Annotated in this window: 60 protein-coding genes, 1 other RNA gene, 1 pseudogene and 1 other annotated feature (1 of these 63 running past the window's edge); of the genes and pseudogenes, 56 read left to right on the top strand and 6 right to left on the bottom strand. The window is 36.3% G+C overall.

Annotated features, from left to right (window positions below):
* Positions 1-316, bottom strand: the start of a protein-coding gene (locus J2Z23_RS07770) for an asparaginase (protein WP_082881164.1). 677 nt of this gene lie to the left of the window's left edge; only the first 316 of its 993 coding nucleotides appear in the window; it begins with the start codon at positions 314-316; its stop codon lies beyond the left edge, outside the window.
* Between the two features lie 106 nt (positions 317-422).
* Here J2Z23_RS07770 and prsW point away from each other — a divergent pair, with 106 nt between their 5' ends.
* The 33 genes from prsW (at position 423) to purU (ending at position 29295) form a co-directional block, all read left to right on the top strand.
* The gene (prsW, locus tag J2Z23_RS07765; RefSeq protein ID WP_057989234.1) at positions 423-1109 is read left to right on the top strand and encodes a glutamic-type intramembrane protease PrsW; all 687 of its coding nucleotides are present in this window, start codon (positions 423-425) and stop codon (positions 1107-1109) included.
* 148 nt (positions 1110-1257) lie between these two features.
* Entirely contained in the window at positions 1258-2055 is a 798-nt protein-coding gene (gene sleB / locus J2Z23_RS07760; RefSeq protein WP_057989254.1) for a spore cortex-lytic enzyme, read from the top strand.
* A gap of 17 nt (positions 2056-2072) precedes the next feature.
* Entirely contained in the window at positions 2073-3419 is a 1347-nt protein-coding gene (gene ypeB, locus J2Z23_RS07755; RefSeq protein WP_057989236.1) for a germination protein YpeB, read from the top strand.
* Positions 3420-3660: 241 nt separating this feature from the next.
* Positions 3661-4317 carry a flagellar brake protein gene (locus J2Z23_RS07750; RefSeq protein ID WP_057989238.1) on the top strand — a complete coding sequence of 219 codons (657 nt, stop codon included), beginning with the start codon at positions 3661-3663 and terminating at the stop codon, positions 4315-4317.
* Positions 4318-4358: 41 nt separating this feature from the next.
* Positions 4359-4562: a DUF5359 family protein gene (locus tag J2Z23_RS07745; protein WP_057989240.1), complete on the top strand. Its 204-nt coding sequence runs from the start codon at positions 4359-4361 to the stop codon at positions 4560-4562.
* A 173-nt stretch (positions 4563-4735) separates the two neighbouring features.
* The gene (gene cmk / locus J2Z23_RS07740) at positions 4736-5410 is read left to right on the top strand and encodes a (d)CMP kinase (protein ID WP_057989255.1); all 675 of its coding nucleotides are present in this window, start codon (positions 4736-4738) and stop codon (positions 5408-5410) included.
* Positions 5410-5994: a lysophospholipid acyltransferase family protein gene (locus J2Z23_RS07735; RefSeq protein ID WP_057989241.1), complete on the top strand. Its 585-nt coding sequence runs from the start codon at positions 5410-5412 to the stop codon at positions 5992-5994. Before cmk ends, J2Z23_RS07735 begins: the two co-directional genes overlap by 1 nt.
* Before the next feature lie 143 nt (positions 5995-6137).
* A complete protein-coding gene (gene rpsA / locus J2Z23_RS07730) occupies positions 6138-7274 on the top strand; it encodes a 30S ribosomal protein S1 (RefSeq protein ID WP_057989243.1) in 1137 nt (378 codons plus the stop codon).
* Positions 7275-7474: 200 nt separating this feature from the next.
* The gene (locus J2Z23_RS07725) at positions 7475-8071 is read left to right on the top strand and encodes a YphA family membrane protein (protein ID WP_057994897.1); all 597 of its coding nucleotides are present in this window, start codon (positions 7475-7477) and stop codon (positions 8069-8071) included.
* A 205-nt stretch (positions 8072-8276) separates the two neighbouring features.
* Positions 8277-9587 carry a ribosome biogenesis GTPase Der gene (der, locus tag J2Z23_RS07720; RefSeq protein ID WP_057989247.1) on the top strand — a complete coding sequence of 437 codons (1311 nt, stop codon included), beginning with the start codon at positions 8277-8279 and terminating at the stop codon, positions 9585-9587.
* Between the two features lie 30 nt (positions 9588-9617).
* A complete protein-coding gene (locus J2Z23_RS07715) occupies positions 9618-10673 on the top strand; it encodes an NAD(P)H-dependent glycerol-3-phosphate dehydrogenase (RefSeq protein WP_209973605.1) in 1056 nt (351 codons plus the stop codon).
* A 268-nt stretch (positions 10674-10941) separates the two neighbouring features.
* Positions 10942-11142, top strand: a complete 201-nt coding sequence (locus J2Z23_RS07710; RefSeq protein WP_057988291.1) for a DUF2768 domain-containing protein — start codon at positions 10942-10944, stop codon at positions 11140-11142.
* A gap of 51 nt (positions 11143-11193) precedes the next feature.
* Positions 11194-11895 carry a hypothetical protein gene (locus J2Z23_RS07705; RefSeq protein WP_057988289.1) on the top strand — a complete coding sequence of 234 codons (702 nt, stop codon included), beginning with the start codon at positions 11194-11196 and terminating at the stop codon, positions 11893-11895.
* A gap of 153 nt (positions 11896-12048) precedes the next feature.
* The gene (spoIVA, locus tag J2Z23_RS07700; RefSeq protein WP_057988287.1) at positions 12049-13527 is read left to right on the top strand and encodes a stage IV sporulation protein A; all 1479 of its coding nucleotides are present in this window, start codon (positions 12049-12051) and stop codon (positions 13525-13527) included.
* Between the two features lie 324 nt (positions 13528-13851).
* Positions 13852-14124 carry an HU family DNA-binding protein gene (locus J2Z23_RS07695; protein ID WP_057988285.1) on the top strand — a complete coding sequence of 91 codons (273 nt, stop codon included), beginning with the start codon at positions 13852-13854 and terminating at the stop codon, positions 14122-14124.
* Between the two features lie 172 nt (positions 14125-14296).
* Positions 14297-14521: a trp RNA-binding attenuation protein MtrB gene (mtrB, locus tag J2Z23_RS07690; protein WP_057988283.1), complete on the top strand. Its 225-nt coding sequence runs from the start codon at positions 14297-14299 to the stop codon at positions 14519-14521.
* A 312-nt stretch (positions 14522-14833) separates the two neighbouring features.
* Positions 14834-15631 carry a heptaprenyl diphosphate synthase component 1 gene (locus tag J2Z23_RS07685; RefSeq protein WP_057988281.1) on the top strand — a complete coding sequence of 266 codons (798 nt, stop codon included), beginning with the start codon at positions 14834-14836 and terminating at the stop codon, positions 15629-15631.
* Entirely contained in the window at positions 15632-16339 is a 708-nt protein-coding gene (locus J2Z23_RS07680; RefSeq protein ID WP_057988279.1) for a demethylmenaquinone methyltransferase, read from the top strand.
* A 19-nt stretch (positions 16340-16358) separates the two neighbouring features.
* Entirely contained in the window at positions 16359-17321 is a 963-nt protein-coding gene (gene hepT / locus J2Z23_RS07675) for a heptaprenyl diphosphate synthase component II (protein WP_057988277.1), read from the top strand.
* An 82-nt stretch (positions 17322-17403) separates the two neighbouring features.
* Positions 17404-17850, top strand: a complete 447-nt coding sequence (gene ndk / locus J2Z23_RS07670) for a nucleoside-diphosphate kinase (protein WP_057988275.1) — start codon at positions 17404-17406, stop codon at positions 17848-17850.
* A gap of 263 nt (positions 17851-18113) precedes the next feature.
* Positions 18114-18887, top strand: coding sequence for a CheR family methyltransferase (locus J2Z23_RS07665; protein WP_209973603.1), 774 nt, complete (start codon positions 18114-18116; stop codon positions 18885-18887).
* A gap of 69 nt (positions 18888-18956) precedes the next feature.
* Positions 18957-20063, top strand: a complete 1107-nt coding sequence (gene aroB, locus J2Z23_RS07660; RefSeq protein ID WP_238482662.1) for a 3-dehydroquinate synthase — start codon at positions 18957-18959, stop codon at positions 20061-20063.
* Between the two features lie 86 nt (positions 20064-20149).
* Positions 20150-21037 (top strand): hypothetical protein, encoded by an 888-nt coding sequence (locus J2Z23_RS07655; RefSeq protein ID WP_064468332.1) that lies wholly within the window; start codon positions 20150-20152, stop codon positions 21035-21037.
* Positions 21038-21062: 25 nt separating this feature from the next.
* Entirely contained in the window at positions 21063-22325 is a 1263-nt protein-coding gene (locus J2Z23_RS07650; protein WP_057994294.1) for a tetratricopeptide repeat protein, read from the top strand.
* Positions 22326-22350: 25 nt separating this feature from the next.
* Complete coding sequence (locus J2Z23_RS07645) at positions 22351-22911, top strand: ReoY family proteolytic degradation factor (protein WP_057988267.1); 561 nt, start codon at positions 22351-22353, stop codon at positions 22909-22911.
* 371 nt (positions 22912-23282) lie between these two features.
* The gene (locus tag J2Z23_RS07640; RefSeq protein ID WP_057988266.1) at positions 23283-23732 is read left to right on the top strand and encodes a YpiF family protein; all 450 of its coding nucleotides are present in this window, start codon (positions 23283-23285) and stop codon (positions 23730-23732) included.
* Positions 23733-23889: 157 nt separating this feature from the next.
* Positions 23890-24402: a QcrA and Rieske domain-containing protein gene (locus tag J2Z23_RS07635; protein ID WP_057988264.1), complete on the top strand. Its 513-nt coding sequence runs from the start codon at positions 23890-23892 to the stop codon at positions 24400-24402.
* A gap of 17 nt (positions 24403-24419) precedes the next feature.
* The gene (gene qcrB, locus J2Z23_RS07630; protein WP_057988262.1) at positions 24420-25094 is read left to right on the top strand and encodes a menaquinol-cytochrome c reductase cytochrome b subunit; all 675 of its coding nucleotides are present in this window, start codon (positions 24420-24422) and stop codon (positions 25092-25094) included.
* A 37-nt stretch (positions 25095-25131) separates the two neighbouring features.
* Positions 25132-25908 carry a menaquinol-cytochrome c reductase cytochrome b/c subunit gene (locus J2Z23_RS07625; RefSeq protein WP_057988260.1) on the top strand — a complete coding sequence of 259 codons (777 nt, stop codon included), beginning with the start codon at positions 25132-25134 and terminating at the stop codon, positions 25906-25908.
* A 133-nt stretch (positions 25909-26041) separates the two neighbouring features.
* Positions 26042-26638, top strand: a complete 597-nt coding sequence (lhaT, locus tag J2Z23_RS07620; RefSeq protein ID WP_057988258.1) for a lipoprotein heptaprenylglyceryl N-acetyltransferase LhaT — start codon at positions 26042-26044, stop codon at positions 26636-26638.
* Positions 26639-26709: 71 nt separating this feature from the next.
* Positions 26710-27498, top strand: coding sequence for a sporulation protein YpjB (ypjB, locus tag J2Z23_RS07615; RefSeq protein WP_057988256.1), 789 nt, complete (start codon positions 26710-26712; stop codon positions 27496-27498).
* A gap of 66 nt (positions 27499-27564) precedes the next feature.
* Positions 27565-28245 (top strand): zinc metallopeptidase, encoded by a 681-nt coding sequence (locus tag J2Z23_RS07610; RefSeq protein WP_057988254.1) that lies wholly within the window; start codon positions 27565-27567, stop codon positions 28243-28245.
* Positions 28246-28392: 147 nt separating this feature from the next.
* Complete coding sequence (gene purU / locus J2Z23_RS07605) at positions 28393-29295, top strand: formyltetrahydrofolate deformylase (protein WP_057988252.1); 903 nt, start codon at positions 28393-28395, stop codon at positions 29293-29295.
* Positions 29296-29643: 348 nt separating this feature from the next.
* Here purU and J2Z23_RS07600 read toward each other — a convergent pair whose 3' ends face one another.
* Positions 29644-30519 carry a YitT family protein gene (locus tag J2Z23_RS07600; protein ID WP_057988305.1) on the bottom strand — a complete coding sequence of 292 codons (876 nt, stop codon included), beginning with the start codon at positions 30517-30519 and terminating at the stop codon, positions 29644-29646.
* Positions 30520-30869: 350 nt separating this feature from the next.
* On the opposite strand from J2Z23_RS07600, the gene J2Z23_RS07595 reads away from it, so the two are divergent.
* The 15 genes from J2Z23_RS07595 to nth all read left to right on the top strand — a co-directional run bounded on the left by J2Z23_RS07595 (position 30870) and on the right by nth (position 47136).
* Positions 30870-31211 (top strand): nucleotide pyrophosphohydrolase, encoded by a 342-nt coding sequence (locus tag J2Z23_RS07595; RefSeq protein ID WP_057988250.1) that lies wholly within the window; start codon positions 30870-30872, stop codon positions 31209-31211.
* The gene (gene dapB, locus J2Z23_RS07590) at positions 31208-32011 is read left to right on the top strand and encodes a 4-hydroxy-tetrahydrodipicolinate reductase (protein ID WP_057988248.1); all 804 of its coding nucleotides are present in this window, start codon (positions 31208-31210) and stop codon (positions 32009-32011) included. Before J2Z23_RS07595 ends, dapB begins: the two co-directional genes overlap by 4 nt.
* A gap of 425 nt (positions 32012-32436) precedes the next feature.
* On the top strand, positions 32437-33153 hold the full coding sequence (gene bshB1, locus J2Z23_RS07585; RefSeq protein WP_057988247.1) for a bacillithiol biosynthesis deacetylase BshB1: 717 nt from the start codon (positions 32437-32439) through the stop codon (positions 33151-33153).
* A complete protein-coding gene (gene bshA, locus J2Z23_RS07580) occupies positions 33150-34277 on the top strand; it encodes an N-acetyl-alpha-D-glucosaminyl L-malate synthase BshA (protein ID WP_057988245.1) in 1128 nt (375 codons plus the stop codon). Before bshB1 ends, bshA begins: the two co-directional genes overlap by 4 nt.
* Before the next feature lie 13 nt (positions 34278-34290).
* Positions 34291-35508 (top strand): CCA tRNA nucleotidyltransferase, encoded by a 1218-nt coding sequence (locus J2Z23_RS07575; RefSeq protein WP_057988243.1) that lies wholly within the window; start codon positions 34291-34293, stop codon positions 35506-35508.
* Positions 35469-36449 carry a biotin--[acetyl-CoA-carboxylase] ligase gene (locus tag J2Z23_RS07570; protein ID WP_128747546.1) on the top strand — a complete coding sequence of 327 codons (981 nt, stop codon included), beginning with the start codon at positions 35469-35471 and terminating at the stop codon, positions 36447-36449. The genes J2Z23_RS07575 and J2Z23_RS07570 overlap by 40 nt, the downstream gene beginning before the upstream one ends.
* Positions 36450-36742: 293 nt before the next feature.
* Entirely contained in the window at positions 36743-37576 is an 834-nt protein-coding gene (gene panB / locus J2Z23_RS07565) for a 3-methyl-2-oxobutanoate hydroxymethyltransferase (RefSeq protein WP_064468334.1), read from the top strand.
* A 1-nt stretch (position 37577) separates the two neighbouring features.
* On the top strand, positions 37578-38429 hold the full coding sequence (gene panC, locus J2Z23_RS07560; RefSeq protein WP_057988239.1) for a pantoate--beta-alanine ligase: 852 nt from the start codon (positions 37578-37580) through the stop codon (positions 38427-38429).
* Between the two features lie 13 nt (positions 38430-38442).
* Complete coding sequence (gene panD / locus J2Z23_RS07555; RefSeq protein WP_057988237.1) at positions 38443-38826, top strand: aspartate 1-decarboxylase; 384 nt, start codon at positions 38443-38445, stop codon at positions 38824-38826.
* A gap of 474 nt (positions 38827-39300) precedes the next feature.
* Complete coding sequence (dinG, locus tag J2Z23_RS07550; RefSeq protein ID WP_209973601.1) at positions 39301-42102, top strand: ATP-dependent DNA helicase DinG; 2802 nt, start codon at positions 39301-39303, stop codon at positions 42100-42102.
* 213 nt (positions 42103-42315) lie between these two features.
* Positions 42316-42795, top strand: coding sequence for a cell wall elongation regulator TseB-like domain-containing protein (locus J2Z23_RS07545; RefSeq protein ID WP_057988233.1), 480 nt, complete (start codon positions 42316-42318; stop codon positions 42793-42795).
* A gap of 17 nt (positions 42796-42812) precedes the next feature.
* Complete coding sequence (locus J2Z23_RS07540; protein ID WP_238482660.1) at positions 42813-44003, top strand: pyridoxal phosphate-dependent aminotransferase; 1191 nt, start codon at positions 42813-42815, stop codon at positions 44001-44003.
* A gap of 40 nt (positions 44004-44043) precedes the next feature.
* Positions 44044-45336: an asparagine--tRNA ligase gene (gene asnS, locus J2Z23_RS07535; RefSeq protein WP_057988230.1), complete on the top strand. Its 1293-nt coding sequence runs from the start codon at positions 44044-44046 to the stop codon at positions 45334-45336.
* A gap of 432 nt (positions 45337-45768) precedes the next feature.
* A complete protein-coding gene (locus tag J2Z23_RS07530; protein WP_057988228.1) occupies positions 45769-46461 on the top strand; it encodes a DnaD domain-containing protein in 693 nt (230 codons plus the stop codon).
* A gap of 9 nt (positions 46462-46470) precedes the next feature.
* On the top strand, positions 46471-47136 hold the full coding sequence (nth, locus tag J2Z23_RS07525) for an endonuclease III (protein ID WP_057988226.1): 666 nt from the start codon (positions 46471-46473) through the stop codon (positions 47134-47136).
* Between the two features lie 117 nt (positions 47137-47253).
* Here the strand turns inward: nth and J2Z23_RS07520 are convergent, their stop codons facing one another.
* Both J2Z23_RS07520 and recU read right to left on the bottom strand, forming a co-directional pair.
* The gene (locus J2Z23_RS07520; protein ID WP_209973599.1) at positions 47254-49911 is read right to left on the bottom strand and encodes a transglycosylase domain-containing protein; all 2658 of its coding nucleotides are present in this window, start codon (positions 49909-49911) and stop codon (positions 47254-47256) included.
* Between the two features lie 26 nt (positions 49912-49937).
* A complete protein-coding gene (gene recU, locus J2Z23_RS07515) occupies positions 49938-50549 on the bottom strand; it encodes a Holliday junction resolvase RecU (protein ID WP_057994269.1) in 612 nt (203 codons plus the stop codon).
* 426 nt (positions 50550-50975) lie between these two features.
* Between recU and J2Z23_RS07510 the strand changes: the two genes are divergently transcribed.
* The 3 genes from J2Z23_RS07510 to J2Z23_RS07500 all read left to right on the top strand — a co-directional run bounded on the left by J2Z23_RS07510 (position 50976) and on the right by J2Z23_RS07500 (position 52225).
* Positions 50976-51173, top strand: a complete 198-nt coding sequence (locus J2Z23_RS07510) for a hypothetical protein (RefSeq protein ID WP_057988220.1) — start codon at positions 50976-50978, stop codon at positions 51171-51173.
* Positions 51174-51349: 176 nt separating this feature from the next.
* Positions 51350-51712 (top strand): YppE family protein, encoded by a 363-nt coding sequence (locus J2Z23_RS07505; protein WP_209973597.1) that lies wholly within the window; start codon positions 51350-51352, stop codon positions 51710-51712.
* 57 nt (positions 51713-51769) lie between these two features.
* Positions 51770-52225: a YppG family protein gene (locus J2Z23_RS07500; RefSeq protein WP_057988216.1), complete on the top strand. Its 456-nt coding sequence runs from the start codon at positions 51770-51772 to the stop codon at positions 52223-52225.
* A gap of 89 nt (positions 52226-52314) precedes the next feature.
* Here J2Z23_RS07500 and J2Z23_RS07495 read toward each other — a convergent pair whose 3' ends face one another.
* Positions 52315-52776 (bottom strand): Hsp20/alpha crystallin family protein, encoded by a 462-nt coding sequence (locus tag J2Z23_RS07495; RefSeq protein WP_082881358.1) that lies wholly within the window; start codon positions 52774-52776, stop codon positions 52315-52317.
* A 305-nt stretch (positions 52777-53081) separates the two neighbouring features.
* On the opposite strand from J2Z23_RS07495, the gene J2Z23_RS07490 reads away from it, so the two are divergent.
* The 4 genes from J2Z23_RS07490 to J2Z23_RS07475 all read left to right on the top strand — a co-directional run bounded on the left by J2Z23_RS07490 (position 53082) and on the right by J2Z23_RS07475 (position 55228).
* On the top strand, positions 53082-53384 hold the full coding sequence (locus J2Z23_RS07490) for a CotD family spore coat protein (protein WP_057988212.1): 303 nt from the start codon (positions 53082-53084) through the stop codon (positions 53382-53384).
* Between the two features lie 776 nt (positions 53385-54160).
* Positions 54161-54463 carry a cell division regulator GpsB gene (gene gpsB / locus J2Z23_RS07485; RefSeq protein ID WP_057988209.1) on the top strand — a complete coding sequence of 101 codons (303 nt, stop codon included), beginning with the start codon at positions 54161-54163 and terminating at the stop codon, positions 54461-54463.
* Positions 54464-54536: 73 nt separating this feature from the next.
* Positions 54537-54926: RNase P RNA component class B (gene rnpB, locus J2Z23_RS07480), an RNA gene on the top strand.
* 128 nt (positions 54927-55054) lie between these two features.
* Complete coding sequence (locus J2Z23_RS07475) at positions 55055-55228, top strand: hypothetical protein (RefSeq protein ID WP_165589657.1); 174 nt, start codon at positions 55055-55057, stop codon at positions 55226-55228.
* Between the two features lie 160 nt (positions 55229-55388).
* Here the strand turns inward: J2Z23_RS07475 and J2Z23_RS07470 are convergent, their stop codons facing one another.
* Positions 55389-56474 (bottom strand): bifunctional 3-deoxy-7-phosphoheptulonate synthase/chorismate mutase, encoded by a 1086-nt coding sequence (locus tag J2Z23_RS07470; protein WP_057988208.1) that lies wholly within the window; start codon positions 56472-56474, stop codon positions 55389-55391.
* A 296-nt stretch (positions 56475-56770) separates the two neighbouring features.
* Positions 56771-56998, top strand: a binding site (T-box leader).
* A 452-nt stretch (positions 56999-57450) separates the two neighbouring features.
* Between J2Z23_RS07470 and J2Z23_RS07465 the strand changes: the two are divergent.
* A pseudogene (locus J2Z23_RS07465) lies at positions 57451-57671 on the top strand (group II intron reverse transcriptase/maturase); the annotation flags it as partial.

Raw genomic sequence — 57671 nt, 5'->3', positions numbered from 1 at the left:
TAGTAGTATCGAGGGTGAGATCTAAGAAATAGGCAGTCTCCTCAAGAGTATCTGTACCGTGAGTAATCACTACACCGTTAAATGAATGCTGTCTACACTCTTCCTCAATCAAATTTTTCAGTGTTAACATTTCTCTTGGCCCAATATGAGGGGAGGGGAGATCGAATGGCTGTTTTGTGGTGATTTTTGCAATTCCTTTTAAAACCTCTGTAAAATCCAGGAGTGGATGATTAAGAGACGGACCAACCGCACCTGACTGGGTGTCTTCGTGCATGGAAATGGTTCCACCAGTATGTAATACAAGTATGTTTTTCAATATTTTTCACCTTTTCGTTATTAGTATAGTTCATTACTTGAAAATCATTCCCAATTCATCTTTTCCATGTTAACATAAAAGAAACAGATAGAAATGAGAGCTGGTTATGTTTGGCATATTATCTGCCGGGATTGCCCCGGGTTTAGCTTTAATTAGTTATTTTTATTTACGTGACCAATATGGGCAAGAGCCTGTTATAAATGTATTTAAAATGTTTTTGTTTGGCGCCATTTTAACATTTCCAATTATGTTTATGCAATATGTGATAGATGCTGAAAATATTATTGTGAATGAATATCTTCATTCATTTATTTCTGCTGCTTTTTTAGAGGAGTTTTTTAAGTGGTTTATATTGTTTTTAACTATTTACCCACATGCTGACTTTGATGAGCCATATGATGGGATTGTGTATGGTGCTTCTATTTCATTAGGTTTTGCTACCGTTGAAAATATTCTTTATTTACTTGGTAATGGAATTGAATTTGCAATGGGGCGTGCTCTACTGCCAGTCTCTAGTCATGCTTTATTTGGGGTATTGATGGGCTATTATCTTGGCAAGGCAAAATTTAATATTGGTGGAAGTCCAGTTAAATGGATCTGCTTTTCTTTTATTACACCTTTTATTTTACATGGATTTTATGATTCTATATTAGTCGGGAAAAGATGGATTTACTACATCATTCCTTTTATGCTATTCCTATGGTATGTTGGATTAAAGAAAGCGAAACATGCACATAGACTATCGGAAAAACATATTCAAAATAAAACCGAAGAAAAAACAGCTGCATTCTAATAATGTCAGCTGTTTTTTTATTTGGCTAGAAAATGTGGTAGTTTTTCTTACTTATCATGAATAAAAATCGGATTCCCTAAAGACAATAGGATTAGGAAAACAATTTTTGGAGGCTATTAAAGTGAGATATAGCAAAGCGATTAAGCTACTGACTGTTTTATTCGTAAGCATTATCATACTATCTGTTCCTACGATTCAGGAAACACGTGCCTTTACGAATCAGGTGATTCAAAAAGGAGCGGTTGGGGATGATGTTATTGAATTACAAGCGAGACTGCAGTATATCGGTTTTTATAATGGGAAAATTGATGGTGTCTTTGGTTGGGGAACATACTGGGCACTAAGGAATTTTCAAAGTGAATTTGGCTTGCCAATTGATGGACTAGCTGGAGAAGATACGAAAGCAAAACTCATTAAAGCTTCAAAATACGATCAACAATATGTTAAGAACCAAATCCAAAAAGGCAATAAGTTTACCCATTATGGTGGGACGGATTTATCACAACAATCTGGACCTTCTAAAGGACAATCAAGTAGTCAAGGTGGAAGCAACCAACCGAAACCATCTGCGACAAACACACCAGCAGGTTTTTCACAAAACGATATTCAACTTATGGCTAATGCTGTATATGGAGAAGCTCGCGGAGAGCCATATGAAGGTCAGGTAGCCGTAGCTGCCGTTATTTTAAACAGGGTGAATAGCGCCTCATTTCCAAATACAATATCTGGCGTTATCTTTGAACCGAGGGCATTTACTGCAGTAGCGGATGGCCAAATATGGTTGGAACCAAATGAAACAGCAAAACGAGCTGTTTTGGATGCGATTAATGGCTGGGATCCAACAGGCAGTGCTCTTTATTACTTCAATCCAGATACCGCCACAAGTGCTTGGATTTGGACCCGTCCACAAATTAAACAAATTGGAAAACATATCTTTTGCATGTAAAGAGGAGGTGAAGTGTCATGATTAGATCAATATTAATTGGTGTGTTAGTTATTGGAATAGCTGGAACGGCTTATTGGGGCTATCAGGAACATCAAGAGAAAAACGCGATACTTATGAATGCGGAAAATAATTATCAACGAGCCTTTCATGATTTATCCTATCAAATGGATATATTACATGACAAAATAGGCACAACCTTAGCAATGAATTCTAAGAAATCTTTATCACCGGCGCTAGCAGATGTGTGGAGGATTACCTCTGAGGCAAGAACACAAGTAGGGCAATTACCATTAACCTTACTACCCTTTAATAAAACGGAAGAATTTCTAGCTAATATTGGAGACTTTAGCTATCAAACTGCAGTCCGCGATTTAGATAAGGAACCCTTATCTAAGAAAGAATATACAACCTTGCAGAAGCTATATGGTCAAAGTGATGAAATTCGCTCTGAATTACGCACTGTTCAACATTCGGTGCTGAAGAATAATTTAAGATGGATGGATGTTGAATTAGCTCTAGCTTCCGGAAAAGAAGCGGCCGATAATACAATCATTGATGGTTTCAAGACGGTTGATAAAACAGTAAAAGGCTTTGATGAAGAAAATTTGGAAGATACAACAATGGTCACATTTCAGAAGAAAGATCAGAATTTTAAACATCTAAAAGGTGAGGCCATATCTAAAGAAAAGGCTGTTGCCTATGCTAAAGAATATGCCGGGATAGACAATGTTCAAGAGGTAGTAACGACTGAAAGTGGAAAAGGCTCAGCATATCCTTTTTACAGTATTAATTTTGATAATGGAAAAGATCAAGTTAGTCTTGATATGACGAAAAAAGGTGGCTATCCTATTTGGCTAATCAATCATCGAGAGATCGGGGAGCAAAAAATAAGCTTAAATGAAGCAGCTTCAAAAGCTGAGGAGTATTTACAAGCACATCATTATGAAAATTTGTATATCAATGAAAGTATACAGTATGATACCCAAGGATTATTTACTTTTACAACTGTGCAGGATAACGTGACTATATATCCAGAATCGATAAAGGTTAAGGTCGCGCTTGATAATGGGCAGATCATCGGATTTGCTGCTTCAGATTACTTAAAGGGTCAACATGAAAGAGATATACCTAAGCCTAAATTAACTGAGCAAGAGGCAGAAGAATATATCAATGGAAACGTAAAAATTAGAGATCATAAATTAGCGATTGTCATGAATGAGCTAGGTAAAGAAGTGTTTTGTCATGAATTTGTTGGTACAATGAATGATGACACATACCGAATTTTCATCAATGCTAAAACAGGAATGGAAGAAAAGGTTGAAAAATTACAAAACGCTGAGCCGTTATACGAAGATGTTCTTTAGTCAAAAACCCATCTGAAGCTTACGCTAAGATGGGTTTTCGCATGTGCTAGGAATTTAACCGAGGTAGATGAAACTAAGCGGATCATGAAACGGTAGGTAGAATCTTTATCTTATCTTATCTTTAATAAGTGGACATATATTGCTTTTTGTTTTTGACTATTTTTTCTAACTACTAGAAATCAAGAAATTTCTTTGAGATAATACTAAATAATCAGTAAAAAAGTAATAGGTGGGGTATGGGATGATGATTAAGGTGGGTATGGAACTTATATTAGAGTTAGATAGAGAAAATAATACAGAAACATTTAAAGCGAAAATAGCTGATTACTCAGAAAACAAAATTTATATTACCTATCCGATTGGGAGTGAATCACAACGAGTAATTTTTTTGCTAAAAGAAGAAGAGTTATTTGCCAGCTTTACTGATAAAGAAACAGGGAATGCCTATTTATTCAGAACAAAGGTGCTTGGACAGGTGAAAAATAAAATCCCTTTATTAACTTTATTTTTTCCAGACGATGATCAACTAATGAGGATTCAAAGACGAGAATTTGTTCGTGTAAAAACTGGTTTAGATGCTTCACTGAAAATTGCGGGGAAATATTTTCCGACCGTGACAGAGGATATTAGTGCGGGCGGTTGTTCAGTGGTTAATCGCCATTTGCATATCAAAAAGGGTGAATTAGGAGAAGTTTTGCTTGTGTTGCCATTTTCATCTAAGGATTATCTCTATCTTAATATTACGTGTAGAGTGGTTAGGAATTTTGAAAAAAATGGGGTTAACCTTGTTTCATTGCAGTTTTTAAACTTATCTAATCAGGATCAACAACAATTAATCCGCTATACGTTTGAAAAACAATTAGAATACCGAAAAAGAGGAGTTAATGAAATAATTTAATCCCAACTTGTCGATAATAAAGAGAAAAACGGAGTGGTAACATGAAAAGATTTGAAAGAATCTTATTTAAACTGGTTCTATTCCAACTGTTTATTCTAATCGGTGTTCAAACATTTTTTCAAGATTTAACTTGGTTTGAATATGTAAATAAATTAATTCAATATGAAGGGGTCTCTGGATTAGAAGAACTCGATAAACTGGATGTATTTCAGCAAAAAATCGATCCACCGAATAATAACGAGTAAAAACAACAATTATAGTACAATTTGTTCCATCCATATAGTGTTCACCTGTATATTAGCCTAAATAAATTTCTCTATATATTTAGGGAGGAATTTATTGCGTTATATGATAATATAAAAATAAACTAAAATCATATTTATATGAAGCAAGCAGGTGAAGGAAGTTGAATTTGAATTTGAATAAAATTAGTATTGCTATTGATGGACCAGCTGGCGCTGGGAAAAGTACTGTGGCCAAAATTGTGGCTGAGAAAATGTCCTATATATACGTTGATACAGGGGCTATGTACAGAGCTTTAACATATAAAGCTTTGGAAGAAAATATTAATATACAAAATGATCAAGCATTAGCTGATTTACTATCCAATACAGCCATAGAACTATCTCCATCTAAAACAGGACAACTTGTTATAGTTGATGGAAAAGATATTACAAACATTATCCGGGAAGATGCAGTAACGAATACAGTATCAACCGTAGCTGCCCATCGTCTTGTTCGGGAAAAAATGGTCAAACAACAAAAGGCATTAGGACAAGCCGGCGGTGTTGTGATGGACGGACGGGATATTGGGACAGAAGTTTTGCCAAACGCGGAATTAAAAGTATTTTTGGTCGCTAGTGTTGAAGTGCGGGCAGAAAGAAGGCATTTGGAAAATATTGAAAAAGGCTATGCTTCAGATCTTGAAAAACTAAAAAAAGAAATTAGTTTACGTGATCAACAAGATTCTGAACGAGAAGTCTCTCCGTTAAGAAAAGCAGAAGACGCGATTGAAATCGACACTTCATTCCTCTCTATTTCCGAGGTGGCTGATCAAATTTATCAATTAGCCAACGAAAGGATGGGGGACTAGTGGCTTTTTACGATTTTGCAAAAGGCGTTGTCAAAGTTATTTTCAAACCCCTTTATCGGGTTGAAGTGATTGGGCTTGAGCACTTTCCAAAAGAAGGTGGAGTCCTCCTTTGCTCCAATCATATTAGTAACCTAGATCCACCAACAGTAGGGATGTCTGCTCCTAGACCGGTTCATTTTATGGCAAAAGCGGAATTATTTCAAAAGGGAGCAACCAAAAAATTAATGAACGCAATCAATGCTTTTCCAGTTAAACGAGGGATGAGTGATCGCGAAGCTTTAAGAAATGGTTTAAAATTATTAAAGGAAGATAAAGTTGTTGGATTATTTCCTGAGGGAACTAGAAGTTTAACCGGTGAGCTTGGTAAGGGATTAGCCGGTGCAGGTTTCTTTGCTTTACGTTCAAATGCTCATATACTTCCTTGTGCTGTAATTGGTCCATACAAGCCATTTAAAAAGCAAAAAATTGTTTTTGGCAAACCAATAGATTTTACGGAAATTCGCAAAAACAAAACCCCAGCCGATGTCGCGACAGAAGTAATCATGTCAGAAATCCAAAAACTTTTAGATGAACATTCTCGTTAATTGAATATTGTCACATATAGTTACAATTACTTGACAAACGTAACCATTTGTAAGAAGTTAATAAGAGGATGATTTGAAATTAACTTAAAAAGAAAGAAATTTCATTAATTCTTGTATTTTTAAAGCCGATAGGAGGAGTACATATGCCCGAGGAAATGAATGATATTGAAGTGAGAAATTTCTCTGAGGGAGATCAAGTGAAAGGAACTGTCACTAAAATCGAGGAAAAACAAGTACTTGTCGATATTGAGGGAAGTAAGCTTGATGGTATCATCCCGATTAGTGAACTATCCAGCCTCCATGTTGAAAAGGCATCGGATGTTGTCAACGAGGGAGATGTTCTTGATTTAATTGTGACAAAAGTGGAAGAAGAACTTTTGGTTCTCTCTAAACGAAAAGTAGATGCAGAAAAAGCTTGGGAAAAGTTGGAAGAACGCTATCAAAATAGTGAAATTTTTGATGCTGAAGTAAATGAAATTGTCAAAGGTGGTCTAGTTGTTGACCTAGGAGTTAGAGGATTTGTGCCTGCATCTATGGTAGAAGATCATTATGTTGAGGATTTCTCGGAATATCAAGGAAAAACGCTTTCTTTTAAAATTGTAGAATTGGATAAGGATAAAAACAGACTTATACTTTCACATCGTGCTGTTATCGAAGAAAAGAAGAAACAAGAGAGAAAGAATATATTAGAGAAGTTGTCGGCAGACCAGGTTCTTGAAGGAACTGTACAAAGATTAACAGATTTCGGAGCTTTCGTTGATATTGGTGGAGTGGATGGCTTAGTGCATATTTCGCAACTTTCCCATCAACATATTGACAAACCTTCTGAAGTGGTACAAGAGGGTGAAAAAGTTACTGTTAAGGTTTTATCGGTAGATCGAGATAATGAACGTATTTCTCTGTCTATTAAAGAAACGTTGCCAGGACCATGGGAAAATATCTCGGAAAAAGCCCCTGTAGGTTCAGTTCTTGAAGGAACTGTAAAACGACTAGTATCTTTTGGTGCTTTTGTTGAAGTGTTACCTGGGGTAGAAGGATTAGTTCATATTTCGCAAATCTCGCATAAACATATTGGAACTCCACAGGAAGTTTTGGAAGAGGGACAAGCTGTTCAGGTAAAAGTATTGGATGTTAATGAAGGTGAACAACGTCTTTCATTAAGTATTAAAGAACTTGAAGAACAAGAAGACAATAATCATGATTATGAGCTTCCTGAAGAGACTTCAGGCTTTCAGTTAAGTGACATGATTGGAGATAAATTAAAGAATTTTAAAAACTAAATTAGTAATAAGGAGTAGGCCTTGCAAGGTTACTCTTTAGTTGAAGGAAGAAGGTGTTGCAAACTAGCAACACCTTCTATTTATTTATATAGAAAATCAATAGTAATTCACTGTCTTCGTTCTCTTTTTTTCAATTTTGGGGTATAGCAACTGATTAAATTTTGCTTTCCTTTCCTATAATGGGAAAGGGAGGTGGTTAAATGCCAGGAAGCATATTTTTACTTTTTATTTGGGGAATATGGATTTTTGCTACCTTTTTAATGGATAAACAAGAAGTACATCGTTGGGCGATTGCCTTATTTGCACTTGTGATAATTATTTGTCTACCATTAAAACTTTCTATTTTTGGTTTTATAATGAGCGGACAAAGTTGTATTGTATTAATCACTTGTTATTTGATCATAGTTAAGTTACCTCTGAAAAAACAACTTGTTTTGTTTATATCCGTTTTCTCTCTCATATTAGGTTACACAGGTGTTCGCTTATTTGAATTATATGACCCAATCCTCATGATAGTGGACAGAAGAATATTATTGTCTTTATTATTGATCATAGTGAGCTATTTTGTTTTTCCATTTAACTTTTTAGAAAGAGTCTTGTTTATTTGTCTCGGTGTTATACAAGGGGAATTTTTTTTAGCCATTATTTTATCTAAATGGGAAATACCTTATTTAATCGGTTCTTTAGAAATATTCGATATATTATCGATTACTTTATTTACAATCACGATTAGCTACGTTTTTTCAAAGATTTTTGTGTTGATGAAAGTAAATAAAAATAAAAAAGTTTTACATTAAATCATCATTTTTTTATTTTCGTTGTCTAGATATTTATAAAATGGTATATTGTGGATTATACGTCTAGCTTGACTGTATAATATGAGTGGAGTAAAAGGTGTTTATTTTGGACGCAAGGAAAAGAAGATTGTGTTCACAGAAAAATTTATCCAAACTTCATTAAAAGAAAAGATTTTGAATTTGACTTAAAGTGAGTGATGATGATATGGCAAAGGCTACGGTAGCAATTGTAGGGCGCCCTAACGTAGGGAAGTCTACTATTTTTAATAGAATTGTCGGAGAGCGGATCTCCATCGTAGAAGATTCACCAGGTGTAACTCGAGATCGGATTTATGGAACAGGCGAGTGGTTAACACATGAGTTCCATTTAATTGATACGGGTGGAATTGATATGGGGGATGCCCCTTTTTTAGTTGAAATACGTGAGCAGGCTGAATTAGCTATTGAAGAAGCAGATGTCATAATTTTTATAGTAAGTGCTCGGGAAGGAATCACATCTACGGATGAAGAAGTGGGAAAAATTTTATTTCGCTCGAAAAAACCAGTGGTTCTAGCTGTTAATAAAGTGGATAATCCGGAAATGAGAACAGATATTTTTGAGTTTTATTCACTAGGATTTGGAGAACCCTATCCTATATCTGGCTCACATGGGTTGGGACTAGGAGATATGCTAGATGAGGTTGTTCGACATTTTCCGAATGACTTGGAAGAAAATGATGATGAAGATATCATCAAATTTAGTTTAATTGGCCGTCCTAATGTTGGGAAATCGTCTATTGTGAATGCATTGCTTGGTGAAGATCGCGTGATTGTGAGCGATATTGCGGGAACGACACGGGATGCGACAGATTCGGCCTATGAGTATGAAGGGCAGAAATATACGATTATTGATACAGCAGGGATGAGGAAAAAAGGCAAAGTTTATGAGAAGACAGAAAAATATAGTGTTCTCAGAGCCTTAAAGGCGATTGATCGGTCAGATATTGTACTTGTTGTGTTGAATGGCGAAGAAGGAATCTTGGAGCAGGATAAAAAGATAGCTGGTTATGCCCATGAAGCCGGTAGAGGAATCATTATTGTAGTGAATAAATGGGATGTTGTTGAAAAAGACGATAAAACAATGAGGAATTTTGAAGAACAAATCAGGGCTCATTTCCAATTTCTCGACTATGCACCGATTGTCTTTGTATCTGCTAAAACAAGGAAAAGACTTACAACTTTGCCTCCTGTTATCAAAATGGCGAGTGAAAATCACTCTTTACGAGTCCAATCAAGTGTCTTGAATGAGATTATTATGGATGCTATTGCCCGTAACCCAGCACCAACTGATAAAGGGCGTAGATTAAAAATTTTATATGCTACCCAAGTTGGAGTCAAACCACCAACTTTTATTGTTTTTGTAAACGATCCAGAACTTATGCACTTTTCTTATGAGCGATTCTTAGAAAATCGGATACGGGAAGCCTTTGGCTTTGAAGGAACTCCTATAAAGATGATTGCTAGAGCAAGAACGTAAGACGGAACAACTAAAGAGTAGGTGAACAATTTGACTATTAAACAAGAAAAACTTACGGTTATTGGTGCTGGCAGTTGGGGAACAGCTCTTGCCCTAGTTTTAGCCGATAATGGACACGAAGTAACATTGTTATCGAGAAATGATTCGCAAAAACAAGAGATTAATACAGAACATCGAAACTCAAAATATCTTCCGGATATTTCTTTGCCAGAAAATATTGTTGCTACCACTTCGCTGGAAGAGGCATTAGAAGGGGTAGAGACTGTAATTGTAGCTGTACCTACAAAGGCAATAAGAGAGCAATTGAGAGCAATTCTTAAATTTCAACAAAAGCCACTTGTTTTTGTTCATGTAAGTAAAGGGATTGAGCCAGATACATTATTACGTATTTCGGAAATCTTTGAACAAGAAGTTCCAAAGAGTATCCTTAAGGAAATTGTAGCTTTGTCCGGACCAAGTCATGCGGAAGAAGTTAGCTTGAGACATCCTACAATAGTGACTGTTTCTGCTAAGAATATGGAAATCGCTGAGAATGTACGCGATCTATTTATGAATCAGAATTTCCGTGTCTACACAAACCCAGATTTAATTGGGGTAGAGATTGGGGGCGCATTAAAGAATATTATCGCGCTTGCAGCAGGAGTATCTGATGGACTAGGTTTTGGTGATAATGCTAAGGCTGCTCTTATTACAAGAGGATTGGCCGAAATTTCTCGCCTTGGGACCAAAATGGGGGCAAACCCATTAACATTCTCCGGTCTTACTGGTGTTGGTGATTTAATTGTTACATGTACAAGTGTCCACTCACGAAATTGGAGAGCTGGACATATGCTTGGGCAAGGGCAAAACCTAGAGGATGTACTTCAAAATATGGGGATGATTGTAGAAGGTGTAAGGACAACAAAGGCCGCTTATCAACTTGCTCAAAAATACCATTGCCAAATGCCGATTGCTGAAATGCTTTATCATGTACTCTTTAATCGTGTGGACGCGAAAGAAGCTGTCGAGAGATTGATGGGGCGACTAAAGAAAAATGAAATGGAAGAGCTTGTAGATATTTTGAGTGCCCAAATGGAACAGAGTTAAGTATAGGCAATAGATGATGCGTTATTGATTTTATTGCATATACTATGTTTGAAGCGATAAGCTTGAACTACCGGTATGGGTACTGGGTTGTCACTATGGAGCAAGGAGTTCGCCTTGCTTCATATTTTTTATGCTAAATAAATCGTAATTGAAGTGTCACTAAGTTTTTATTTCTACATACTGAAAAATGTTATAATAAAACAAAGCCTTAATGGTTCGATCTTCTAGATAGAATAAATTCGATCAAAGGAATAACGGAGGAAAGAAAATGTCAGTTTCTATGCAAAAAATGTGGATTTCTATTGTGGGTATGGGGTTATTCGCTGTAGCCATGTTCGCAATGTATTTAGTTCGCTATAAATTGAAAAATAAGTGGATTAAAATAATAATAGGTATTGTAGGTTGGTTATGTTTAATTATCGGGGGATTAATTACACTATTCATTGTCCTGTCTGGACCGACTTATTAAATTTACTTGATTTTAATGATTGGCGCTAGTAGTTTGAAAGGATGAACATGTATGAAATTACGATTTATTATGCCATTATTTCTTATATTAATCTTATCAGGTTGTATGTATCCTGATGAAAGAAAAGCGGAAAATAAAATCCCATATGAAGACCAACTTGATTCCGTTCAAAAGGTAGTGGAGCAATTTCAAGATGAAAAAGATGGGATTTTGCCGATTAAAACCCGTGATCAAGATACACCTATATACATAAAATACCCTATCGATTTTTCGCAAATTGTTCCAAATTATTTGTCTTCCCCGCCGGGAAATTCTTTTGAGAGTGGAGGCATTTTTCAGTATGTGTTAATCGATGTTGAGACAGATCCTACTGTTAAGTTGGTTGATTTAAGGATAGCTGAAAAAATAAGAGAAATAAAAATAAGGCTTCAGGCACATAAATATCCTCCATTCAAAGAAGCGTTGGCAGATAACGTTTACTCAGTAGATTTTTCGCAGTTAGGCTATAAAAGTGAACCATATGTAGAGTCTCCCTTTAGTCATAATAACTTATCATTTGTAATGGATGGAAAAGGAGAAATATATGTTGATTATATAAGTGATTTGTACCAGGTATTAAAAGACAGTAACGAATCCTATCAAAATGGTGATAATATAATCAATATTCTTACGAAAGATTCCCCATTTGTTCCAGCTTATTCTTTGCCTTATACAGTAGATGAAAACAATGAACCGATTTATATGGCTAAATAGGAATATTCCTTCTTTCACTAAATATAATGTGGAAGAAGGATTTTTTAATTGGTAATAATTATGGTCATATGAGAATCGGACAACATCATAAACATATATTGACGAGCGTCTATTATGGTTTGTCCCTTGAACTTAATGATAGGAGGGAACCTCTTGGAAAAGGTGGATATTTTTAAAGATATTGCAGAAAGAACGGGCGGGGACATCTATTTGGGAGTAGTAGGAGCTGTTCGTACAGGTAAGTCCACATTCATTAAGAAATTTATGGAATTGGCTGTTCTACCGAATATTAAAAGTGAAGCAGATCGGGCAAGGGCACAAGATGAACTTCCACAAAGTGCTGCAGGAAGAACGATTATGACGACGGAACCGAAATTTGTTCCAAATCAAGCAGTCACTGTACAGGTGGATGAGGGGCTAGAAGTGAATGTAAGGCTTGTAGATTGCGTTGGATATACAGTCCCAGGTGCAAAAGGTTACGAAGATGAGAATGGGCCTAGGATGATCCACACACCATGGTACGAAGATCCAATTTCATTTCATGAAGCGGCCGAGATTGGCACTAGAAAAGTGATTCAAGAACATTCTGTTTTAGGTGTTGTAATTACAACAGATGGCACGATTGGAGAAATTCCTCGCAGCGATTATATTGATGCAGAAGAACGTGTGATAGATGAGCTAAAGGAAGTGGGGAAACCTTTTATCATGGTTATCAACTCTTCTCGGCCACATCATACTGAAACAGAGGCATTGAGAAAGGAATTGGAAGATAAATATGATATCCCTGTACTTGCTATGTCTGTTGAAGGGATGAGAGAAGAAGATGTGATGAGTGTCTTAAGAGAAGCACTCTATGAATTTCCGGTACTTGAAGTCAATGTGAACTTACCTAGCTGGGTAATGGTTTTAAAAGAAGATCATTGGTTAAGATCGAATTATCAAGAAGCCGTAAAAGAAACAGTAAAAGATATCAAACGTTTACGTGACGTAGATCGTGTTGTTCAACAATTCTATGAATATGATTATATTCATAATGCTGGTTTGGCAGGAGTAGATATGGGGCAAGGAATTGCAGAAATTGATTTATTTGCTCCAGATGAACTGTATGATGATGTGTTAAAAGAAATAGTAGGAGTCGAGGTCAGAGGGAAAGACCATTTATTAGAATTAATGCAAGACTTCGCTGATGCAAAAAGGGAATACGATCAAATCGCAGACGCACTAGTTATGGTAAAACAAACGGGGTATGGTATTGCCGCACCGTCCTTAACAGATATGAGTCTGGATGAGCCGGAGATCATCAGACAAGGATCAAGATTTGGGGTGAGATTAAAAGCAGTAGCACCTTCTATTCACATGATTAAAGTGGATGTTGAGTCAGAATTCTCCCCAATTATCGGTACAGAAAAACAAAGTGAAGAACTTGTCCGCTATTTAATGCAAGACTTTGAAGATGATCCATTATCGATATGGAATTCAGATATTTTCGGTAGAAGTTTAAGTTCGCTTGTGAGAGAAGGTATTCAAGGGAAGATTGCGATGATGCCGGAAAATGCTCGATATAAGCTAAAAGAGACACTCGAAAGAATTATAAATGAGGGATCAGGCGGCTTAATTGCCATTATTTTGTAAGGAAAAAAAGAAGATTGTAAAGTGAATTAAACATTAGTAATACACTGAATTAAATGAAAGTGACGCGCAAAAATATACTTGTTATTGAAAAAGATGCCGAATTTGACGAAATTCGGCATCTTTTCCATTTTTCTCAGCATTAAATCTTGCTAACCGATATTTAATATGTTAATCTTTTAAACAGAATTGCTGATGAATCCCTGATTATCAGTGATTGTGATAGGATTTCTACCTCTTAATGTTTAGAAATTCATAAAATTGTTTACAAATGTAATAGCAGTTGAGGAACTAGTTTTCTCTATTTTTTAGGAGGAGGTGAAAGGCATGAACAAAACTGAACTTATTAATTCTGTTGCCGAAGCAGCTGAGCTTTCCAAAAAGGATGCAACTAAAGCGGTTGATGCCGTATTTCAATCTATTCAAGATACACTAGCTAATGGCGATAAGGTAGCATTGATTGGTTTCGGAAACTTTGAAGTGCGCGAACGTGCTGCACGTAAAGGTAGAAACCCACAAACTGGTGAAGAAATCGAAATTGCAGCAAGCAAGGTTCCAGCTTTCAAACCAGGTAAAGCACTTAAAGATGCTGTTAAATAATTATTTTTTACATACATTCTGTAAAAGGATGTAGGAGGGAACTGCCTATTTTAGGCAGTTCCTTTTTATGTGGAAACTATTTGTGTTACTATGTACAGTAAAATAACTGGTATATGATTTCTGCAATTGGATGTTGATTAAAAATATGGAAAGAAGCAAAGGAGTGTAATAATTGAAGGAACAATCGGATTTTATTATTATTAAATCATTAGAAGATGGTGTGAATGTGATTGGATTAACAAGGGGCTCAGATACCAAATTTCATCATGCAGAAAAACTAGATCAAGGAGAAGTTATGATCGCTCAATTTACTGAACATACTTCCGCGATAAAAGTTAGAGGTGAAGCCAAGATTTTAACGGCTTTTGGCGAAATAGCTAGTGAAAGATCGAAGTAAGTTCTTGATAGACTTAATGGCAAAATGATGAATAAAATTTTAACGAACTACGTAATCAATTTTTTTGTAAGAAATAAGTTATACTAAAGCTCTGGTGCTCTCGAATCAATGTTTGTATGAAACTAATAGGTGTGAATTATTAGATATGACTATGATGGAATGGAATTGAAAAAATTAATATTACCCTTCTATTCTTTAGTTCTGTACAATTCTTATAGATCATCAATCGCCATACACTAGACCATTATGGTATAATAATTTTTGTGTGTAAAGGAACATATTGATTAATGTGATAGAAATGAGGATTAACATATGGCGGTTTTTGATTATGAGCAACAAATTCATAACTTAAAGAAAAGGGTTGAAAAAAAGAGTTTTCATCCTTATTTCAGTCAATACGTCAAGCCGTCGAAGATTGATGAAGATCGAATCCTGTTTTTGACCTATTCTTTACAAAATACGGACATTCCGAAAGAGGAAATGGATACATATATATCAGCCGCCATGCTCGCTCATTATGCAATCGATATGCATGAGAAGGTAACAGAACAACAGCTAACATCTATAAAGGAAAAACAGTTAAAGGTGTTAGCCGGTGATTACTATAGTGGTCTTTATTATAGTTTATTAGCGGGATACCAAAATATAGAGTTAATCAAAGACTTGGCGGATGCGATTAAGATTATAAATGAACAAAAAATAAATATTTTTCAGATGGGGAAGGGAAATGATCAGCTCTTTATGAAGAGCATTAAGCAAGTGGAATCAATCCTTCTGACAAAATTTAATGGTCATTTTAATCAGTCGTCTGTTTACAACGAATTGATTGAGGAATTTCTATTTTTAAAGAAACTATTAAATGAAATCAAAAATATGAGAGCAGGCAACGAAAATCTCTTTTTCAAAAGCTTAGCAAATTGTTTCTTACCCCATATGCCTAAAATGACTGAGCTAGAAGGTATTTGTTACAAATATGCTACTGAATCAAAACTAAAGCTTGAAGATATGATGATGTCCTTACCTAAATTACCTTCAATTGTAAAAACACGATTGAATCAGATAAACAGTGATTACATTGATCTCTCAAGCCCGCGGGTGGAGGAAAAATAAATGGTACAACCAAAAGAAGAGCATGTACATAGTGTCTTTGAAAACATTTATCAAAATTACGACAAAATGAATTCGGTTATTAGTTTCCAACAGCATAAAAAGTGGCGGAAGGAAACGATGAAAAAAATGAATGTCCAGCCCGGTCAGGATTGTTTAGACCTTTGTTGTGGCACAGGGGACTGGACTATTGCTCTCGGAAAAGCTACAGGATCTGAAGGAAAAGTAGTCGGACTAGATTTTAGTCATAATATGTTGCAAGTGGCACAAGAGAAAATAAAAAATGAACAACTTACAAATGTTGAACTGATTCAAGGGAATGCAATGGAACTTCCTTTTGAAGATAATCAGTTTGATTATGTGACAATTGGTTTCGGATTAAGAAATGTTCCCGACTATGTGCAAGTTTTAAAAGAAATGGAACGAGTTTTAAAACCAGGTGGGATGGCAGTGTGTCTTGAAACATCCCAACCACACCTTCCAGTTTATCGTCAGGCTTATTATTTTTACTTTCGTTTTTTAATGCCGCTTATGGGTAAATTTTTAGCGAAAAGTTTTAAAGAATATTCCTGGTTACAAGAATCTGCACGTGATTTTCCCGGAATGAACCAATTAGCGCAAATGTTTTGGAAAGTAGGATTTGTGGATGTTATTTATAAATCCTTTACTGGCGGTGTAGCAGCAGCCCATATCGGAATCAAAAAGAAATAATGACCCAGGTGGAAATAAAATGAAACTTAATTTAATAAATTCTCCCTTAAAAGCAGATTTAGAGTTGATTGAAAAAGAGCTGGAAAAGTCGATTCATTCCGATATTGATTTATTGCAGGAAGCATCCATTCAATTATTAAAGGCTGGGGGGAAACGAATACGCCCGATCTTTGTTCTTCTCTGTGCGAAATTTGGGACCTATGATATACATAATGTTAAAAACACCGCTATTGCGTTAGAGCTTATTCACATGGCTTCCTTAGTTCATGATGATGTGATTGATGAGGCAGATTTAAGAAGAGGTCGTCCGACGATAAGTTATACATGGAATGATAGGGTTGCAATGTACACGGGTGATTACATGTTAGCAAGATCACTCGATTATATGACAAATATTGAGGATCCTATGGCACATCGCATTTTAGCAAAAGCAATTGTCGAAGTGTGCAAAGGAGAAATTGAACAAATTAAAGATAAATACCGATTTGATCAAAATATTAGAGATTATTTGCGGAGAATAAAGAGGAAAACAGCTTTATTAATCGCGGTGAGTTGTGAGCTTGGCGCTGTATCAGCAGGAGCAGATGAAAAAACATATAGAATCCTTTACAGGTTTGGTTATTGTATCGGGATGTCTTATCAAATCATTGATGATATTCTTGACTTTACGGCTACAGAAGAAACCCTTGGGAAACCTGCCGGGGAAGATCTGAGGCAAGGGAATATTACTTTACCCGCGCTCTACGCTATGGAAGATACGCAACTTCGTGAACGAATCTTCAAGATTAGAGAAAATATTGATACCAAAGAAATGGAGCAAATTATTACTCATATCAAAAATTCAGATGCCATCGAAAAGTCATATGATTTAAGTCAAAAATATTTAAATAAGGCTTTAGTCTTGCTTAATGATCTTCCCGCAAACCCTGCAAAAAAAATGTTACAAGATATTGCGAAATATATTGGCAAAAGAAAATATTGATAGGATTGTCAATAATAGGAAATAGTGATATTATTTTGATAAGTTTTGGCAATTGTAATCGATTTTTTGCAGGAGGGTTATAATGGAGAAAACATTTTTAATGGTAAAACCTGATGCTGTACAAAGGGGATTAATCGGAGAGATAATCTCTCGCTTTGAAGCAAAGGGCTTTCAATTAATTGGAGCAAAATTAATGACTGTCTCTGAAGAGCTGGCGGAAAGCCACTATGAAGAACATAAGGAACGTCCTTTTTTTCCAGAGCTTGTACAATTTATTACTTCTGGGCCAGTATTTGCGATGGTCTGGCAGGGAGAACAAGTTATAGCAACTGCAAGACTAATGATGGGAACAACTAATCCCCAAGAAGCGGCATCTGGCACGATCCGTGGAGATTACGGCTTAATTGTAAGGAAAAATATTATTCATGGTTCAGACTCTGTGCAAAGTGCTGAGAGAGAAATAAAACTTTTCTTTAAAGAAGACGAGCTTGTGGAATATTCAAAGTTAATAAATAATTGGATTTACTAATTTAATGCCGCCTGTTTTACACAGGTGGCTTTTTACACAAAATAAGAGAGTCAAATATGTAGTTAGTTCAGTTCCTTAAATGGTAGGTATTTATGTGATTAATGGACCGAACAAGACTCTTACTGATTTAGAACAATGGCCTGTCGATTCCATCTGAGAGGCGAGCCAGAATGCATCATGATACAGGAAGCTTATATCTGTTGATTTCATTGCTTCGTATGTTGTTCTTTGATTTTGAATTTAGATAGACGAGGGGAAAAAGGTTGAATCATGATTATGAGAATTTTATTAGATTAATGAAGTCAAAAACCGGAATTGACTTATCTATGTACAAAGAAGCACAAATGAAAAGAAGATTAACGTCTCTTTTTCAAAAAAAAGGATTTCAATCTTTCCAAGAATTCTTTCAGAGTTTAGACAAGGATCAAGCACTTCTAGAAGAATTTTTGGATAGAATGACGATAAATGTGACGGAATTCTATCGGAATAGAAGTAGATGGGAAGCATTAGAGAACAAAATATTGCCCCGTTTATTAAAGGAAAATCAATCCTTAAAAGTATGGAGTTCTGCTTCTTCAACAGGTGAAGAGCCCTATACAATATCTATGATATTATCCCGTTTTATGCCTTTATCGCAGATATCTATTCTAGCCACAGACTTAGATGAGGGCGCACTTGAGAGAGCAAGACTCGGAATTTATGCTGAACGTTCTCTTGCTGAAATGCCAACTGTAGATAAAAATAAATACTTTGTTAATGATGGATCCGTATATAAGATTAACGATGATATAAAGAAAACAGTTCAATTTAAGAAACAGAATCTTTTATCTGACCCTTTTGGTACAGGTTATCATTTAATTATTTGTCGGAATGTCCTTATTTATTTTACAGAGGAAGCAAAGGATATTTTATATCAGAAATTCTCAAAAGCACTTGCCCCAGGTGGGGTGCTTTTTGTTGGTAGCACAGAACAAATATTTAATCCGCAACAATATGGGTTTGAAGTAGAGGATACTTTTTTTTATAAGAAAATTTAAACTTCACTTGTTCTATAAATATAGAGAAAATGACTATAGAAAAGAAGTTGAATGAAGGAGGAAGGAAACTTGTTAATCAACATTGAAACCTCTTCGAAAACATATCCTGTTTTTATTGGTGAAAATTCCCTCCAAGCGCTGACCGATCATTTGGAAAATGCGGATTATACGAAAATCCTTATTATTACGGATTTTACAGTAGGTCGTTTACATTTAGATGAATTGAGAACTTGTTTATCTAGAATAATGGACTATTGTATCTTTAAGGTGCCGGCCAGTGAACAAGCCAAACAATTCTCTGTTTATGAAGAGGCACTTACATTTGCATTGGAAAATGATCTTGATCGAAAATCTTGTATTATTGCTTTTGGTGGGGGAGCTGTAGGGGATTTAGCTGGTTTTGTAGCCGCAACTTTTATGAGAGGAATTCGCTTTATACAAGTTCCTACAACAATATTAGCGCATGATAGTGCTGTCGGTGGAAAAACGGGCATTAATCATCCACTTGGTAAAAATATGGTGGGAGCTTTTCACCAACCAGAAGGTGTTTATTACTTTACCGACCTTTTAGAGACACTTCCACTCTCGGAAATTCGTTCGGGGTTTGCTGAAGTAGTTAAGCATGCTTTCATAGCTGATCAAGAATTTCTTGATTTTTTAATGGAATCTATTACGGATTTAACAAAAATCAGTAGAACAGATTTAAATTATATATTAAAAAAAGGTATCGAAATAAAGGCAAATATTGTCCATCAGGATGAACGGGAAAATGGGCTTCGTGCTGTTTTAAATTTAGGGCACACATTAGGCCATGCATTAGAGACGAATGCTGGCTATGGAACAGTAACGCATGGAGAGGCAATTATGACAGGATTGGTGTATGCCTTATATCTAAGTGAAGCGGAAACCGACCTAGTTATGGACATCCATCGTTTTGAACAATGGTTAGTAACTTTAGGCTATCGTTTGGAAATTCCAGCACAGTTCGACTTTGATAAAGCAATAACCTCCATGAAAAGAGATAAAAAGTCATTTGCAAATAAACCAAGATTTATATTATTAGAAGAGATTGGGAAACCTGTTGTGAAAGAAATAGGGGAAGAGCAACTACGATCTACCTATGAAAAATTCATTATAGCAACGCAATTACAAAGAGAAACAAAAAAAGCCGATTGAAGTTTTCGCATGATTCCTTCCAAACAAGCATAGCTTGTGTTAAGTAGCTTTTTGTGAACAAAATCTTCACAGAAAGGAAGGAATCGATGCGCTATTTGATGGAAGATGTAACATTCTTATCTGATAACCATATAAAAAAAATCTCTGTACTTGTTCAAAAAAACGAAATACGTTATATTGGTTACTCGATACCAAAATTTAATGTGATGAAATTGAATGTACAAGCTTTTTTTCTTACTCCTTCGTTTGTTTTTTATTCTCCCAACATTCCTAGTTTTTCCTTCGAAACATTTAAAACGTATTTTTCACGAGAATATTTGTTAAAAGGCTGTGGATGTATATTGACTGATTTTACAATCCAATATCAGCATCAATTTACTGAAAAGCTAGAGAAGAAAAGATTAGAACTCTTGAACAGTCCAATCGATTATGTTTTAGGTGTAAATTTAAAGGCGAACAAATTGACCGCAAAAATCGTTCATATGTGTAAAAGGGAAATGATCCCGGCATTATTTATCGATTTGGATAATGTTCAAGAATTAGTAGAGATTCCCTGGGGGTGGATAAGGGAAGCTGCTTATCCTAATAAACCAATATTCATCCCTAAAGTTTCCAGTAGGCAAAATCTTTTTTACAAAAGACAATTATTAAAAAAATGGCATGAAATTCTTCAGTATGAAAAGATAGATCATCTTCCAAGTCCACTATCTCCTAACAAACCTTTAAGTCTTGACATTCTAAAGAAAATCGGTTTGTATCCGAAAAAAGGAGTTTTGAAAGCGGGTGGCGAAATAAGTTATAACCTTGTTTTAAAACAAGCGAAACGTGATGATCTTTCACCATGGAATGATAACAACATCATTCCGCATATTTCAGTTAATAATGGAAAGTTTGTTATTATCGACCAAAATCCCGTTTTTTGTCCTGGCTTTGGTAGGGAAATTTCGATCCGTATGACAGGACTTTTTAAATAAGAACTGGTTAGAGAGGATTTTTATTGTGAATGCAGCAGAACGATTGATTCAATATTTACAGGAAGAAAATATTTCGGAAGCAGAAAAGCAATTAGAACAAGTCATTTCGCTAGGAACAGATGAGGAAAAACTATTATCAGCTGAAGAACTGGCTAGGTTAGGTTATTTAACTGAATCAAAGGAATTATACGAAAGTTTATTAGCGTTATATCCAGAGGAAAATGAGCTTAAGTTAAGACTAGCAGAAATAAGTATTGAGATGAATGATGATGAGCAAGCTTATGCTTATTTAGAAACGATCACATCAGATGATCCAGAATACGTTTCTGCCCTTTTAATAGAAGCCGATTTATATCAAATGCAAGGGTTATATGAAGTAAGCGAGCATAAACTATTACTTGCGAAAGAACTCTTACCTCAGGAGCCAGTTATTGACTTTGCTTTGGCTGAATTGTATATGACTCAAGGTCGCTTTTTAGAAGCATCTAGGTATTATACACTTCTTTTGGAAAAGGACGAACAGGAATTTGCAGGTATGAATGTTCACTCACGTATGGCAGAAGCGTTAAGTGCTGGCGGAGCCTTTGAAGAAGCCTTGCCATTTTATCAGAAGGCATTGGATCGAAAATTGGAAGCAAACACACTTTTCGGTTATGGACTTACATCTTTTCAAGCAGGACAATATCTTTTAGCTATAAAGGCATTTAAACAGCTAAGGGAATTGGATCCTGATTATCATTCTCTTTATCTTTACCTTGCCAAAAGTTTCGAGCATGAGGAGCAACTTGAAGAAGCTCTTGAGGCTGTAAAAGCGGGTATTGAATTAGATGAATTTAATAAAGACCTAATTTTTTATGCTGGAAAACTCTCTTTAAAGGTCGGGAATGAAGAGCAAGCTGAGAACTATTTCAGAGATTCCCTCGCCTTAGATCCCGAATTTATTGAAGCTGCTACTACCTTAAATAAGCTATTGCTTCATCAAGAAAGATATGAGGATGTTCTGGAAATTTCGGAACTGTTTATTCAAGAAGGTGGTGTTGAACCACAATTTCATTGGGATTCAGCCATAAGCTTTCAATCGATTGAAAAATATAAAGAAGCATTAAAGCAGTATGAACTTGCATATAATGATTTTAAAAATAATCAAGATTTCTTAAAAGATTATGGTTACTTTTTATTAGAAGAAGGCAAAAAATCTGAAGCAGTTACTGTTTTTAAACGATTAACCGAAAAAGAACCAACAAATGAGGAATGGATTTCTATTTTGGATAGACTGAATGAGGATTAGTCTGAATCGCAGAGGAGGGATAAAAATGGAAACCCCTGTATCTGTCAACGAGAAGAAGGAATTTATCCGCTGGTTTCTAAATCGTTATCAATTAAAAAGAAGGGAATCTGTTTGGATTCTAAATTATCTGATGAGCCATGAGCAATTATTGCAAAAAGTTCATTTCGTTGAAGATGCACAATTTTGCCCTAGAGGACTTGTTATGTCCACACATTGTTCAAGAGAAGTGCCTTTCCGTTTCTATAAAGAAAATATTATGACGACAGATGCGGAAAAATCCTTTCATGATATTAGATTAAATCGAGAAGAAGAGATTTATATTCAGATTAATTTTAGAGCGGCCCATTTATCTTATCAATATGCCGCTGTCCTTGAGGAAAATCCATATATACAAACAAAAGTACTGCTATCGGAGAAGGATAGAAAATATGCAGAGGATTTTTTGAATCAAAGTATCTTACTGCATCAAAAGGAAAAAATTCAAAAAGAGATTGATGCTGCTTTAGATCAGCGAGATAAAACCAAATTTGCACAACTTGTTCAACAACTAAATTATTTACAGAAAGCTGGAACACCTTCTCCTTAAGGAGAAGGTGTTTTACTGTTTATTTCTAATATAATCATCCAGAGCATTTGAAAATTAATTCTTATTAAGACGCTCGAAAAATCTATTTCAAATTTTGCTGCTTTATCTAGCTCTATTTCATATTTAGTCTGATGTTTAAAGCTCAATGAATAAGAAGCTATAATTAGTTGATATACAATTGGAAATGCCTATTAAGATATATAAGGATTACTAGCTAAATGTGATATGAAAATTATATAATGTCATAGAAATCGAAAACACCAGTTTTACCGAATCATGTAATCAATTCGAGTAGCATGCCTATCTCTGTACAAGCAATTTAAATGAATGATAAGATACAAAGAAGAACATATTAGAAAAGAGGGTTATTTTTGAAGTGGAATGTAAAAGATATTGAAATTTTTCTTCAGGAAAAAGAGTATGTGGATACAGCACTTATCCCTTTAATACCTGTAGAGTTTAATTCGCATATGAAGCGAGCAGCTGAGCAAGGAGAGTTTATACAACGCCTTTCTATCCATCTTGAGAAACAATTTAAAGGTAGAATAGTGTTACTGCCCTCTTTTGCTTATATTCGAGAACCAGAGGATGAGTGGAATTTATTATCTAAATGGAGAGTTCAGGCAAAAGAATGCGGTTTCTCTCATGTATTCTTTTTAACAGCAGATAAACGTTGGAACAAACTTGAAGAAGAGGGGATAGGGTCCTTATTTTATGTTCCTAGTATTCCTCTTGAACATATGGAAGAAAAATATCAATACGCAGCAATGGAAGATCAATTAAAATCGTTGATCCCTAAAATGATTAAAAGTTGGGGATAATGAAAAGTGTGACGAATTTGCCACATTGTTGACAATGTTTGCCTTTCTATATGATTGACCTCTCGCGTTTATTGATATATCATAATGATGTCCTAGTTTGAAATAATGTGCATGAATTGTCCGTTGGACTTACCTTACTGACAGAGGGGGGATAAGGATGAGCAAAAATCCTGTAACAAGACGTCAATTTTTAAGCTATACTCTTACCGGAGTTGGTGGCTTCATGGCAGCTGGAATGCTGATGCCGATGCTTCGTTTCGCTATTGATCCAGTTTTACAAGTGAAAGCATCTGGAGATTTCAAAATGACGGATAAGAAAATTGCCGATATTACGGCTGATCCAGTCCGTGTCGATTTTGAATATGATCAAGTTGATGCTTGGTATGAATCAAAAGTTACGAATTCGGCGTGGGTTTACAAAGATGATAAAGGCGAAATTGTTGCTCTTTCACCTATTTGTAAACATTTAGGCTGTACAGTTAACTGGGAAGGAAGCGATAAACATCCCGATATGTTCTATTGCCCTTGCCATGGTGGACTCTATGAAAAGAATGGAAAAAACGTTCCAGGTACTCCACCAAGGGGGCCATTGGATGCTTATCCAACACAAGAAAAAGATGGCTTTTTGATGCTAGGAACACCTATTGAAAATCCATTCGTCAAAAAATAGTAAAGGAGGCTAATATCTTGCTGAATAAGATGTACGACTGGATTGACGAGCGTATGGATATTACGCCGATATGGAGAGACATTGCAGATCATGAAGTGCCAGAGCATGTAAACCCGGCTCATCACTTTTCTGCGTTTGTTTACTGTTTTGGCGGACTGACATTTTTCATAACCGTTATACAAATTCTTTCGGGTATGTTTTTAACAATGTATTATGTACCTGATATTAAAAACGCTTGGGAATCCGTATTTTATTTGCAAAATCAAGTTGCTTTCGGACAAATTGTTCGCGGTATGCACCATTGGGGGGCCAGTCTTGTTATTGTTATGATGTTTCTACATACATTGCGCGTATTCTTCCAAGGAGCTTACAAAAAACCACGTGAGCTAAACTGGGTAGTTGGTGTACTAATCTTTTTTGTTATGCTTGCTCTTGGCTTAACAGGTTATTTACTTCCTTGGGATATGAAAGCTTTGTTTGCAACAAATGTAACACTTGATATCGTTGAGTCTGTTCCACTTGTTGGAGTGCATTTGAAAACGTTAATTGCTGGAGATCCCACAATTGTTGGGGCGCAAACTCTAACTCGTTTCTTTGCAATCCATGTATTTTTCCTACCAGCTGCACTTATCGCTTTAATGGCAGCCCACTTTATTATGATCCGGAGACAAGGAATTTCTGGACCATTGTAAAAAATACTAAACAAATGCACATAAAGGAGGGGACAAAATGAAACGTGGAAAAGGAATGAAATTTGTAGGCGATTCCCGTATTTCAGCCACACGTAAATCGAATCTCCCAAAAGACTATTCCGAATATCCAGGAAAAACGGAAGCCTTCTGGCCGGACTTTCTTTTAAAAGAATGGTTGGTAGGAGCTGTTTTCCTGATTGGATTTTTATGTCTCACTGTGGCCCATCCAAGTCCACTTGAAAGGATTGCGGACCCTACTGATACAGGCTATATCCCTGTACCTGACTGGTATTTCTTATTTCTATATCAATTAATCAAGTATACTTATGCTTCAGGTCCGTATAACGTACTTGGAACATTAGTTATTCCTGGACTTGCTTTTGGCGCTCTTATTCTTGCACCATTCATTGATCGTGGCCCTGAACGACGTGCTTCTAAGAGACCTTTTGCTACTGGTTTTATGCTACTAGCTTTTGCAGGTGTTTTCTATCTTACTTGGGAAGCGGCAGCAAACCATGATTGGGCAGCGGCAAAAGCTCAAGGGGCAATTGTTGAACAAGCAGATGTAGAAATTGATAAAGAAGCAGAAGGATATAAGATTTATGCAGATCAAAGCTGTATAAACTGTCATGGGGAAAATCTAGAAGGTGGTCCTGCAGCTCCATCGCTTATTGACACTGGTCACTCAGTCGATGAAGTGAAAGAGATTGCTCATAACGGAATTGGAACCATGCCTGCTGACCAATATGATGGATCAGATGAAGATCTTGACAAGCTTGCTGACTTTATTGCAAACTTGAAAAGTGAAGAATAAAAATAATTAATTGAAGCCGGCTATTTAGCCGGCTTTCCTTTTTGTTTAAAAAAGCTTTATAATATTAAAAGGCCAAGAAGTTTTTTTATGAAAGAATCCCACCATTGCTAAGTTTGTGGAAGGAATGTTGCTTATGGATTTTTTATATCTAATTTTAAGAAATCGTTTTTTTTTATGGGCATTACTGATCGTTAATATTGCAGGTACAATTTATGGTTATATTTGGTATGAATATCAACTAGCCCAAACTCCCGCCATCTTCATACCGTTTGTTCCTGATAGTCCTACAGCGAGTTTATTCTTTGTTTTTGTTATTGTCGCGTTTTTGTTAAAGAGAAATTGGCCCTTATTTGAAGCTCTTGCTATAATAACCCTTATTAAATACGGTGTTTGGGCAATTGTCATGAATATATTAACCCTAAAGGTAACCGGAGAACTTCCTTGGGAAGGATATATGTTAATGGTTTCCCATGGTGCAATGGCGCTTCAAGGATTGCTCTATGCTGTATTCTATAAAATGAAATGGTGGCATGTGGCTGTTGCGGCAATATGGACCTTACATAATGATGTGATCGACTATGTATACATGCAGTATCCAAACTATCCTGGCTTAGAGGCGTACATTAGTCATATTGGATATTTTACGTTCTGGTTAAGTATTGTCTGCATTGCTATCGCCTCTTACTTTGCTCGGCAATATCAACAAAGACGAACATTGACTATTTATTAAATTACATTCTATAAGGTCTATTCTTGTCCTTTCAATCATACAGTTAACAGTAGTATGAGGAGGGACAAGGTATGAAATTTAGAATCATTATCCTTCTGTTCGCTTGCACAATCTTTTTTAGTCATTCCGTCATGGCTAAATCGCAATCGACGATGAAAGAATTAAATCACTTAGCAGATGAAGCATTACAACTGACAAAATTTGGTCGTTTTGAAGAAGCGAAGAATCTATTAGAACAATTTGGGGAGCTTTTTGCGAAGCAAGGTCCTTCATCAAACACTTTAACGATGGATGAATTACGTGTTGTCACAGCCGTTCATCATGAAGCATTAAATTCTTTAACAAGTATGACTTTAAGTCATGAAGATAGAGTAAAACGGGTGACGGCATTTCGCTTGGCAACCGATGCTATTTCCTCTCAATATCAACCACTATGGTTTGGGATGGAAGATACAATTATCGGTTCTTTTCAAAATGTAAAAAATGCTGCCTTAGAAGGAGACACAGTATTATATAATGAAGCATTAAATGATTTTCTCGCAACGTATGCGATTATTCAACCGAGCCTGAAAATTGATCTATCTGTTGAGGAAGTTCAAAAATTAGACTCTAGAATCACTTATATTGATCGATATCGTTCTTCCTTCGCAGATCAAACTTGGTTAAAAGAATTGGAGCAAATTGAAAAGGAACTAAAAAGCCTATTTTCTGGAATTAATGATGATAATACAGATCCTTCGATTTGGTGGGTAATCATGATGACTGGGGGAATTATTGTCACGACTTTATCATATGTAAGTTGGAGACAATATAGAGGAGAAAAAAAGTTCAAGAAAAGTTCAAAAAAACGGAGGATATAAATGATTGACCATTATTGTCCTTTAGAATAAAATAGAGATAATCTCAACATGATATGGAGGATATAAATGGGAGCGTATTTGATTTACTTGCTCATTATTATTTTAATACCACTATGGGCCCAAATGAAAGTTAAAAGTACCTATTCTCGTTATACGAAAATTCCAACCTCAGCTGGGATGAGTGGGGCAGAGGTAGCTAGAAGAATTTTGGATGCGAATGGACTCTCAAATGTAGCTGTTGTGGAAACCAAAGGGGTTTTAAGTGATCATTATAACCCGATGACAAAGACTGTTCATCTTTCTACAGAAAACTATCGAAAGCATTCTGTCGCTGGTGCTGCCGTAGCTGCTCATGAGGTCGGACATGCTATCCAAGATAAAGAAGGTTATGCCGCATTACGTTTCCGACATGCTTTAGTACCATTAGCCAATATAAGTTCCAATATGGCGTGGTTCTTTATTTTAGCTGGTATTTTCTTTACCGCGCTTCATCAATTAATGCTTGTAGGGATCATTTTAATGGCAGTAGGTGTTCTATTTCAAATAGTGACATTGCCTGTTGAATTTAATGCTTCGTCAAGAGCTATGAATCAAATAGTGACTCTTGGATTAATTAGTAATGGGGAAGAACGTGATGCAAGGAAGGTTCTAAATGCTGCGGCAATGACTTATGTAGCAGCAGCGGCGGTTGCAGTTCTTGAGCTAGTGCGAATGATTTTAATTTATACAAGTAGTTCTAGAGATTAGTCATTCTACTTAACCCGGAGATTCCGGGTTTTTTCTTTAGGACAAAGTTCTATACGATCAAAACTATATCTACAAGCAGTTGCTTGCGCTTTTTGTATTATTTGTTAAAATACTTTAGATAAGATTATACAGTTAGAGGGGTACTAAATGCTAAAAGATTATCGAAAAACATTGGAAGAATACCGTCAAAATAATTTAGATCGGGCAAGGTTGCTTATTAAATGCCCAGACCAGCCAGGGATTGTTGCAGCAGTTTCAACCTTTTTGCAAAACTTTGGTGCAAATATCCTAGAATCTAGCCAATACTCGGAAGATCCCGTGGGAGGGACCTTTTTTATCCGGATGGAATTTGCCTGCCCTGGATTAACCGATAAAAAAGCAGAAATAGAATCAGAGTTTGCCAAGATTGGTGCTCGTTTCAATATGAAATACGAATTTCGCTATGTAAGTTCACTTAAGAAAACAGCCATTTTTGTATCGAAAGAACCACATTGTTTAAGGGAATTATTGTGGGAATGGCAAAATGGAGATTTAATGATGGATATTTCCTGTATCATAAGTAACTATGAGGATTCACGAGAATTAGCGGAATCATTAGGAATCCCCTTTTATTATATCCCAGCCAATAAAGAAATCCGTAATGAAGTTGAACAGAAACAATTAAAGATTTTAGAAGAGCATAATATAGAGTTAATTATTTTAGCACGATATATGCAAATTTTAACGCCCAATTTTGTTTCACATTATCCAAAACAAATTATTAATATCCATCATTCGTTTTTACCTGCATTTATTGGAGCGCGACCATATGAGAGAGCTTTTGCCCGTGGAGTAAAATTGATCGGCGCCACTTCGCACTATGTTACAAATGATTTAGATGAGGGACCAATTATCGAGCAGGGCGTAGAACGAGTAAATCACCGGGATCAAGTACAAGAGTTAAAGAAAATCGGGAAAAATATTGAGCGAAGTGTTCTAGCTCGCGCAGTAAAATGGCATTTGCAAGACCGTGTGATCGTAACTGGCAATAAAACAATTGTTTTTGACTAACATATTTCACATTTGGTTTACGGACGAATATTTAAATATGGCGCTCATAGTGCAATAATGAGGATGCTAGCTGTGATAATAGCTAAATCTACTATGAATTAATCCGAATGGGACTTTATATTTTCTTGCGGTTTGGAAATTAGGCTAGGACAGAAATGGTTTTACTAAAGAAAAGACTAAACTACAATAGTGGATATAGCTCGTTCTGAAAATATATTTCGCTAGGGAATGTATCATCTTTGGAGCGTAACCATTTCATTATGTCCTAGCCTTTTTTCATAATTCTTCCGATCTGGAACTTAGCTCAAGGAGCAAACTTGAATAATGGACTCGATTTGTCTTAAGGAGTTATACATCTAATGGCCTTTTATTCTCGTCCAAAGTAAAGCCTTCCCCCATTACATCATGGACAGTTGTTACAGATACAAAAGCGATCGGATCAACATTATTGACGATCTTTTTCAAATGGACGATTTCATTTCTGGCAACAACACAGTAGAGAATCTCTTTCTCATGCTTTGTAAATGAACCATACCCTCTTAAAACGGTTACTCCCCGGCCCATTCTCATTAAAATTTCACTGGCAATATGATCATGCTTGTTATCAGAGATAATGAACACACCTTTTGCTGCATAAGATCCCTCTTGAATAAAATCAATTACTTTTGCTGCTACGAATACGGCTACTAAAGTATACATCGCTTCAATATGATTTAAATAAGTTAACAACGAGATGGTAATCACAATAGCATCAAACATGAACATTGTTCTTCCCATACTATAACCTTTGTATTTCAAAAAAAGTCGAGCGATAATATCAACGCCACCGGTCGTGCCACCATATCGGAAGATAATTCCTAAACCAATCCCAATAAATACACCAGCGAATAAAGCAGCTAAAAACATATCATTATTTAAAGGAATCGTAAAATGAAACCTTTGAAAAATAAATAAAAATACGGAAACGGCGACCGTACCAATCACAGTATACATAAATGTTTTAGGTCCAAGTAGCTTCCAACCAATAAAAAATATTGGAATGTTTAAAACTAGATTGGAAATAGATGGATCAATTCCAAAAACGAAATATAATAAAAGCGTTATCCCTGTAAACCCACCTTCAGCTAAATTGTTCTGCATATTAAAATGAACAAGTCCGAATGAGAAAATCGCTGCTCCAACTAAAATAAACAACACATTTTTAATTTTTATACCAAACACGATTTTTGCCTCCAAGCATCTAAAGTGAAGTCTATATGTTTATATTATGTAAGCTCATCTATTATAATCATTGTGTTCATCGTATGCAAAGTAACATTTCTTTTCAAGAAAAACAGATACTATCCATAGCAGCTATTAATCGAATTACTTCAACAAATGCGATAGCTGACCTAAGGAAAGTAAAACAAGAGAATACATGAGCGGTAATATTTGTATAAAAAAAAAGAATTCGATAATATAAAGTGAGGCATTCTTAGTTGTTTTACTTAATTAATACCCTTTATTTACCTTCATAAGCGTAAATTCAAGTGGTTTAAGCTTACATTGTGATCATGATGGAAAGGTTGATTATTATGAGTAATCCAAAAACAATCCAAGCTTTACAAAAAGAAGTTGATGATTATATCAGCCAGTTTAAAGAAGGATATTTTAGTCCGCTGGCTTTAACAGCACGATTAACAGAAGAATTAGGCGAATTAGCACGTGAGATTAATCATTACTATGGTGAAAAGCCAAAGAAGTCTTCTGAAGAAGAAAAAACAATAGAGGAAGAATTAGGTGATTTATTATTTGTCACGATTTGCATGGCCAATTCATTAAACATTGATTTACAAACAGCCCATGATCGGGTGATGAATAAGTTTAATACAAGAGATAAAGATAGATGGACAAAAAAAGAGGGGGAAACGGAATGACTGATCTAATTAAGATTGTAATTGCAGGGCCACGTGGAAGAATGGGGCAAGAGGCGGTTAAACTTGTGGAAGAAACTGAAAATTTCCAATTGGTAGCTGTAATAGACCATAAAAATAATGGGAGGAAGCTAGCTGATATTTTTCCAACAACCCAGTCACAGGTAAAAGTGTATACAGATATAGAAGATTGCTTTCAAAATGAGCAAGCCGATGTTTTAATTGATTTAACTACTCCTGAAACTGGCTATTTACATACAAAAACAGCTTTACTACACGGGGTAAGACCCGTAGTCGGTACAACTGGATTTACTCAAGATGAATTAACAGAACTTAAAAACTTAGCTGAAGAAAAGGAACTTGGCTGTATTATTGCTCCCAACTTTGCAATTGGGGCCATTCTAATGATGAAATTTTCTCAAATGGCTGCGAAATATTTTCCCGATGTGGAAATCATGGAGATGCACCATGATCAGAAATTAGATGCACCATCAGGAACTGCTGTAAAAACAGCAGAAATGATCAAAGAAAATCGCCTGTCTCATCAACAAGGTCATGAAGACGAAAAAGAAACAATTGGGGGAGCAAGAGGCGCTGATTATGATGGGATGCGAATTCATAGTGTTCGTCTTCCAGGCCTTGTTGCCCATCAACAAGTTTTATTTGGGGCAGAAGGTCAAACTCTTACTATACGTCATGATTCCTATAATCGAGCCTCATTTATGTCAGGTGTAAAAGTTTCCGTTGAAACAATTATGTCTTTAGATACGTTAGTCTATGGTCTAGAACATATTCTTGTATAAAAGTTGTTCAAAAATCCCGGTAAAGGTGGAGCTTTGATTAAGTACTGACACTTGTACAATGTACCTCTGAGTTTCAATGTACAGAAGGATCTAGGGGCGAAGATTAGTGATCACTGTCGGGGGTAATAGCTGCCAGAAGCCGCTTTGTTGAACATACACATTAATTACGAAATTTAGAGGCTGGGACAAAACTAAAATGTTAAGCTCAAGAACGGACCATACATCACTATAGAGAAGGAAATATGCGTTGACTTTTGTGGAAAGTAAAGTTTGGCAAGACCTCAAAAGGCAAAAGTCTGAAGAGACTTGACGCTCGCCCGTAGCATAAGAGGTATATTTCCGGAGCGGGTTATACGATAGTGGTTCAGTTCTTTGGTGAAAACACTTTTGTTCCGCCCTCTTTTAAAGAAGGGGTAATAAGAGATATGAGTGATCATGGTATTGATGTTCTTGCTTTCGGCGCTCATGCGGACGATGTAGAGATCGGGATGGGTGGGTCTTTAGCAAAATGGACAAACATAGGGAAAAAAATTGTCATATGTGATTTGACGGAAGCAGAGCTTTCTTCCAATGGAGATGTGAACACTAGACGAGCAGAAGCCGAAAAAGCGGCAAAGACACTTGGTGTTAAGGAAAGAGTGAATCTAAAATTTCCTGATCGCGGGTTGAGTATAACAGATAAGTATATTCGAGATATGGTACAAGTTATTCGTGAATATCAACCTAAGGTTATTTTTGCTCCTTACTATAAAGACCGTCATCCTGACCATGAACATTGTTCACAGTTGGTAACTGAAGCTTTTTTTTCTGCGGGAATAAGAAAATATATGGCTGCAGGTGAAGCGAAAGCTCATAAACCAGCTTTTTTATATCACTATATGATTAATGGTTTTACAACACCAACTTTCATGGTCGATATTACAAAATATATAGAGCAGAAAGTACAAGCTCTTCAAGCATATCAGTCACAATTTTTTATGCCGCAGAACGGTGTTAAAACTCCCTTAACGGAGGGATATATTGAAACGGTAACAGCACGGGAAAAGTTATTTGGAAAAGAAGTAGGGGTTGCGTTCGCGGAGGGATTTGTGTCAAATAAACCATTATTAATACAAAACGATATTTTCGGTGAGAAATTATGAAGATAGGTATTACTTGTTATCCTACTGTCGGTGGTTCAGGTGTTATAGCGACGGAACTTGGACAGCTATTAGCTGAAAAAGGTCATGAAATTCATTTTATTACGTCTAATGTACCGTTTCGTCTAAATGTTTTACATCCTAATATATTTTTTCATCAAGTATCAGTCAATCAATACTCGGTCTTCCAATACCCTCCTTATGATATTGCATTGGCGAGTAAAATGGCAGAGGTGATAAGAAGAGAAGAGCTTGATCTTCTACATGTTCATTACGCTATTCCCCATGCAGTTTGTGCAATCTTAGCAAAGCAAATGGTTGATCGAGATGTTAAAATTGTGACTACATTACATGGGACGGATATTTCCGTGCTTGGTTATGATCCTACTTTGGTAGAAGCGATCAAATTCGGAATAGAAAAATCGGATGCTGTCACTGCTGTATCTCATGCACTAAAGATGCAAACGAATGATCTAATTCAACCTGATAAAGATATACATGTTATTCATAATTTTATTGATGAACGAGTTTATCATAAAGTGAATGCGGAAAAGTTGAAAGAAGCTTATGGTATTCTTCCAGATGAAAAGGTGTTAATTCATGTCTCTAATTTTCGACCGGTCAAAAGAGTTGATGATGTTGTAGAAGCATTTGCCAAAATTGCTCAAGAAACCCCAGCAAAACTATTGCTAATTGGAGATGGACCGGAAAAGTCAAAATTATGTCGTCTAACAAATGAGTTGAATATTGAAGACAAAGTATTATTTTTAGGAAAACAAGATCATTTGGAGGAATTATACTCGATCAGTGATCTAATGTTGCTTTTATCGGAAAAAGAAAGCTTTGGCTTAGTCGCTTTAGAAGCAATGGCTTGTGGGGTGCCATGTATTGGAACGAATATTGGTGGGATACCCGAGGTAATAATGGATGGTTTTAATGGTTATCTTTGTGATATAGGGGATTTAGAGACGATTGCTGAAAAGGCCGTTTTAATCCTCACGAATCCGATCTTATACAATCAATTTTCGGAAAATGCGACCGTTACCCCTGAAAAATATTTTCCTTCTCATATGATTGTGCAGCAATATGAACAGTTATATGAAACTCTTATCGAAAAGGTAGAATAAGGAGTTTATAATGATGGACAGATTATTCATCGAGGCTAAGCCGGTCATTCAGCAACTAAAGAACGCAGGATATGAAGCATACTATGTTGGTGGAGCAGTGAGAGATTATCTTCTTAAGAGAGAAATTCATGATATCGATATTGCTACATCGGCCACTCCATTAGAAATAAAATCCGTTTTTCCTACTACGGTTGATGTCGGGATTGAACATGGAACTATATTGGTCATTTATGAGAAAAAGGGTTATGAGATCACAACATTTCGGGCAGAAACTAAATATATTGATTTTCGTAGACCAGAAGATGTCATGTTCATTCGTTCTTTAAAAGAGGATTTACAACGTCGAGATTTTACAATCAATGCTATGGCTATGGACGAGGAAGGAAATATTATCGATCCTTTTAATGGGCAGGAAGATATTAAAAAGAAATGTATCAAAACCGTCGGTTCCCCGACGGAGCGTTTTGGCGAAGATGCCCTTCGACTAATGAGAGCCGTTCGCTTTGTCAGCCAACTTGGCTTTAAACTTGATATGGGAACAGAAGAAGCTTTAATCGAACAAGCTCCTTTGCTCCAATATATTGCGATAGAAAGAATCCTGATGGAGATGGAAAAGCTGTTAACAGGAAAGTATGTAAAACAAGCATTAAAAATAGCCAGAAAAACACAGCTACATGAATATTGGCCTGCTATTTTTAAGCAGGATCATGTAATAGATCAGATAGTTGAAATGCCTATTGAGGAATTAGACAATAGGCACTTATGGTTATTAGCTTTGTATTTAGGCAAAACTGAAGAACCGCAAAAACAATTTAAAAAATGGAAAATGCCAATGAAAGAAATAAAGAAGCTCCTTCGCGCACTTACATTCTTGAATTGGCGCATGAATAGTAAATGGACAAATGTTCAACTATACAGAGCAGGTAAGGAGATTGCTGTAATGGTTGAAAAATTAGTTCAAGTCTTGCAATATGAAAAACCACAATCAATAGAAGCAATAATTGATAAAAAGTTTGCTGAATTTCCTATTACAGACCGTTCTCATTTGGCAATCACTGGAACAGATATCTTAGAGTGGACCGAGCAAACACCAGGTCCATGGGTAAGCCAATTATTGAATCAACTTGAAGAGGAGATTCTTAATAAGAATCTTCCAAATGAGCGGGAAATGATTCGGAGGTGGGTCAAAGGTTGGGAAAATCAATCAAGAGACAAATGTTCGAAGCATTAGCTGAAGCAGAGGGGCATTATCTATCAGGCCAACGGCTTGCCGATTTAATTGGTTGCTCTAGAACAGCAATCTGGAAAAATATAGAGGAATTAAGAAAATCCGGTATTGAAATTGAAGCGGTTCGAAAAAAAGGATATCGTTTGATTCATTTACCAGATGGACTTACTGAAAATGAAATTCTCTATGGACTGGAAACAAAAATTTTAGGGAAGAAAGTGTTTCATTTTGACACTACTCCTTCTACTCAGTTGATTGCTCATCAAGAAGCAGCTAAAGGTGCACCAGAAGGGACGATGATCGTTTCAGAGGAACAAACAAGTGGAAAGGGAAGAATGTTGCGTGATTGGCATTCATCTAAACAAAAAGGAATATGGATGAGTCTAATCCTACGACCAATCTTGCCTTTGGAAAAAGCCCCACAATTTACACTTATTGCAGCCATCGCTGTTGCGAAGGCGATCGAAGATATTACAGGGCTGGAACCACAGATCAAATGGCCTAATGACTTATTATTGAACGGAAAGAAAGTAACAGGGATTTTAACGGAATTACAAGGAGAAGCAGATCAAATAAATTATTTAATTATCGGTATGGGGATTAATGTAAACCAAGAAAGCAAAGACTTCCCCGACGAGTTGCAAGAAAAAGCTACATCTTTATTGATCGAATCTGGAGAAAAAATAAAGCGAAAAATACTTGTCCAGCATATTTTGAAGAATTTAGAGAAATATTATTTGATTTACATAGAAAAAGGTTTCACACCAATTAAGATTATTTGGGAAGCATATGCGGTTAGTATTGGTAAAACAATAACTGCACAAACTAGCAGGGAAAATATAACGGGGATTGCTGAAGGGATTACTAATGATGGCGTCCTCATGATCCGTGATCGGGACAATCAACTTCATTATATTTACTCAGCAGATATTCTTATTCATTAATGGTCAGATGATTAGGATTTTGTTATAATTTATTTGGGCAGTATCCTAAACGAACTGCACCCTATATATCATGAGCGTAAGCATAGATAGCGCTTGTACCACATTCCTGGTACTTGTGCTGTTCTAATCTGCCTTGATCCATTTTGTGACTGGGACAGAGGACCTGAAATAATGAATGAGAGATGTAGGAGTCCTTCTGTCAAATTACAGGGGGCTCCTTTGCTATTTTAGAAGCTATCATCCCCCATCTCGCATTTCATTACGGTATCCTCGCCAAAAAAGGAGGAGACGAAATGAAAAAAGTAACTGATTTTCAGCAAATGAAGCAAGCGAAAGAAAAAATTGCTATGGTGACTGCATACGATTTTCCACAAGCTAAACTTGCCGAGCAAGCGGAAGTCGATTTGCTGCTTGTCGGAGATTCTCTCGGTATGGTCGTTTTAGGCTATGATTCTACCGTGCCAGTGACTCTAAACGATATGGTTCACCATACGAAAGCAGTTAAAAGAGGAGCAAATCATACGTTTATCGTCGCTGATTTGCCGTTTATGACTTACCATACTAGTAAAGTCGAAGCAATGAAGTCAGCCGCTATGCTGATGCAAGAAGGTGGGGCACACGCTGTTAAGGTTGAAGGGGGAGGAGAGGTAATTGAAACCATTCGTGCTTTGACGACAGCTGGTGTCCCCGTGATGGGGCATTTGGGACTTACACCACAAACAGCTGGTGTTTTAGGTGGCTATAAGGTCCAAGGAAAAACCGCAGAAGCTGCAACCTCTTTAGTTGAAGAAGCAAAAAAATGTGAAGAAGCCGGGGCATTTGCCCTTGTACTTGAATGTATTCCGCAACAACTAGGACAGATTGTCACTGAGAGCATTTCAATTCCGACAATTGGAATAGGAGCGGGAAGTGGAACTGATGGTCAAGTACTTGTTCTTCATGATTTAGTTAATTTCGGAGTTGATCGTGTTGCTAAGTTTGTGAAACAATACAGCAATGTAAATCACACGATTGAAACTGGGATCCGTGAATATATTAAAGATGTAAAGCAAGGGACTTTTCCAGATGATCATTATTCATTTACTATGAATGAAGCTGAGCTAGACTTATTGTATGGGGGAAAATAGAATGAAGATTTTCACCAAGAAAAAGGATTTGCAAGAACATATCCAAACTTTGAGAACAACTGGAAAAACGGTAGGATTCGTTCCGACAATGGGCTTTTTACATGAGGGACACTTAAAATTAGTGGAAAAATCTGTAGCTGATAATGATTGCACCGTCATGAGTATTTTTGTGAATCCATTGCAGTTTGGTCCTAAGGAAGATTTTCATGCTTATCCAAAAGATCATGATCAAGACCAACGTTTAGCTGAAAATGCTGGGGTCAATATTTTATTTATGCCAGATGTTGCGGAAATGTATAGTCAAGAACATCCATTTAGGATCACTGTATTACAACGGACTGATCAGCTTTGTGGTAAAAGTAGGCCTGGACATTTTGACGGGGTTGCCACGATCTTAATAAAATTATTCCATATCGTACATCCACAACGGGTATATTTTGGTTTAAAAGATGCTCAGCAAATATCGGTAGTTGATTCACTGATCGAATATTTTGAATTTCCCATCGAGCTCATCGCTGTAGAGACAGTAAGAGAACAAGATGGTTTAGCGCGTAGCTCTAGAAATGTGAATTTAACTAATTTAGAGCGTAAAGAAGCTCCCTCTCTTTATAAGGCATTACAGATTGGTAAGCAACTAATTGATGAGGGAGAAAAAAATATAGGCAATGTTATAGAAGTGGTTTCTAATTATATAGAAAAAAATACGAGTGGAAAAATTGACTATATTGACCTCCTTAGTTTTCCAGAATTACAGCCACTACAGCTAGTTAAGGGAAAAGTGATCCTAGCGATCGCAATTCAATTTTCTCAAGCACGGTTAATAGATAATATTATTCTAAATGTTAAGGAGTAAGGAGGGATTAAAAATGTTTCGTACTATGATGAATGGAAAAATTCATAGAGCAACAGTTACGGAAGCGAATCTGAATTATGTTGGTAGTATTACGATTGATCGGGATATTCTTGATGCCGTTGATATGGTAGCAAATGAAAAAGTCCAAATTGTCAATAATCATAATGGAGCTCGCTTTGAGACTTACATTATTGAAGGGGAAAGGGGTTCTGGTGTCATTTGTGTCAATGGTGCTGCAGCTCGCCTCGTCCAACCTGGTGATATAATTATTATTATCTCCTATGCGCTGATCGCGGCAGATAAATTGGTCTCTCATCAACCTAAAATTGCAATTATGACAGAAAGTAACCAAATTAAAGAATTGATTCATCATGAACCAGAGTCAACCTTTTCTTAATGGATTCACAATTTGCCAGTCCTTGGAAAATAGGACTGGTTTTTTAGGCTCTAGCTCAAGCGCCCAGCCACCAGCAAGCTTTCGGTGACTGCATGCGTAATTCAACTTCGATACACCCTTTGATGTCGCCACAGGCGGTAAGGGGCTCGCGTTCAAATATCCTGAACCCGGGAAGGGAACATTAGCTTGTCGCCCCTAAACAACCGCCTTCCGCATTTCGTGGTTCATCGTGTTTCCTTCTCTCAGGTCAATAGGATGTTGGGCAGAACTGGCGTTGCGATTTTTGCCGTTCAACCTTATTATCCAAGTTTGTAGGGCGCTAAACGAGCGCTTGCGCTTTTCTTACCATGTATAGAAAGATATGGTACAATGATGAGGATAAATTAAAACTTCAATTAGTAAATAGTAAATGAGTTAATGCTCCCAAAAGCTAAACTGGGAAGTATGGGCTAGATTTAAAAAGGTGAGATCAGAATGTCACAAAAATATGTTGTTGTTGACTTAGAGACAACGGGGAATATGTGGGAAAAAGGAGATCGTATCATTCAATTATCCGCGGTAGTGATTCAACACTCCGAGATCATTGATCAGTATACAACCTTTATTAATCCAGGTATTTCTATCCCTCCTTTTATTGCTGAACTAACAGGAATAGAAGATGGTATGGTAGAAGAAGCGCCTCGTTTTTGCGAAATTGCTGAGAAGCTCCAAAAATTACTTAGTAATGCTGTGTTTGTTGCACATAATGTGTTGTTTGATTTAGGCTTCTTACGCAAAGAAATGGAAGAAGCAGGATACTTTAATGTTTTTTCAAATGCAATTGATACAGTAGAATTAACTAAAATACTGATGCCAGAATCTCCAAGCTATAAATTATCTGAGCTCTCAGATGTATTAGGATTTGATCATGATCGACCACACCAAGCAGATAGTGACGCTTTAGTCACAGCGGAATTACTCTTAATGTTAATTGAAAAAGCGAAACAACTACCTGTTGTTACATTAGAAAAATTAACTGAGCTTGCCTTTTATTTAAAAAGCGATATTGGGCCTTTATTTCATGAACTTCTAAAGGAACAAGAAGCAAAGATAGAAAATTTAGCAGAAGATTTGGAAGTCCATCGTGGAATTGCCCTTAAGAAGAAGAGTTTTCCAATAAACAGCCAAGACATAGAAAAACATCCCTATCCAGTGACTCAGGAAGAAAAAGTCCAAGTACTTGCCTCTCATATTGCTGGCTTTCAAGCTAGAGAAATGCAGTTTGATATGATGGATACAATTCATGAAGCCTTCGTTGAACAAAAGCATACGGTGATTGAAGCAGGAACTGGAACTGGAAAATCATTGGCCTATTTACTTCCTGCTCTTTATGTTGCTATTGAAAAGCAGCAGCCAGTTATGATCAGTACATATACAACGCAAATGCAAGAACAAATATTAAACAATGAAATCAGGAGATTAGAAAAAGCAGTTTCATTTCCAATTCAGGCTTGCATTGTAAAAGGAAGAAATCATTATATTAATTTACTGAAATTTGAACAAACCTTACGTGAACAAGAGAAGCACTATGATATTGTTCTGACAAAAATGCAAATTCTAGTCTGGCTGACGCGAACGGAAACCGGTGACTTAGATGAATTAAATTTCACTAGTGGAGGCCATTTGTTCAGATATAGAATACAACATGATGGCTGGTTTATGGAGAAAAATAAGGATGCTTGGCTTTCAAGAGATTTTTATCTTTTCGCGCGTGAAAAAGCTTTATATTCCAATATTATTATTACGAATCACTCTATGTTACTCTTAGATACAGAAAAGGATATTCTTCCCAATTATCAATATGTAATTATTGATGAAGCTCACCACCTTGAGAGAACCGCCCGAAAATGCTTTGGTGAGAAATTAGAATATAATTCAGTGAAATATTGGATTGGTCGATTAGGGACGATGGAAAAGAATTTTTTCTTTAAAACATTAGAAACACTAATCAAAAATAAAAATTTAAAACCAACTACTCACTCTACGGAGTTAGAAGAAGCATTCCTATACATGGATGAAGAATTAGACATTTTATACGCGCAATTAAGTAAATTATTAGTCGTTTCAAGACAAAACAGAACTTTGCAAACGAAAAAAGATCTTCTGCGGATTACGAATGATATGAAAACAAATTCAAATTGGCGTTCAATTGTTATGTGTGCAGAGAGAGTATATGATCAACATCAACTTATAAAAAATGGATTAGAAGAGCGACTACACTTAATTCGAGACAAGAAAGAGAAACTAGTCCTAGCTGAACAGGCTTTTATTGAGGAAATGAATAGTTTTATTCAAAAATGGGCTACGATTGGTGCAAAGATAAAAGACATTTTCATTTCACCTGCTGAAGAAAATATTTTATGGTTACAAGGCGATTTAAAAGCACTGCCGAATAGTATTACGATTCGAAATGAGCCGGAAGAGATTGGTTCAATCTTAAAGGAAAATTTATTTGCACAAAAACAATCGGTTGTTTTAACATCTGCTACCTTATCGATCGAAGGATCTTTGCGCTTCTTTTTAGATGAATTAGGACTTGCTGAGAATGAAATTGTCCAGAAAATATATCCCTCTCCTTTTAAATTCGATGAAATGGCAAAACTACTAATCCCGACAGATTTACCCGAAATTCGAGGCCAAGCGATGGATCATGATATCGAAATGATTGCTAGTCACTTGTCAGCCATTGCAGAGGTAACGAATGGGAGAATGTTAATTCTTTTTACTTCTTATGATATGTTAAAAAAAACGTATTACTTAGTAAAAGATGCAGGTTGTTTAGAAGATTATGCAATTTTAGCGCAGGGGATATCAACTGGGAGCAGATCGCGTTTAATTAAAAACTTTCAACAATTTAATAAGGCAATTCTTTTTGGAACTAGTAGCTTTTGGGAAGGGGTAGACATACCTGGAAAAGATCTATCTTGTCTTATCATCGTGAGACTTCCATTTGCCCCGCCTGATGAACCAGTTACAGAGGCAAAATATGAAACCATTAAGGAAAAAGGAATGAATCCATTTACTACTTATGCCTTACCACAAGCTGTACTCCGCTTCAAGCAAGGATTCGGTAGACTTATACGAGGTGAAAAAGATCGGGGCGTTGTGGTAGTTTTTGATAAGCGATTAGATACAACATCTTACGGAAAAGTATTTTTAAAATCTATACCACCGATCCCAGTTGAAAAGGGGCCCCTACCTGTCATATTGAACCAAATTCAACAATGGCTTGATTGAGGCTGATGAACACAGCCTCAATCATGTGGGCTAAAATTTAATTTTAAAACGCAAAATCCATCATCATTCAACAAAATTCCTGTTATAATGATGGAAAGCATTGCTTATCTAATAGTATGACCGTTTTATTAGGTGATATAATGACATTTTTTGTGTATAAACTCAACACATAAAGTGAAAATGTAAAGGAATGATGGTAGTGAGAAGGCACGCATGAAAAAGTGGATTTTAATTGGAACAGCAAGCGTCTTTCTTGTAGTTTTGGTACTCTTTGTTTATATATATCAAACGAGTCGTGCTCCATTAAAGGATATGAGATCATATGCTGAAGAGAGGGCGAAAACGGAAGCCAAACTAACAAAAATTGATGAATTTTACTTATATAATGGCGCTGAGACTCATTATGTCATTGTAGGTGAAGACAAATCAGGAGAGCAACTTGCCGTCTGGATTCCCGAAAAGAAAAAAGAAAAAATTGTTAAGAAGAAAATGGCAGATGGTATTTCAAAGCAAGATGCTATTGCAAAATTGAATCAAGAAGAAAAACCGCAGAAAATAATGGGAGTTAGGCTCGGAATGGAAAAGAATTTACCACTTTGGGAAATTTCTTACCTTGATGAACAGTCTCATCTCAATTATTATTACATTCATTTTGATACTGGAAAATGGTGGCGGAAAATTGAAAATTTATAGCAGAGAGAGGAATTATCATGACGATTAAATTAGCAAACCGTGTTGAAACCTTAACTCCATCCACAACATTGGCCATTACTGCAAAAGCAAAAGAATTAAAAGCACAAGGGATGGATGTAATTGGTCTTGGAGCAGGAGAGCCTGACTTTAATACACCAAGCAATATTATTGAAGCAGCTTATAGATCGATGAAAGAAGGGAAAACAAAATATACCCCTGCTGGAGGATTACCGGAACTAAAGCAGGCAATCATTACAAAACTAAAGAATGATCAAGGTCTCGAATATGCTCCTTCGGAAGTAATCGTTGGGAATGGGGCCAAGCATATTCTTTATACTTTATTTCAAGTTCTTTTAAATCCTGGTGATGAAGTCATTATCCCAACGCCTTATTGGGTCAGTTATCCAGAACAAGTAAAACTAGCTGAAGGAACACCTGTTTATGTAAAAGGTGAAGAACGGCAAGACTTTAAAATAACACCAGAACAGTTAGAAGAGGTTATTACACCTAAAACAAAAGCCTTTGTATTAAATACACCAAGTAATCCAACAGGTATGCTCTATACTAAAAGTGAATTGGCTGCTTTAGGTGAAATTTGCTTAAAACATCAAGTTACAATTGTTTCAGATGAAATCTATGAAAAATTAATTTATGGGAACAATACTCATACATCAATTGCAGAGATTTCTCAGGAATTAAAGGAGAGCACTATTTTGATCAATGGTGTTTCCAAATCACATTCCATGACGGGGTGGAGAATAGGCTATGCGGCTGGAAACAAAAAACTAATTGCTGCTATGACAGACCTTGCTAGTCACTCTACTTCTAATCCAACAACTACTTCTCAATTTGGAGCAATTGAAGCTTATAATGGACCACAAACAGCTGTGGAAACAATGAAGAAAGCTTTTGAAGAAAGATTAAATATTATTTATCCAAAGCTTATTTCTATTCCAGGTGTTCAATGTAAAAAGCCGCAAGGAGCCTTCTACTTATTTCCTAATGTGAAGGAAGCTGCAAAATTAACAGGGTATGAAACAGTTGATCAATTTGTTACAGGGTTATTAGAGGAAGCTCTAGTAGCGGTAGTACCGGGATCTGGTTTTGGTTCCCCTGATAACATCCGCTTATCTTATGCAACATCCTTAGAGAATTTAGAAGAAGCGGTCAATAGAATCCATACCTTTATTCAAAATAAAATGAAATAAATTAAAGTAAATTTTTTGCGATTATGAAAGGACGACTAGTATGAAAGTATCGATTTCAGAAGTTAGTAAATATGTAGGACAGGAAGTTACTATTGGGGCATGGTTAGATAATAAACGTTCAAGTGGAAAAATTGCTTTTCTGCAACTGCGAGATGGAACAGGATTTATCCAAGGAGTAATGGTTAAAAGCGAAGTGGACGAATCTATTTTTCAAACGGCCAAATCACTATCACAAGAAACCTCCCTATTTGTAACAGGTGTTGTTCAAGAAGATAGTCGTTCTTCATTCGGGTATGAATTATTAGTATCAAATATTGAAATTATTCAAGAGGCAACGAATTATCCGATTACACCTAAAAATCACGGCACTGAATTTCTAATGGATCATCGTCATTTATGGCTTCGTTCCAGACGTCAACATGCTGTAATGAAAATTAGAAACGAAATTATCCGTGCTACATATGAATTTTTTAATTCACATGGATTTGTTAAAATTGACCCACCGATTTTAACTGGAAGTGCTCCAGAAGGAACGACAGAGCTTTTCCACACAAAATATTTTGATGAAGATGCTTTCCTCTCGCAAAGTGGACAGTTATATATGGAAGCCGCAGCTATGGCGTTAGGGAAAGTATTTTCTTTCGGTCCTACCTTTAGAGCAGAGAAATCAAAAACTCGTAGACATCTAATTGAATTTTGGATGATTGAACCTGAGATGGCCTTTTATAACTTTGAGGATAGCCTAAAAGTACAAGAAGAATATGTAGCATTTATCGTCCAATCCGTATTAAAAAACTGTTCTTTGGAATTAGAAAGACTGGGAAGAGACACAACGAAGTTAGAAAAAGTAGTAGCTCCATTCCCACGTATTACGTATGATGATGCAATTAAATTTTTACATGAGCAGGGCTTTGAAGATATACAATGGGGAGATGATTTCGGCGCTCCTCATGAGACGGCAATTGCTGATCATTTTGATCAACCCGTGTTTATTACGAAATACCCAACGAAAATTAAGCCATTTTATATGCAGCCAGATTCTGAAAATGATGAGGTTGTCCTTTGTGCGGATATGATTGCTCCTGAAGGTTACGGAGAAATCATTGGTGGCTCTGAAAGAATTCATGATTTTGAATTAATGCAGAAGAGAATGGAAGACCATCAATTACCAAAAGAAGCTTATGAATGGTATTTGGATATTTCACGATATGGATCAGTACCACATTCAGGTTTTGGATTAGGTTTAGAGCGGACTGTTGCTTGGATAGCTGGTGTGGAACATGTTCGAGAAACTATACCATTCCCACGTTTGCTAAATCGGTTATATCCATAATAGTATTATTCAGTGAGTCAATAGGAAACCATATTGCTCGTTTATGAAAACATCAAGATAAAGAGACTATCCACGATGGTTAGTCTCTTTCATTCATATGGATTCTTTTCCATAGAAGAGCGTGTTCAAAACAGAAGGAGAAGGATCGAGTCGGATAAAAGCGCTGACGTCCGACATTAGTACATCCTGTACGGCGACGCAGTTACGAGTAGCGGAATATATGTATTTAGATACATGAGCACAAGGTCTCCGAATGAAAAGTTTTTTCTTTTCCGAGGAGCGCAAAAACAAGCTAGCTTTCACTGGAAGTGAGGACTTCGTCGTTCGACACAGGCAGTGTTGGCACTTAGTCGAGGATCCTTTATCCCGAAGCGTCATTTTTACCGGACTTTTTGAACAGCCTCTAGAAAACGTAAAGCGAGGTGTCATAAAATGGATCAAGACATAATGGTATCCTGGATTGAAGCAGGAACAATTCAAATTCCTGTTTTGCTCATTCAAAAATATCGAAACTTAGGATTGGATGAAAAAGAACTTTCTTTACTTCTTCAGATTATTGCATACAAAGAAAAAGGAAATGATTTTCCCACACCTGAACAAATTGCTGAGAAAATGACGATTACTCATAATGAATGTTCATCAATTCTTCGAAAACTTGTTCAGCATGAAATGATTAAAATTGAACAGCAAAGTGATAAAGGTTTAGGGTTTGATCAATATTCTCTTACCCCTTTATGGTATAAGCTCGCTGAAGAAATGATAAAAGAAAGAAAACATGAAAATTTTGGAAATATATTAGAAGAAGAACAAAATTTATTTACCATTTTTGAAAACGAATTTGGCCGTCCTTTATCGCCGATGGAATGTGAATCATTGGCAATGTGGATCGATCAAGATGGACAAGAGCCAACATTGATAAAAGCCGCTTTAAAAGAAGCAGTTATGTCCAATACGCTTAATTTCCGCTATATTGATCGGATCTTATTTGAATGGAAGAAAAACGGCATACAGACAGTAGAGCAAGCAAAGATTCATAGTTCCAAATTCAGACAAAAAACAAAAGCCAGCAAACCAACGCATTCAACATCAAAAACAATGCCTGTTTATAATTGGCTTGAGCAATAAGGTGATAGAATGTTAAATAAACAAGAAATCCGTTTTTGCTTGGACGAGATGGGAGAAATGTTTCCTGATGCTCATTGTGAGCTCCTTCATTCAAACCCTTTTGAACTCGTCATAGCAGTTTCATTATCTGCCCAATGCACGGATGCATTAGTAAATCGAGTAACAAAACAATTATTTAAAAAATATAAAACGCCTGAAGATTATTTAGCAGTTCCTTTAGAAGAATTGCAAACGGATATCCGATCGATTGGATTGTTCCGTAATAAAGCAAAAAATATTCAAAAGCTAAGTAAAATGCTGATAGAGGAGTATGGGGGAGAGGTTCCCACAACTCGTGAAGAACTCGAAAAATTACCTGGTGTTGGAAGAAAAACAGCGAACGTCGTTTTATCAGTTGCATATGGTATCCCAGCTATCGCTGTAGATACGCATGTAGAACGGGTCAGTAAGCGTCTAGCCTTTTGTCGTTGGAAAGATAGTGTGCTAGAAGTTGAAAAGACTTTAATGCGGAAGGTTCCAGAAGATGAATGGTCAGTTACTCATCATCGAATGATTTTCTTTGGACGCTATCATTGTAAAGCACAAAATCCGCAATGTTCAACTTGTCCCTTAAACGAGATATGTAGAGAAGGGAAAAAACGACTAAAAAAGAAAGCGCAAGGTACTCTTAAGTAAAATAAATCCGTTTAGTGGAATAGAAACAATAAAAGCGCCAAGTTGCTCTTATGTAAGAGTACTTGGCGCTTTTATTTATCCTATATAATATGTTGGGAAGAGCTGAATAGTGAACAACTATTCGGCTTCCTCCGAATTAGAAGCGTCTTGATCAGGGTTATCTTCTGGAACATCATTATTTGTAGGTTGACCCGGATCTTCATCCTCAACTTGCTCATTATTATCTTGCTCTTTATCTTGTTCATTATCTCCTTCAGACTGATTATCTTCAGGCTGTTCTGCTTTTTCCTCTTCATTTCCCTCTTCTTGTTCTTGTTGCTGGTCATCTTTCTCTTCTTCCTCTTGAGTGCTGTCTTCCTCAGGAGGGGTTGTTTCTTCTTCCTCTTTTTCGACTTCCTCTTCCTTTTCCTCTTCTTTAGGAACAGTAACACTTGCTGTACCAGCACTACTTTTCTGACCTTCAAAAATAGCTATTACTTCTATACTATAAGTTTTTTCAGGCTCAACATCTTTTAGAATGTAACTCCTTTCTGATAACTGTCCGAGAGATTTTTTCTCCCCGTCAATTTTTATCGAGACATCAAAGGCTAAGCCTTTTTTATCCTTATCTGGGTGATTCCAATTAAATTCTATTTGATTTGAGTCATTATTATACTTCCCATTTACTGAAGGTGTGTCTAATTTATCAAAGTTCGTAGATGTCTCTTTAGGTTCCGTTCCAGTTACAAAATATTCATAAACAATATTACTTTCTGGGGTATATTTACTTGGTTTTTTCGCTGGATTGGATCCTTTCTCAACAGCCGCTTTTACAACACTTTTCGGCATCTCAAAATCAGGAGTATCTACATCTTGTGAGACGTGAGTCATTAAATTTCGATACAATTCCTTAGCAATTTGCTGATCATTAGTTCCTGCTCGTAAAGGTTTTTTTCGATTTTCGTAACCCGTCCAAACAGCGATTGTATAATTGGTTGTATATCCCGCAAACCAGGCATCAGGAACATCACCTTGATTTAGACCGAGTTCCTCTATTTCTTCCTGAGTATAATTCGTTGTTCCTGTTTTTCCGGCTGCTGGTAGACCAGGAATAATTGCACCACTGCCAGTTGCCCCAGCTTTACTTGAAATTACATCTTTTAGCATGCTTGTGACCATAAATGCTGTAGAATCTTTCATGGCAAGCTGCGGTGAAACTTTATTGACAATTTCTGTTTCATTGTCTTTCAAGATAATTTTCTTAACGGTATGCGGTTTGTTATACATACCTTCATTACCAAAAGCTGCATAAGCACCTGCTAGTTTTAAAGGTGATACATCGGCAATGGCGCCAATGGAAGCTGATTCATTCTCAATTTTGTCGTATTCCAATCCAACTTTCTCAGCAAAGTCACGAACATTGTCATTACCAGCGGCTTGGAAAGCTTTTAGGGCTGGAATATTCCGTGATTTATACAAGGCTTCACGTATGGACATTTGCCCTCCGTACTTTTGGTCCCAATTTCGAATCGGTTGGCCTGTCGTATACTGATAAGGTTCATCGACTATTTGCTCATAGGTTGACCAATTTAAATATTCGATCGCAGGTCCATAGTCAAAGATTGGCTTAATTGTAGAACCTGGTTGGCGTTCTGAAAGGGTCGTTGCAAAGTTACGTCCCCGTTTTATATCTTTATAACGATTTCCGCCAATCGCACGAATTTCGCCTGTTTTAGTGTCTGTTAGTACGAGACCTGCTTGCATTTCATCATCAGGAAATTGGACAACATCATTATCAAAAAACATTTTTTCCGTATACTCTTGTGCAGCTGGATCCAATGTCGTATGAATTGTTAAACCATCTGTGTATACATTATAATCACCGATTTCTTCAACTTCACGAATCACTTGATCAACAAACGAATCATATTTATAAGGGGTCCCTTTATTTTCTTCTTTAGGTATAAGTGTATCAGTTATCGATTTATTTTGAGCTGCTTCCATTTCTTCCTTCGAAATTTTTCCATGCTGTCTCATTAAGGACAAAACCGTGTTTTTCCTGCGATCAGCATTTTCGGGATGCACATAAGGATCATACCGACTAGGCGATTGGGGAATACCCGCTAAAAAGGCACGTTCCTGTAATTCTAATTCGTCTAAGTCTTTGTCAAAGTAATACTCTGCTGCTGTCGCGATTCCATTAACACCATTCGCATAATAAATTTTGTTCACATAAATTTCAAAAATTTGTTCCTTTGAATATTCTTTTTCTAATTTAATTGCTAACCAGGCCTCTTGAGCCTTTCTTTTTAATGTCTTATCTTCAGATAAAAACGATAGTTTGACAACTTGTTGTGTAAGAGTTGAAGCACCTTCCGCACCAAAACCGCGCGTAACATTGGCTAGAACAGCACCGGCGAGTCTTCTAAAATCAATCCCACCGTGTTTAAAAAAGCGTACATCTTCTGTTGCTAGAACAGCATCGATCATCTCAGTTGGAATCTTATCATATTCAATATAATCACGATTTTCTGTTCCTACTACAGCAAAGACATCTCCGTTGACATCAAGCAATTCTGAGGCAACCGGATCAATGAGTAAAACATCATCAACAGGTGGGGCGTCTTTTGCATAAATGGCAAAGGTTGTTCCACCAGCAACAACACCTATGATACCTAGAATAAAAATAGTTAAAAATATTGTTTTAAAGATTTTTCTAGCCTTTTTCGGCTGTTTCTTTTTATTTGAAGGTTGTTTCTTTTTACGTTCAACCCGACTTTGGTAATTTTCTGCCATATGGAGTTTCCTCACTTTCAAAGATGTTAAAGAAGGTTTAATTTTTGGACGGTTTTTATATAGTCAATTCTCGGATGTAATCCATACGGGATTTTAATCCCATCTTTTATAATCTCATCCTTCTTTATTGATTTTCGCCCTCCTTTAACCATTCGTTCCCAATAAAAGAATAAAACTTTCCCTTCTAGAAGAAAAATTTCATCAGTTGTCACAAATCTTATGATCACAAATGTAATTCCTTCTTGCTGTACTACACTTTTCATATGCTCAATTTGGTGTTCATGGAAATTTCTCAAAGGAAAAGAACTATTACTCTTTGTTTCTTTTGCCTCAAAATCGATATATTTCCCATTCCAAACACCATTATAATCTGTAGTGGATGCTTGCCTAAAATATGCTTCTTTAATAACAGCCGCACTTCTTGAAGGATAATCGACATTTACAATTTGAACAGGAATCGGCTTCTTATGAACGACTGCGATATTATGGGTACGATAATACAGATTAGTCTCATTCAGATCTTCTTCTAATGTCATTCCTCTATTACTATATGAGCTCTGTTTACTTAACTGTTTATTGATATTTTTTACATTCGGAGTTCCTTGGTACTTTTTTCCGTTGGGATAATGAAAAACCATCATAACACACCTCTACCCAATTATATCATAGCTATCGAAAAGGAAAAATCTTACATATGGGAGTATAGCTTTTTTTTCTACATTTGTATATACGATTCATATTCAAAAAAGATACATGAAGTTTAGTTAAATGGACAGGTTAAAAACGATAAGGAAATTGAAAGCTAAGAAAGGATGATAAATATGGCAAAAAATAAACAAAATGAAGAAAAGAAAAGAATTAAAGACCAACCCACAAAAGCAGGTGAAGGGAATCCAAAGCTAAATGGTCCTAATCGTCCATCTACTTAAGATATGTCGAAAAAACGAAAAATAATAGAAGTATGACTTTGTTTGGCGAAACCGTTCTAGTTTTGTCAGCTGTGCAGGAAAAGTCAAAACAATGGTGAAATATTTATGCAAAGGGCGAGGGATGGAGGAAGGAATGTGACTAAAAAAGAATTGCTAAGCCGGTTGGAAGATCTTCAAATGCAGATGAATCAAGTCGAACAAATGTTGAAAGAAAAATCTGCATTAAGTAAAGGGCAGAAAACTGATCATGTTAAGCAAAGGGAATACAATACCGTCGTCAGTCTAGGGCAGGATAAAGTAAGAATAGAATCAGATTTCGCTTTAGCAAAATAACTGAAGGTGTTCGTTTGTTTTGCTTCGATAGCTTAATAACAGTAAAATGGAAAAGTAGCGGTCATTAGTCAGCTACTTTTTCGTTTTATTTTATAAAGCTTTTTTAATACATAATGAATATCTATGGTTTTCTATTAGATGTTATGGAAAATTATGAGCGAAAGAGGGGTGGGAAGATGGAAAAACATAAACTGAAAGAATTAACTGAGCAATTATTTAAATATAATAATGAGGCACATGAGACTTTTCTTAATCATAGGGAAACCGGCGAAAAAGGTGATTTTTTTCTAGAAGTAAAACCTTTTGCTGATCAGATAAAAATTATATGCGATGAGTGGGAACCTTTGGCGGTGAAATGGGCTCTTCAAGAAAAGCCAAAAAACCTTCATCCAATGCAGATTCGCAATACAGCAGAAAATATCCAGATGGTTTCGATACGGGCATTTTTCCCTGAGTCCAGTCTGAAAAGATTTATTTCTCATATTCAATCAATTGATTTTATATTGCGAAGAATGCTTGAAGAATTAGATAGAGAGTAGCACCAATTTCTATGGTTGGGCATAAGGTGTATTAGAAATTATAGAAGGAGGGGTAAAATGCAGCCATTTTCAATTTTAAACGGCCAGCAACAATATTATAGAAATGCCTATCCTTATGTTCATCCTTATCCCCCTAACCAGTATCCACCCAATTATCAACCAGGCATTCAATATGGAATGAATATCCCTTATGCTGCACCTTATCCAAGCCAATCATCACCAGGATATTTGCCGCAAAAACAATATAAAAATTCTGGTTATCTATTTCAAAATCCTCTACAATCGGATGAGGATTATCAGTACAATAATCAACCGATCCCCTATGCACAAAAACATTCGCCATTAAATCAAGCAAAACCAGCGACACCTTTTAATTCCATCATTCAGTCATTTAAATCTCAAGATGGGTCCTATGATTTTAATAAAATGGTCAACACTGCTGGTCAACTAGTGAATGCAATTAATCAAGTTTCTGGAATGGCAAAGGGGATAGGTGGTATGTTTAAACTTTAAAAAGGAATCGATTCTATCTAATCGATTCCTTTTTACTATCCCGAATTTTAGTTTCTGTATAGAGTCGACACACTTTCTGCAATGAAATTTTAATCAATCGATAGTTTTTTTCCTTTTTCTTTTGGGATTCTAATATTTAGAATCCCATCTTTATATTGAGCAACAGCTTTATGTTGGATTGTTGGTTTTGAAAGCGGAATCGTTCTGGAGGATTTATTCCAAATACCTTTTTTATAAAAGACATGGTTTTTTGCATCTTCTTTTTCAACCTTTTCTTGCTGATGAACAGTGATCGTGACATATTGTGGTAGTATTTCTAGTTCAATCTGTTCTTTTTTTACACCAGGGAGTTGTGCGTTAATAATATATTCCTTGCTATTTTCGGTGAAATCTACCGGAAATCCCCCAAATGGCTTTGCTTGAGTAAAAAAGTCATCCATACTTTGTAAGAGTCCTTGGTTCGGTGATTCTGTAAATAAGCGATCCATACTTCGAATTAAATGTTGAAATGATTCACTTAAGTGGTGGGCATTATTAGGCTTTTCCTTCAATTTTTGCACCTCCTATATAGTCTGTTGTATCGTATGAAAAGTGATTTTAAAGAGTTCAATAAAAATTTTTGTTTCTTGCTTCACTAGAAGAATAATTCCTCCCTTATGGAGCGTTCATTTCCCGGGTAAGCGCAATTTTCGACTTGTTTTGTTAAAAAAATTTACTGCTAGAAGGAGATACAAAGGAAATTTAGGAAGTATAATTATTTTTCTTTGAAATTGGGTTTTATGATTAGTACATGTATCCGTTCATTTACATAGGTTGTAAATGAAAGGAAAAGATGACAAGAGAGAGGAGCTTTTTTATGCATAGAAATTGTTGTAACAAAGTGTTACCAGCTATTGTTCATCCAACGAAATGTTGTGTGAATCATACGTGTCAAAACTATATTGTTCCAGAAATTCATCCTAGCCATACGACAACAGTTAATCATGAAAATTTTATTCATGAGCATTATTTCCCGCACACTCAGTCTGTGGTGAATGAAGTTACAAATCAACAAGTGATGATGCCTGGCCCAGGGCCGATGCCAGGGCCGGGATCAATGCAAGGTCCAGGTTTCGGGCCACGTCCAGGCTTTGGACCAAGACCAAATTTCCCATATTAATTTTATCGTGAGGCTGGGGCATATTGAAAATGTTAAGCATCAATGCAAACAATGCATTACTATAGCATAAGAAATATACGTAGACACTTGCGGGAGGTCGGCGTTGGTCATAGGACATGACCAACGTCGAACTAGAACATCGTGTTTGTAAAAGACATCGCACGAAGTTCCTTGAGAGCGAAAGCATAAGGAATCTCACTAGCCGCCCGCTGAAAGCGAAGTATATTTCCGAAGCTAGTTATTGCACCAAGTATTCATTTTTTCTTTGGTGAAAACACTTTTGTCCCAGCCTAATTTTTGTCAACTAAGAGTACAGCTTATGAAGCATTATCATATATATTTGAAGGGGGAAAAATTGCAATAAGCTCGGTAAGTGATTGTTAACTCCGTTTAGAATTAGGGAGAGAGAATGGACAAGCTTACTTTATTTGAAATTTTTTTAACTCTAGATGGATTGGATCAGCATTAGACGAATGATCTAGGAAGGTTCATTCGATATAGCAGATTTGCTAAAAAGACTAGAAATGAGCTCTTTGCGTCATAAGATAGAAAATAAAATACTAAAAAGAAAATAACTGGACTAGTGAAAACTTTTAAAAGCCTTTTAAGGTAGATATCAGCAAAAATAGTATTCATTATTTATAAAGTGAAAACTAATTATTTGTTCATACAGTCTTTTTTTATTTATAAAATTTCCATCTTGAAAAATTGACAAATTGACATTATTTTGGAAGAATAATGGTATGGTAGTGTGAATTTTAAGGTGGTGTTTTGGATTGTTAGCAGATCGACTGAAATTAACTGCTAAAGAAATTTTAGAAAAAGAATTTAAAACGAAGTTCCGCGGTTATAAACAAGATGAAGTAGATCAATTTTTAGATCAAATTATTAAAGATTATGAAGCAATGCATCAAGTAGTAGAAGAACTGCAGCAGGAAAATATTAAATTGAAAAAACAAGTAGGAGAACAATCACGTCGACAGCCACCAGCACAACCCGCTGGAACGACTAATTTCGACATTTTAAAGCGTCTTTCTAACTTGGAGAAACATGTATTTGGAAGTAAACTGGACGAATAATCGTCCTTTACTATTTTTTCCACTTGCATGTAAGCTAAAAAGAATATACAATAGTATCTTGGTATGAATCATAACATCTAGGTAATCGCTGCTCAATGCAGAGGAAAGTCCATGCTCGCACGGTGCTGAGATGCCCGTAGTGATCACGCCTAGCGAAACAATAAGCTAGGGCAACTAAGATTTTCTTGGTTGACGGCAGGGAAAACACCTACGTTATATATTCCATATAATATGGTGTTGGTACCTTTAAAGTGCCACAGTGACGTAGCTTTGTTGGAAACAACAAAGGTGGAACGAGGTAAACCCCGTGAGTGAGAAACCCAAATTTTGGTAGGGGAACTTTTTCGCAGGAAATGAACGAAGAAAAAGGCAAGTTTGACTTGCAGATAGATGATTACCACCGGAGTACGAGATCTGCCTATGATCGTTTGGAGTACGATGGAACAGAACATGGCTTATAAGATGTTATGATAGGCTCTCACCTTCTAATGGGTGAGTTTTTTTGTTGTCTAGAAGTATTGTAAATAAAAATTGAATAAATTCTTCCTCTCGGGAATATACTGTGAGTATATAAGGGAAGGGGAACGTTATATGACAAATAAATTAACAGAATTTGAGAAAATTTCTAAAGCACTGCAGTCGACATATCATTTATTAGACACGAGCAAGCAATATTCGCCCTCGGCAATAGAGGGACTAAAAGAAGCGGAAGATTGCTTAAACAAAGCAATAGATTATACGTTATTTGATAGAAAATATAACTAAATTCCCTACATAATAGAGAATTAAAAACTGCATAGTGAATATAAAAACAGCCTTGTTCAATTTACACAAGGCTGTTTTCATACAAATAACTAAAACCAATAACCCATACAAAAGGAGTGTTGTACAGCGCTAGCCAGCTCCCTTGTATAATTAAGCTATATTACAGAGCTGGTGCTTTTTGAATGACTTCTGCGAAGCCTTTAACTTCAGCCATAAATTGATTGAATTCATCAATATCCATTTGTTGTGCTGAATCTGAAAGAGCGACAGCTGGATCTGGATGTACCTCAGCCATTACTCCATCTGCACCAATCGCTAAAGCCGCTTTGGCTGCTGGAAGCAATAAATCTTTTCTACCTGTAGAGTGGGTTACATCAACAAGTACAGGCAAATGTGTTTCTTTCTTTAAAATAGGAACAGCGGAAATATCCAATGTATTACGCGTTGCTTTTTCGTAAGTTCTAATTCCTCTTTCACAAAGTATAATTTGGTTATTCCCTTGTGAAATAATATATTCAGCTGCATACATAAATTCTTCAATCGTTGCAGACAATCCACGCTTCAGTAATACGGGCTTTTGGACAGAACCGACTAATTTCAATAGTTCAAAATTTTGCATATTACGAGCACCAATTTGGATAACATCGACGTAATCTAAAGCTGATTCAACATCTCTTGTATCTAGAATTTCACTAATAATAGACATACCTTCTTCATCAGCAACACGACGGAGGATCTGTAAGCCTTCTAGACCTAATCCTTGGAAATCGTATGGAGAAGTTCGAGGTTTATAAGCGCCACCTCGCATTAGGGACAAACCTTGCTTTTTCATGGCTTGAGCAACAAGTTTCACTTGATCATAGCTTTCCACAGCACAAGGCCCCATAATAAAATGCTGGTTTCCATTTCCAATTTTTGTTTCGTTAATCTGAACAACTGTATTTTCCGGCTTCTTTTTACGAGATACGAGTAAAGCTTTACGGTTGTCATCTTCTTGGAGTTCCAAACTCGCCTTTAAAATTTGTTTGAAAATATGTTGAAGGGTTGATGTTTCAAATGGCCCCTTATTATGAGCCGCGACCATATCCATTATTTTTCGTTCTTGAACAGGGTCAAACCGTTTTACACCCTGTGTTTCTTTTTGTTTTCCAATTTCTTGAGCAATTTCTCCACGCTCATTTAGTAATTCTAGAATTTCAAGTGTTTTCTTTTCAATCTTATCACGCAATATTTCTAAATCTGACATCGTTAGCCCTCCTTGAATGTATTAAATGTTTTCTTCAATACTTCAACGCTGTGAAGCGTGTTAGAATTTTATATGTTGATAGCTCAATACGATAGACTGAAACAATTAAATTGTCAATAGAAAATTAAATAAATATTTTTAATATGAATACAATTCTATGTGATAAAACAAGGATTGGCAATCAAAAAAGCAAAAAAGATCAATTGAAAACGCTGTCAATAAGACTTGTTTAGAAAATAATGAAATTTTACTTTACAATGATTCAACATTATGATAAAAATTAAATTTAACAATACTTAAAAGCAAAGACGGGGCATAGTAGCTTCATGAACTTGTAGTTGCAGAGAACTGATGGTTGGTGTGAATCAGTACAAACATGAATGTGAATTACTCTCCTGAGCTTCTTTTTCGAACATTTGATTTCTCAAATTAGTAAAAAAAGACGGTCACAACCGTTATTTATTAAGAGAGGCGGGCAAAAGTCCGCAAATTAGGGTGGTACCGCGTAATATAACGTCCCTGCTTCGGCAGGGGCGTTTTTTATTAGTGCGCCCGGCATGGGCTATAACTTGGTGGTGAAAGTCCACTACAGGCTTGGCAGTAGGAACCGTTAGCTTAAGGCAAGGGTGTCCACCGTGAGGTGGAATCTGAAGGAAGCCGGCGGCAAAATCCCGAACCGACGGAGAGAAACTGCATATAAGGCTGAATTGGAATGGACGAGTTTGCTAAACAAAACAAAGTCCAATACTGCCCGAGTTCCATACAGTAAATGCAGCGGTTACATGGGAGGAAGGTTATAGCTCTTACCCGGGGAGGTCTTACAGGGGTTCCCGACAAGAGTGATGGAATATCGCACAGGAACAAACCGATCAGTGATGGCAGGTTGAACTGTAAGAAGTCAGCAGAAGCCATAGTAGTCCATAATGGATGAAGGGCTGAACAATAACAATCCTGGAAAGAAATGGAGGTAAGGACAGTGCAAAGACCACAGAAAACATCGACAGATGGCTGGTCGCAAAGGGATAGGTTGGAAACCGAAGAGTATGCGGGAGCGTGCAGTCCTGTCTTTACAGAAATGGAACAACGGGATGGTATCGATCTGATTGAAAAGATAGTAGACATCAACAACCTCTTTAATGCTTGCAAGAAAGTGAGGGCAAATAAAGGGGCACCGGGTGTCGACGAAATGACAGTAGA

The sequence above is a fragment of the Lederbergia galactosidilytica genome (assembly GCF_017873565.1).
Lineage (GTDB): Bacteria > Bacillota > Bacilli > Bacillales > Bacillaceae_C > Lederbergia > Lederbergia galactosidilytica.
This window is presented reverse-complemented; position numbering and strand designations above follow the sequence as displayed.

What these genes read in the sequence shown, in the direction of transcription:
- nth (WP_057988226.1), top strand. Translation starts at nt 46,471, where the DNA reads ATGTTAAATAAACAAGAAATCCGTTTTTGCTTGGACGAGATGGGAGAA.
- dapB (WP_057988248.1), top strand. Translation starts at nt 31,208, where the DNA reads ATGACTGATCTAATTAAGATTGTAATTGCAGGGCCACGTGGAAGAATG.
- J2Z23_RS07530 (WP_057988228.1), top strand. Translation starts at nt 45,769, where the DNA reads ATGGATCAAGACATAATGGTATCCTGGATTGAAGCAGGAACAATTCAA.
- J2Z23_RS07635 (WP_057988264.1), top strand. Translation starts at nt 23,890, where the DNA reads ATGAGCAAAAATCCTGTAACAAGACGTCAATTTTTAAGCTATACTCTT.
- J2Z23_RS07595 (WP_057988250.1), top strand. Translation starts at nt 30,870, where the DNA reads ATGAGTAATCCAAAAACAATCCAAGCTTTACAAAAAGAAGTTGATGAT.
- panD (WP_057988237.1), top strand. Translation starts at nt 38,443, where the DNA reads ATGTTTCGTACTATGATGAATGGAAAAATTCATAGAGCAACAGTTACG.
- der (WP_057989247.1), top strand. Translation starts at nt 8,277, where the DNA reads ATGGCAAAGGCTACGGTAGCAATTGTAGGGCGCCCTAACGTAGGGAAG.
- J2Z23_RS07520 (WP_209973599.1), bottom strand. Translation starts at nt 49,911, where the DNA reads ATGGCAGAAAATTACCAAAGTCGGGTTGAACGTAAAAAGAAACAACCT.
- ndk (WP_057988275.1), top strand. Translation starts at nt 17,404, where the DNA reads ATGGAGAAAACATTTTTAATGGTAAAACCTGATGCTGTACAAAGGGGA.
- J2Z23_RS07500 (WP_057988216.1), top strand. Translation starts at nt 51,770, where the DNA reads ATGCAGCCATTTTCAATTTTAAACGGCCAGCAACAATATTATAGAAAT.
- rpsA (WP_057989243.1), top strand. Translation starts at nt 6,138, where the DNA reads ATGCCCGAGGAAATGAATGATATTGAAGTGAGAAATTTCTCTGAGGGA.
- J2Z23_RS07695 (WP_057988285.1), top strand. Translation starts at nt 13,852, where the DNA reads ATGAACAAAACTGAACTTATTAATTCTGTTGCCGAAGCAGCTGAGCTT.
- bshB1 (WP_057988247.1), top strand. Translation starts at nt 32,437, where the DNA reads ATGAGTGATCATGGTATTGATGTTCTTGCTTTCGGCGCTCATGCGGAC.
- J2Z23_RS07610 (WP_057988254.1), top strand. Translation starts at nt 27,565, where the DNA reads ATGGGAGCGTATTTGATTTACTTGCTCATTATTATTTTAATACCACTA.
- ypjB (WP_057988256.1), top strand. Translation starts at nt 26,710, where the DNA reads ATGAAATTTAGAATCATTATCCTTCTGTTCGCTTGCACAATCTTTTTT.
- J2Z23_RS07490 (WP_057988212.1), top strand. Translation starts at nt 53,082, where the DNA reads ATGCATAGAAATTGTTGTAACAAAGTGTTACCAGCTATTGTTCATCCA.
- J2Z23_RS07475 (WP_165589657.1), top strand. Translation starts at nt 55,055, where the DNA reads ATGACAAATAAATTAACAGAATTTGAGAAAATTTCTAAAGCACTGCAG.
- J2Z23_RS07645 (WP_057988267.1), top strand. Translation starts at nt 22,351, where the DNA reads ATGGAAACCCCTGTATCTGTCAACGAGAAGAAGGAATTTATCCGCTGG.
- J2Z23_RS07625 (WP_057988260.1), top strand. Translation starts at nt 25,132, where the DNA reads ATGAAACGTGGAAAAGGAATGAAATTTGTAGGCGATTCCCGTATTTCA.
- prsW (WP_057989234.1), top strand. Translation starts at nt 423, where the DNA reads ATGTTTGGCATATTATCTGCCGGGATTGCCCCGGGTTTAGCTTTAATT.
- bshA (WP_057988245.1), top strand. Translation starts at nt 33,150, where the DNA reads ATGAAGATAGGTATTACTTGTTATCCTACTGTCGGTGGTTCAGGTGTT.
- J2Z23_RS07725 (WP_057994897.1), top strand. Translation starts at nt 7,475, where the DNA reads ATGCCAGGAAGCATATTTTTACTTTTTATTTGGGGAATATGGATTTTT.
- dinG (WP_209973601.1), top strand. Translation starts at nt 39,301, where the DNA reads ATGTCACAAAAATATGTTGTTGTTGACTTAGAGACAACGGGGAATATG.
- ypeB (WP_057989236.1), top strand. Translation starts at nt 2,073, where the DNA reads ATGATTAGATCAATATTAATTGGTGTGTTAGTTATTGGAATAGCTGGA.
- J2Z23_RS07680 (WP_057988279.1), top strand. Translation starts at nt 15,632, where the DNA reads ATGGTACAACCAAAAGAAGAGCATGTACATAGTGTCTTTGAAAACATT.
- panB (WP_064468334.1), top strand. Translation starts at nt 36,743, where the DNA reads ATGAAAAAAGTAACTGATTTTCAGCAAATGAAGCAAGCGAAAGAAAAA.
- purU (WP_057988252.1), top strand. Translation starts at nt 28,393, where the DNA reads ATGCTAAAAGATTATCGAAAAACATTGGAAGAATACCGTCAAAATAAT.
- recU (WP_057994269.1), bottom strand. Translation starts at nt 50,549, where the DNA reads ATGGTTTTTCATTATCCCAACGGAAAAAAGTACCAAGGAACTCCGAAT.
- lhaT (WP_057988258.1), top strand. Translation starts at nt 26,042, where the DNA reads ATGGATTTTTTATATCTAATTTTAAGAAATCGTTTTTTTTTATGGGCA.
- J2Z23_RS07750 (WP_057989238.1), top strand. Translation starts at nt 3,661, where the DNA reads ATGATGATTAAGGTGGGTATGGAACTTATATTAGAGTTAGATAGAGAA.
- J2Z23_RS07575 (WP_057988243.1), top strand. Translation starts at nt 34,291, where the DNA reads ATGGACAGATTATTCATCGAGGCTAAGCCGGTCATTCAGCAACTAAAG.
- panC (WP_057988239.1), top strand. Translation starts at nt 37,578, where the DNA reads ATGAAGATTTTCACCAAGAAAAAGGATTTGCAAGAACATATCCAAACT.
- J2Z23_RS07540 (WP_238482660.1), top strand. Translation starts at nt 42,813, where the DNA reads ATGACGATTAAATTAGCAAACCGTGTTGAAACCTTAACTCCATCCACA.
- J2Z23_RS07710 (WP_057988291.1), top strand. Translation starts at nt 10,942, where the DNA reads ATGTCAGTTTCTATGCAAAAAATGTGGATTTCTATTGTGGGTATGGGG.
- J2Z23_RS07745 (WP_057989240.1), top strand. Translation starts at nt 4,359, where the DNA reads ATGAAAAGATTTGAAAGAATCTTATTTAAACTGGTTCTATTCCAACTG.
- J2Z23_RS07685 (WP_057988281.1), top strand. Translation starts at nt 14,834, where the DNA reads ATGGCGGTTTTTGATTATGAGCAACAAATTCATAACTTAAAGAAAAGG.
- J2Z23_RS07705 (WP_057988289.1), top strand. Translation starts at nt 11,194, where the DNA reads ATGAAATTACGATTTATTATGCCATTATTTCTTATATTAATCTTATCA.
- J2Z23_RS07470 (WP_057988208.1), bottom strand. Translation starts at nt 56,474, where the DNA reads ATGTCAGATTTAGAAATATTGCGTGATAAGATTGAAAAGAAAACACTT.
- asnS (WP_057988230.1), top strand. Translation starts at nt 44,044, where the DNA reads ATGAAAGTATCGATTTCAGAAGTTAGTAAATATGTAGGACAGGAAGTT.
- J2Z23_RS07505 (WP_209973597.1), top strand. Translation starts at nt 51,350, where the DNA reads ATGGAAAAACATAAACTGAAAGAATTAACTGAGCAATTATTTAAATAT.
- hepT (WP_057988277.1), top strand. Translation starts at nt 16,359, where the DNA reads ATGAAACTTAATTTAATAAATTCTCCCTTAAAAGCAGATTTAGAGTTG.
- J2Z23_RS07655 (WP_064468332.1), top strand. Translation starts at nt 20,150, where the DNA reads ATGCGCTATTTGATGGAAGATGTAACATTCTTATCTGATAACCATATA.
- J2Z23_RS07545 (WP_057988233.1), top strand. Translation starts at nt 42,316, where the DNA reads ATGAAAAAGTGGATTTTAATTGGAACAGCAAGCGTCTTTCTTGTAGTT.